This is a genomic window from Nocardia heshunensis (assembly GCF_054782115.1).
In genome coordinates this window covers 1-56,208 of sequence record NZ_BAAGTC010000004.1, presented here as the reverse complement: position 1 = coordinate 56,208, position 56,208 = coordinate 1, and the positions used below count along the sequence as shown (strand labels likewise).

Below are 56,208 nucleotides of genomic sequence, written 5' to 3'. Positions count from 1 at the left end.
CTCATCCGCGCGGCCAGGTGCAGCGGCCGCAGGATCGGCATCATCGGGCCCATCTTCTGGAACATCGCCCGGATGCGGTCCAGGTCTTCCTGGCTGGTGAGGCCGAAGGGCATCGCGCCGTCGGCGGAGACCACACCGATGACGCGCTCGGGGTTGCGGTCGGCCCAGTGCACGGCGACCAGGGCGCCGTAGGACCAGCCGACCAGGATGGCGCGCTGCACGCCGCGGGCGGCGAGGACGGCGTCGATGTCGCGGACGCAGGCTTCGAAGGAGTAGTCGGCGGAGGTCTGCGACTTGCCGCGGGCGCGCTCGTCGAAGGTGATGTGGCGGAAGCCGGGACCGAGGTCGGCGATGACCTTCTTCCAGTTCTTGCGGGTGGCGTAGGAACCGTTGAGGTACAGGACCGGGGTGCCGTTGCCGCCGGTGTCGGTGACGGCGAGCGCGGTGTCCTCGACCTGCACCATGCCGGTCCAGGTGGTGTCGTTGCTGCGGGTGGTGTCGTTCATCGCGGTACTCCTTGTTTCGTGTCCCGGCCCTGGGGGGCCGGGATCGCTGTGATGTGAGTACTTTCGCGAGTCCGGCTGATACCGGCCTGATGTCGAGCTGACATGTCGGCCGGGGCCGTGTAGGGATCGCGGATCAGTGCGAGATCCCGGGTGTGCGACGCAGGTAGGTGTCATCGGAAAGCTGCTCTACCAGGAAGTTCGCGATATCGGCGCGCGAGATCTTCAGCGTCAGGCCGGTTTCCGAGCCGGCGAAGCCGCGGCGGAAATTCCCGGTGGCGGGACCGTCGGTGAAGGCGCTGGGCCGCACGATGGTCCAATCCAGGTCGCTGGCCACCACATACTGCTCCTGCACCACGTGATCGGCGTACGCCTGGCGCAGCAGCATGCCGAACATGACGTACTTCCAGACGAAGTTGAGATTGCCGCGGCTGTCGCCGACGCCCAGGGAGGACTGGCAGATCAGGCGTTTGACGCCGGTCCGGTCCATGGCCTCGATGATGCGGCGGGTGCCCTCGGCGCGGACCACGCCCTTGCGGCCCGCGCCCAGCGTGACGATGACCGCGTCCTGGCCGATCACCGTGCGCTCCACGGCGGCCGGGTCCAGGACATCGCCGACCTCGACCCGCAGCCGCTCGTGCGGCGTGCTGATGTGCGCGGGGTCGCGGGTCAGTGCGGTGACCTGATGGCCGGCCGCCAGGGCCCGTGCGACGACGTGGCGACCGACGGTCCCGGTGGCTCCGAAAATGGCTACCTTCATGGCTCTCACCTCGTGAAATTCGTTGTCGGGAAGGTGATTCCAGTACACCAACGGGAGCCGGCCGGAAACATCGCCGCGCGTCTCGCGAACATGCGAGATCAGCTCAGGCGGGCGAAGAACTCCCGAATGTCGGCGACCAGGACGTCGGTGGCCTCGTGCGCGGCGTAGTGCCCGGCCGCATCGTTCGAGCTGGTGGAGCGGGACGAATTCGCGTCGTAGGCATGCCAGCTCACGATGTTCTTGTGATCGCGGTCGGCGAAGCGGCGCATGGACTGGAAGTCGCCCTTGAACATGGCCAGCCCGGTCGGCACGGTGGTCGGGCCCGGCGTGCGCTCGGTGTCGTGCGCGTCCTCCCAGTAGAACCGGATCGACGACGCGGCGGTGCCGGTCAGCCAGTAGATCGCCACATTGCCGATGACGAACCGCGCGTCCAGGCTCTCGCCCATGAGTTGGGAGTTCCAGCCCAGCAGGCCGATCGGCGAATCCGAGATGGCGAAGGCCAGGGTCTGCGGCTGCTGGCTGTGCAGGGTGTTGAAGCTGAACTTGTTGTCCATGAACCACTGCAGATGCCCCAGCGCCGCCATGTCCTCCGCGGACAGCTCCGCCATCTCGGCCGGATCGCCGGAGGGGAACGAGAACAGCTGTGTCACATGCATTCCCAGCAGCCGATCGGGGGCGATGCGGGCCATCTCGGGTGCGACCATCGAGCCCGCGTCATTGCCGATCGCCGCGAAGCGCTGGTAGCCGAGCCGGACCATGAGGTCGACGAAGGCGCGGGCGGTCCGGCGGGTGCCCCAGCCGGTGCTGCGGGTCGGGCCGGAGAAGCCGAAGCCCGGCAGCGAGGGGATGACCAGGTGGAAAGCCGGTGCCGCGGCGTCGTCGGGGTTGGTCAGCGGCTCGATGACATCCAGGTACTCGAGGATCGATCCGGGCCAGCCGTGGATCAGCACGGCCGGGACGGCATCGGCCCGGGGCGAGCGGATGTGCAGGAAGTGGATTTCCTCGCCGTCGATCTCGGTGGTGAACTGCGGGTAGGCGTTGAGCTCGGATTCCAGTGCCCGCCAATCGAATTCCGCCAGCCAGTACTGCGTGAGTCCGCGCACCCGGTCGACGGTGACGCCGTAGGAGTCGCCCACGCCCGGCAGCTCATTGGGAAACAGCGCCTTGCGCAGCCGCTCGTTCAGATCATCCAGCTGGGCCTGGGGGACGTCGATGCGGAAGGGGCGGATGGCAGAGGTGGCGGTCTGGGCGTTCATCATTCTCTCCTCAGTGGAACGGAATGTTTCGTTCTGTTTGAACCATAGCGGAACGGATCATTCCGTTCAAGTGGTATTCTCGGATTCATGGCGAAGACAGTCGAACCCGCAGCTCAACGCGCCCTGCCCGGCCGCAAGGCGCAGGCCGCCCGCAATGACGAACTCATCCTGGCCGCCGCCCGCGACGTCTTCCTCGCCGAACCGAAGGCCCCGATCTCGGCGGTCGCGGAGCGCGCGGGAGTAGGCATCAGCGCGCTGTACCGCCGCTACCCGAGCAAGGAGGAGCTGCTGCGCACCCTCTGCTACGACGGACTACGCCGCTACAACACCGAAGCCGAAGCGGCACTGGAGAATTCCGACGACTGGGGCGCGCTGGTCGACTTCCTGCGGCGCGTGGTCGACGCCGATGTGCACTCCCTGACCACCCACCTGGCAGGCACCTTCACCCCCGACGAATCGATCGTCCCCGACGTCCGGCGCTCGGCCGAACTCAATGACGAACTCCTGCGCCGCGCCCGGGAATCCGGCCGCCTGCGTCCCGGCGTCACCGTCGCCGACCTCGGCCTGATCCTCGAATCCTGCGCCGCCATCGCCCTCCCCGATCCCGACCGCACCGCCCAACTCCGCCGGCGCGTCCTGGCCCTGCTCATCGACGGCCTGGCCGCCCCCGGCGACCTCCCGGGCCCACCGCCGGAGCCCGGCGAATTCGCCCATCGCTGGCAGCGCCGCGGCCAGTGACCCGGCGACGCCTCCCCGAATCGGTTGATCCGCGGCGATAGCGTGGCCGCATGGAGATCCTCGCCTACGGCGTGCAAGCCGATGAGAAGCCCATGCTGCGTGCGGCCCTCGACGGCCGCCACGGCATCCGGATGCTCGAGGAATTCCTGAACCGGAACACGGCCCCGCTGGCAGCGGGCTACGAAATCGTCAGCACGAGCGTCAACGCCCAACTCGACGCCGACGTCCTACGCACGCTCGCCGCGGGCGGCACCCGCATGATCGCCCAGCGCTCAACCGGTTTCAACAACATCGATCTCGAGGTAGCGGCCGAACTCGGGCTCACCGTGGCTCAGGCACAGTCGAGGCTTACGGCCAGCCTAGGAGTGAGGCGACCAGCGATGTAGCGCGGGTCAGCGCCTGTGGACCCGTGTTGCCGATCGGCTCGTCGAGGGCCGAGACTGGCAGCCACTGCGTCAGTTCGGGCAACAGCAGGCCGGTTGGTGTGGGCACGGTGACATCGAAAGCCATTACGCCCTCGGGTAATTCGCCGGGGATAAAGGGGCAAACGAATACTCGGCCGGTCTCGGCTTCGATATGCGTGGCACTGGACAAAATGGCCACGTAGATCTCGGAATCGGTGTCTCGGCGGGGACAAATCGCGCCAGGGCGGATCACAGGCCCACTTTCCGGTTGAGGTCATAGATACGTTGCGCGTATTCGTCGATCCCGAACGCAGGGACGGTCACGACCTTGTAATGCTGCAGCGCTGCCCGCAGGTTCGCTTCCCGCACCGCGCGCTCCATGTACTCGGAACGGTTGAGACCGGCGGCCTCGGCGGCGGCGTCCGCGTCGGCGGCAACCGCATCGTCGATCGTGATCGATAGCTTCGTCTTAGCCATCCGGCGATCCTACCTGGAGTCGGATGACTTATCCGACAGATCAGATGCCTTCCGTGGTCGGATCATCGACATGGCCTGGAAGGCAGGACGACCGCTTGGCCGGACAGCGCTCCGGAACGATGCTGATTCCCGCGGTCTGAACAATGATGAATCCCGTGTCTCGGCTCCGACTTCCAGAGGAACGCCCTAATCGGAAGGATTTGTCATGAACTGGACACTCGAAGTGGTCATCGTGCCCGTCTCCGACGTCGACCGCGCCAAGGATTTCTACAGCAACAAGCTCGGCTTCCACGTCGACCATGATGTGCGCCCCGCCGAGGGGATGCGGATCTGTCAGCTCACCCCGCCCGGGTCCGGGTGCTCCATTGTGATCGGGGAGGGGGCGGTGCCGAAGATGGAGCCCGGCTATCTCAAGGGACTGCAGCTGGTTGTCCCGGATCTGCGGCGGGCGCATGCCGAATTGGTCGGGCGCGGCGTCGACGTCAGCGATATCCAGGTGCTGCCCGGACCGACTAACCCGGACGCGGATCCGCTGGACAACAGTGGGTTCATCTTCTTCGACGATCCGGATGGAAACAGCTGGTCGGTGCAGCAGATTTCCAGCCGGGCCTGAAACGACTTCGGGGCGGGTGACTCGAAAGCCATCCGCCCCGAAGAGGATTCGGTACTGCTAGACGACGGGCAGGTACACCTTGTTGCCCGCGTCGGCGAATTCGACGGACTTCTCGGCCATGCCCGCCTCGATGGCGGACACGTCGGTGAGGCCGTGCTTCTCGGCGTAGTCACGCACGTCCTGCGAGATGCGCATGGAGCAGAACTTCGGACCGCACATGGAGCAGAAGTGGGCGGTCTTGGCGGGCTCCGCGGGCATGGTCTCGTCGTGGTACTCGCGCGCGGTGTCGGGGTCCAGCGCGAGGTTGAACTGGTCGGTCCAGCGGAACTCGAAGCGCGCCTTGGACAGTTCGTTGTCGCGGTCCTGGGCGCGCGGGTGCTGCTTGGCCAGGTCGGCGGAGTGGGCGGCGATCTTGTAGGTGATCACGCCGACCTTCACGTCGTCGCGGTTGGGCAGGCCCAGGTGCTCCTTGGGCGTCACGTAGCACAGCATCGCGGTACCGGCCTGGGCGATGATGGCCGCGCCGATCGCCGAGGTGATGTGGTCGTAGGCGGGCGCGATATCGGTGGCCAGCGGGCCGAGGGTGTAGAACGGAGCCTCCTCGCAGAGCTCCTCCTCCAGCCGCACGTTCTCCACGATCTTGTGCATCGGCACGTGGCCGGGGCCCTCGATCATCACCTGCACGCCATAGGATTTCGCGATCTTGGTGAGCTCGCCCAGGGTGCGCAGCTCGGCGAACTGGGCCTCGTCATTGGCGTCCGCGATGGAGCCGGGACGCAGGCCGTCACCGAGGGAGAAGGTGATGTCGTACTTCGCGAGAATCTCGCACAGCTCGGCGAAGTTGGTGTACAGGAACGATTCCTGGTGATGCGCGAGACACCACGCGGCCATGATCGACCCACCGCGCGACACGATGCCGGTGACGCGCTTGGCGGCCAGCGGCACGTAGCGCAGCAGCACGCCCGCGTGCACGGTCATGTAGTCGACGCCCTGCTCGGCCTGCTCGATCACGGTGTCGCGGTACATCTCCCACGTCAGCTTGGTGGGATCACCGTTCACCTTCTCGAGTGCCTGGTAGATCGGCACGGTGCCCACCGGGACGGGGGAGTTGCGCAGGATCCACTCGCGGGTCTCGTGAATGTTCTTGCCGGTGGAGAGATCCATGATGGTGTCGGCGCCCCAGCGGGTGGCCCACACCATCTTCTCGACCTCCTCGGCAATGGAGGAGCTCACGGCCGAGTTGCCGATGTTCGCGTTGATCTTCACGGCGAACTTCTTGCCGATGATCATCGGCTCGGACTCGGGGTGCTTGTGATTGGCCGGAATCACCGCGCGACCGGCGGCGACCTCGTCGCGAACCAGTTCCGGCGCAACGCCTTCGCGCTTCGCGATGTAGTGCATCTCGGCGGTGATCACGCCCTGACGCGCCCAGTTGAGCTGCGTCGGCGGGCCGTCGACCTGCGGCTTGTCCCAGGCGTCGCGGAGCTTGGGGAGCCCGCCCTCGAGGTCGATGGTGGCGGTGTCGTCGGTGTACGGACCCGAGGTGTCGTACACGTCGAAGTGCTCGCCATTGGTGAGGTTGATGCGTCGCACCGGCACGTTCAGTGTCGTGCCATCGGCCTCGACCTGCTCGTAGTGCTTGACGCTGCCCTGGATGGGGCCGGTGGTCACGGTGTCGACAGGCGCAGAACTGCTGGAGACACGGCTGGATGACATTTGAATCCTCCCTACGCCGGCATTACCCGGTCAGGTTCATACGGTCGACGGCCCTAGCCGTCCTCTCAGCCCGCTGGTGCGAGCCCCCGTTGGCAATACGTACTTCTTCCGAGCCGACCATACCCGGTCCCGGACCGCTGACGATCCGGGACCGTGGAATATACGATCCGGTCTGATCAGCGCTCTTGCGGTCCGATGGGCCAGCCGAGTGCGCCGAAGGCCGCGTTCAAGGCGATCTCGGTCTGGGTGGCCAGTGCGTCCACATTGGCGTACATGCTGATCACATTGTCGGTGCGGCAGCCCACCGGATCGACCGCGCCGGGAGCCAATCGCGACTTGATCCAGTTGAAGGCATCGGCCATACCGAGCGTGGTCAATGTCAGGTGCTCGCTGAGGTGATCGCGCTTGTAGTAGACGGAAGTTCCACCGTCACACCACTGTTGGACCATGCGGTCATTCGTGTACCAGGGCACCGCCTCGTCGTAGACGCCCTGATAAACCATGGTCGGTGCGGTCGGCGGATTGCTGCCCAGCACAGTCGAATCGAAGACCTCCTTGATTTCCGGCAGCGCCAGGAAATCTGCGATCGGAATGGTCATCATGCGCTGGTAATCGGTGAACATCAGGTTCAGCACATTGCGCACCAGACACTGATTCGCGGTGCGGTCCATGATCGCCCGCCCCTCTGGCGTCAGGTACTTGTCGGTGGTCTCCGCGAACTTCGGGTACGCGTTGCGCAGTGACGCGATACCGACACCGATCAGGCTGGCGAACATGGAACCGTTGACGTGCAACAGGGATTCGACATCAGACACCGGCGCGCCCATGGCGATGGCCTTGACGTTCAGCTCCGGCGCGTAACTCGGCTGCATCTCCGCCGCCCACCCGCTGCCCATGCCGCCACCGGAGTAACCCCACAGTGCGACAGGTGTATTCGCGCCATCCAAGCCCAGTGGCTGGAAGGCCTCGGCGGCGCGCACGCTGTCGAGAATCATGTACCCGGGTTCCTTGGCGACTGCGAGATGCCCGTTCATCCCCTCGTAGTCGGGAACGTTGATGGCGTAGCCCTGGCTGATGGATGCCGCCAGCTCCAGGTATTCGACCGTGGAGTGAATGCCCTCGAGCGCGGGCAGCCCACCGCCCTGCTGCAGCACGAACGAGGGTGCGCAATTCGGTGAGGTGCTGTCGTAGAAGAACTGATGCGAAACCAGTGGCCTGCCGTGAGAAGTATTGGCCCCCTCCGGAATTGCCACCGTGGTGGCCGCGACCGTCGGCTGCCCGAACAGATCGGTGGTGCGGTAGAGCAACTGCCAGGACCGCACGTGCACGGGCAACACGGTGAGCACTGCCAACTGCACTTCGCGGGTCCGCAGAATGGTGCCCGGATCACTGGCCTCGAACCCGTCGGGCGCTTGATAGAACGGATCCACATTCAGCGGTTCCGGTTGCGCGGCAGCCGATCCCGCGGTGACGCCCCCCAACAGTACGGCCGAAGCGGCCGTCAATGCCGTCGCGAGCGCGACGGCGAGCAGCCGTCTTCCCCGCTTTCGGCGATCCCCTTTGATTGCCACGTCTCTGTTCCCTTCCTCGACGTGACAGCGATTACAACACGGCATCCACCTACCAACAAGATGTCTTTCTGAAACGAGCTTGGCTATCGTCTAGGCATGTCCCGCAGCAAATCTGCCGCGCCGACCGAGCGGACCGCCGTACCCAGCGACCGGACACCGGTGGCACGGCGCCGGATCCGCGGCCTCGACGCCGACGAACGCAGCGCCCAGCGCCGCCGTCAACTGCTCACCGCCGCCACCGATCTCTTTGCCCGCCAGAGTTATTCGCTGACCTCGATCGAGCAGATCTGTCAGCACGCCTACGTCGGCACCAAGGGCTTCTACGATCACTTCGACAGCAAGGAGGCCTGCTACACCGCCCTGCTGGTCCAGATCAGCACCGGCATCCAGCAACGCGTGGCCCAGACCGCCGTCGAAACCGCAGCCGCCGACTGGCCCACCCGCCGCGCCGCGATCGTCGCCGCCTTCGTCCACGCCATCGCCGACGACCCCCGCCTCGCCAAGGTCACCTTCGGCGAAGCGGGCGGCATCTCCCCGGCCGTCGAAGCCCAGCGCCGCACCAACCGCCGCTGGTCCGCCGAATTCCTGAAACACCAATGGCTGCAAGGCAACCCGGACACCGACCGGACCTTGTTCCCCTTGGCCCTCGCCACCATCGGCGGCATGTTCGAACTCGTCGCCGACTGGCTCCACCACCACGACGACGGCGGCGCCCCCGATTCCGTCGAAACCCTCACCGCCGATCTCGAGCACTTCGTAGCCGTGGTCGACGCTGGTCGTGCCGCTTCCGGCCGACGCCGAACACCGGATTAGGACACTTTTCCGATACCCCGCTGTCGGTGCCCGTGATTACCGTCGATGCGGTACCCGGCGGAAAGGGCTGTCGACGTGGAGTGGAAACCGTGGTTGTCCAGGTGGAGCGAGGAGTGGATTCGCGGCTCGGAGCCGGGGACGGTGGAACCGGAGGTGGTGCGCGGCCGGTGGCTCGGTTTCGCGCCCGCGAGTGAGTCCGAGGTCGCCGCCGCCGAGGCACGAATCGGGCGGACGCTGCCGCCGTCGTATCGGGAGTTTCTGCTGACCACGAATGGGTGGCGGAATGCCGGATACTCCGTGAGACGGATGCGCGACACCTCCAACCTGGGGTGGCTGCGGGATCTCGAATCGAATTGGGAGTCTTGGGAAGAGCTGAGCTCCGATCCCAATCCACAACCGGAGAACGGGAATCGATTCACCCGGGGCCTGCTGATCTCCCTGGATGTCGACCTCGGCGTGCTCTTCCTCGACCCGGGCGATGTCGATGCCGCCGGGGAGTGGGCGGCCTATGACCTGGGCGCGTGGAACGAGTCGGGGCCGACGCGGTACCCGTCCTTCTCGGCCCTGATGGAGGACCTCTACGCCGAAACCCACCGGATGTTGCAGCCCACGGGGGACACCCGCGACCAGTGGGACGTGCAGGTTGAACAGGCTCGGCGCGACGCGCTCGCCGGCGATACCAACAGTGCCACAGCACTTCTGGTAGAGGCCGAGAAGTTCGGGCGGGAGCGCGCCACACTGTTGCGGGTGCAGCTGCAGCTCTTCCTCGAGCGGGAGTCGAGCCTCACGAACCAATCGCTGAGCCGCGTGCTGCGAATGGACGCCGTGTCCGAGGGATTCCTCACCACTCCGCTGTTCACCGAGGAACTGCTGCCCTACCTGTTCGTGCAGCACGCCCGCGATTCGCGACCGTACCTGGCCACGGTTCTCCAGGGCGCGATGATCGAACAGGCGCCGGTGATCCAGCTGGCCATCGGCGAATACCAAGCCCGACTGCGATATTCGGGTCCAGCCCTGGACTTCGGCGATCCCGGGTTCGACGCCCTGATCCGGCAGGCCCTGGCCGCCCACCCCAGCGATTCCGAAGCTCTGTGGCAGGCCGTCCGAACGGCCATGCGGCACTGGGTCCCACGCTCCCCCGACCACATCGCACCCGTCGTCCTGCTCGCCCATCCCGTCCTGGCCGAGATGTTCACTCCCGAACGCGGCCGCGAACTACTGTCCCTGCCGCGAGGTGAGAGATGACCGAATACCCCAGCCGCGAGGACATGGCGGCCGAACTGATCAGGCGCACCTGCGGCAACAACCACGATTTCCCCGAAGAATCGTGGACGGCAACGGAATTCGAGCTCGATGAGGTCGGTCGTCGCGTCAATATCCGGCGTGTTTCCTGCGCGAGGTGCGGATTGATCCGGGTGACCCGATGGAATGAGCCCGAGCGCACCGGGGGTGTCTACGCGATTCTGAGCACGAGCAGCTACGAGGACCCCGAACCGGGAGACCTCCCGGACATCGGTGCGCTCGTTCGCCGGATCACCGACGAGGAGTACGCCGAATTCGTTGTGGCACAGGGATTCACCGAGCCTCCGCGCTTCGTCGCGCCGGACCGGCGGGCCACCGCGGTTCCGGAGCGGCGCGAGGTCAGGCTGCGGATTCGGGGGAGTCAGTTCCATCTGCTCGATTACGGTGGCAGTCCGCTCGCCACTATTCTTCCGATCCCGCCGCACGCCGAGTCGGCCGACACCATCGCCGCGGTCCGGGGCGCCGCGCTGTTCTGGACACCCATGCCGGACGGCGAACTCGTTCTCACGGTGGTCATCTCGCCGACCGACCCGGGGCCGGACCGCTCTTATCCCCACATCGCCGAGTTGAGCTGCCGGTACGACTACGGCCATGTGGTGCTCCATGAGCTGGCGGGCAGTGAGGTGCCGCTCCCACCGTTGCCCGGCGGGCACGGGGACTACCGCCTGCGGTTCCATACCGCGGAATCCGCTTGCCTGCTGCAAATGTGGAACCAGCCGCGCACGAAACCGCTGGTTCACCCGGCCTGAGCGCCCGTCAGCATGATGTCGCGGAGGGCGTCGCGGAGCCAGCTGTGGGCGGGGTCGGCATCATTGCGGGGGTGCCAGGCCATTGCGTAAGGGAGCGGCGGGGTTTCGATCGGGAGATCGAAGGTGGCGAGGCCCAGCTGGTGGGCCAGGGGGCGGGCGCAGGCGGGGATATTGCCGAGTAGGTCGCTGTTGCGGAGGAAGAAGAGGGAACCGGTGATGCCTGCGACCGACGCGGTGACTTCGCGGCGGAGGCCCCGGCGGGCGAGGGCTTCGTCGATGGGGCCGGTGAGGCGGCCGCGGCGCGAGGCGGCGAGGTGGCGGGCCGCGACGTAGTCCTCGAGGTGAATCTTTTTGTCGCGCAACAGGGGATGGCCGGTGCGGGCCGCGCCGATCATGCGGTCGTCGAAGACCGGGGCGACGTGGATTTCGGGGGCGCGGTCGCCGATGATGCCCATTTCCAGGTCGGCTTGGCCGTCGCGGAGCATGGGGGTGTCGGTGTGGCCCTCGTTGAGGAAGCGCAGGGTGATGCCGGGCGCTTCGGCGGCGGCGCGTTCGACCAGGGCGGGGCCGAAGACGGCGGCCATGGCGTAGTGGGCCAGGACGGTCAGGTCGCGGGTGACCGTGCGGAGGTCGGCGGTCCGGGCGGAGGAGAAGAGTTGCTGGACGCGTTCGACCAGATCGCGGACCTCGGGGGTGATGGCCAGGGCGTGCGGGGTCGGCACCATGACGCGACCCGCGCGGACCAGGATCGGGTCGCCGATGCTGCGGCGGATGCGGCCGAGCGCGCGGCTGACCGCGGGCTCGGAGAGCTGCAGGCGTTCGGCCGCACCGGTCACGCTGTGTTCGGTGAGCAGGGCGTCCAGGGCGACCAGCAGGTTCAGGTCCAGGCCCCGGAGATCACTGGATTGCGTGCGGTGCATGTATCCAATGATAAAGATGCATTTGAGTAATTGCCCGAGCGACTTTAGCGTGGAATTCGTTCCGTCCGAATGCTGACGGAATTCCAATTCCCCATTGCCGTTTGGAGTACATCCATGTCCACAGTCGTGTCCGGAATGCCGGTCACCACGGCGTCAACGAAAGAAGCCAGAGTCGCCGGACCGCCACGCGCGGTGCTGCTCGCCCTGTGCGCCTGCATCATGGTGGCGCAATCCATGGTGGCGGCGATCAATCTGTCCATTCCCCTGCTGGCCGCCTCGTCCCTGCATCCGCGGCCCGCCGAGTTGTTGTGGGCCGTCGACGCCTACGTGATCGTGTTCGCCGCGCTGCTCATACCGGCGGGCGCGTTCGGCGATCGGTACGGGCGCAAGGGCGCGCTGCTGAGCGGGCTGGGCCTGTTCGCGGCGGGCGCGCTGACCAGCGCCCTGGCCGCGTATCCGGCGGTCCTGATTGCCGGGCGTGCCGTCTCGGGCGCGGGCGCGGCGCTCATCATGCCCGCCACCATGTCGATTCTGGTGCAGCTGTGCCCGGACGCCCGGACGCGGGCGCATGCGCTGGCCACCTGGACACTGTCGCTGGGTCTCGGTGGGGCGCTGGGCAATATCGGCGGCGGGGTGCTGCAGGAGTTCCTGCCGTGGCAGTCGCTGTTCTGGGTGATGGTGCCGACCGGGCTGCTGCTCATCGTGGTGGTCGCCGTAGTGACCCCGAAAACCCCACGCCGCGAGGCGAATCAGGATCCGCTGGGCGCGCTGCTGCTCACCGCCGGATCGGTCGCGCTGCTCTACGGCATCATCGAGGGCCCGTCACACGGCTGGGGTTCGGCGGAGGTGCTGGCCGGATTCGGGCTGGGCGTCGTGCTGATCGCGGTGCTGATGTGGCATTCGCTGCGTTGCCCGCATCCGCTCATCGACCCGCGCGTATTCCGTTCCCGAGCGCTGTCGGTGGCCGTATTGGGCACGGCCACCACGTTTTTCGGGCTCTTCGCGCTGTTCTTCGTGAACTCGCAGTACCTGCAATATGTGAAGGGCTTCTCCCCGGCGGCCGCGGGCCTGGCCATCGTGCCGCTCACCATCGGCATGATCCTGGTGCCCCGCTACGCGGTGCGGCTGGAAGCGAAGCTGGGCCCGCGGATTCCGGCGGCGGGCGGGCTGGCCGTCATCGGCGCGGGCCTGCTGCTGGTCGCCACCGCCGACGCGAGCACCCCGTATCCGCTGTACGCGGTCTACCTCGTGCTGCTGTCGTTCGGGATGGGCTTCGCCGCACCGGTGCTCACCCACGGTGTGATGGCGAACCTGCCCACCGACCGCTCCGGCATGGGCGCCGGATTGAACTCCGCCGCCCGCGAATTCGGTGCAGCCGTCGGTGTCGCTGTGATCGGCACCCTGATGGCCTCACACGCGGGGGACGGCGCCCGCCATCCGGTCGCCTTCGCCGACAGCATGGGTCTCGGCCTCGGTGTCATCGGTGCGCTGGTGCTGGTAGCCGCCGGTGTGGTCGCCCTCGGCTACCGGCGCTGACTCCTCCAACCCGATCCGCTTGTGCAGCGCCGCAAGCGGTTTCGGGGCCCACCAATTGCCGGTGGACATCAACCGCATGAGCGCCGGGGCGAGCAGGCCGCGAATGATGGTGGCATCCGACACCACCGCCAGCGCCAGGCCGATGCCGAACAGCTTCATGGGCGCGACCTCGGAGGTGGCGACCGCCAGCAGCACCACCGCCATCAAACCCGCTGCGGCGGTGAAGATCCGGCCGGTGCGGGCCACCCCGAGCGCCACCGACCGGGTATTGGCTTCCCTGCCACGATCCGAGGCCAGCCACTCCTCGCGAATGCGGGACAGCAGGAACACCTCGTAGTCCATGGACATGCCGAAGGCCAGGCAGAACATGAGGATCGGCATGAACAGGTCGAGGCTGCCGGTGGAGGTGAAGCCCAGCAGCCTCGACAGGTGACCCTGCTCGAAGATCCAGATCATCGCGCCGAAGGTGGCGGTCAGCGAGAGCATATTCAGCAGCAGAGCCTTCACCGGGAGCACCACGCTGCCGGTGAACAGGAACAGCAGGATCAGCGTGATGATCGCGATCAGTCCGGCCGCCAACGGGATTCGGCTGATCACCGAGTCCATGGTGTCCTCGTTCAATGCCGCCGCACCGCCGAAGAGCACCTCGCCCGGCGCGGGCACCGCCCGCAGGGCCGCGAGTTGCGCCTTGCCCGCGGGGGAGTAGGGAGCGACCGTGGTGCCGACCGAGAGATAGGCCCCGCCCGGCCCGATCATCTGCGGGACACCGGCCGCCATCTTCTGACCGGCCGCGTAGACGCCGTCGCCGGACAGCACCGCCGCGACGCCAGGCACCTCCGACAGCTGCTTGGCGTACGCGCCGATCTCCTTGGCGTCACCGTGGAATCCGGGCAGCACGACCACAGCGCTGGACGCCATATCGGCATTGAAATCCTGCCGCAGCGCGTCACCGACCTGACGGCTGGACGCGAACGTGCCGATCACCCGATCGTCGGGTGTCCCGAAATGTGCCCGCAGGAACGGGGATCCGAGCGCCAGCAGCACCGCCGCCGCGACCACCGCGACCGGCAGGGCGCGCTTCATCACGCCGGTGACCAGCCGATACCAGAAGGTCTGCTCGACCGGTTTCGGCGCGGGCTCACCACGACCGAACAGGCGGCGCACGGGTTTCCGCAGATCCCAGGCGTTCACCCGATCACCGAGCAGCAGCAGCGCCGCGGGCAGCAGGAGCACCGATGCGCCCACCGCCGCCACCACGACGGCGACACCGGCGTAGGCGAAGGACTTGAAGAACGGCTGCGGGAACACGGCGAGTGCGGCCAGCGCCAATGCGACGGTCAAACCGGAGAACACCACGGTGCGACCCGCCGTCTGCACCGAACGCAGAATCGCCGCCCGGGTGTCGAGACCGTTGCCCAGCTCTTCGCGGTACCTGCTGACGATGAACAAGCTGTAGTCGATGGCCAGCGCCAGCCCGAGCGCGCTGGTCATATTGAGCGCGAAGATCGACACGTCCATGACCGTGGTCAGTCCGCGCAGAATGCCCAGCGTCGCGGCAATCGCGAACAGCCCCACGCCGACCGGCAGCAGCGCCGCGATCACACTGCCGAACACCAGCACCAGCAGCAGCGCCGACACCGGCACCGCGATGGCCTCGGCCAGCAGCAGATCCTTCTCGACCTGATGGTTGATGTCCGCGAAGCTGCCCGCCATGCCGCCGACGCGCACCTGCACGCCATCGTGGTCACCGTTCAATTCCGCGGACAGATCGGCGGCCCGGTTCTGCACGTCGGTGTCGGTACCGGTGACCGTCGCCATGATGAGCCCGCGCTTGCCGTCCTTGCTCTTCAGCGCGGTCGCCAGATCGGAGCGGGTCTGCAGGCTGGTCCAATAGGACTGCACGCCGGTCACATTCGGGTCGCTGCCGAGGGTATCGGTGACGCGCTGGGCCTCCGCGCGCACATCCGGGCTGTTCACGCCGCCGTCGCCGCTCACCATGACGATGAGATTCGGATTGCCGCCGGGGAAGTTCTTCGTGATGACGTCGTTGGCCTGCACCGACTCCAGCGAATCGGTGAGGTAGCCGCCGCCGACCATGTGGTTCTTGACGGTGGCCCCGAAGCCTCCGCAGATCAGCATGAGCATGAGCGCGGCGACCAGGACCGCGCGCGGGCGAGCCATGGCGAACCGGGCAGAACTGGTCAACATTGACGCAACCTCCGACGGTCTTCAGACGGTCGGAACGGTAGCGTTCCTGGTCTACCGCTCGGTAGGTTCAGTGACGATGCTCATGGCGATGCGGTCCTGCTATCAAATGGCTTTCGTGACTCGGCCGCGGACCTCGCCCAATTCCAGGTGGCCACCACCGACCGCCGGGGCGGTGGCGGTGATGACTATTTCGTCGCCGTCGTTGAGGAAGGTGCGCTGCACCCCGTTCAACTCGATGGGTTCGGTGCCGCCCCAGCTCATTTCCATCAGCGATCCGCGCTCTGCGATCTCGGGACCGGAGATGGTGCCGGAGGCGAAGAGGTCGCCGGTGCGGGTGGAGGCCCCATTCACCGTCATGTGCGCGAGCATCTGCGCGGGCGACCAGTACATCCGGCGGAACGGGGGAGTGGAGACCAGGTGGCCGTTCCATTCCACCCGCAGCTCGATATCCAATCCCCACGCCGCACTGTCCCGCAGATACGGCAGCGGTTCGGGAAGCTGCGCGGGCAGCGGAATCCGCGCCTCGGTCAGCGCGTCGAGCGGCGTCACCCACGCCGACAGGCTGGTCGCGAAGGACTTGCCCAGGAACGGGCCCAGTGGTTGCCCCTCCCACGCTTGGATGTCGCGCGCCGACCAATCGTTGACCAACGCCACCCCGAACACATGCTCGGCGAATTCGCCGGTCCCGATGGGTGTTCCGAGCGGTGAACCCGCACCCACCAGAAAGCCCAGCTCGGCCTCGATGTCCAGGCGGCGGCTCGGCCCGAAATCCGGTGCGCCGGAATCCGTCCGGCGCTGCCCGTGCGGCCGGATGACATCGGTACCCGACACCACGATCGTGCCCGCGCGCCCGTGGTATCCCACCGGCAGATGCCGCCAATTCGGCAGCAGCGGTTCCCCGTTCGGCCGCAGCATGCTGCCCAGCGCGGTGGCGTGATCGAGGCTGGCATAGAAGTCGACGTAGTCGCCGATCTCGACCGGCAGATCCAGCCGCACCGCCCGCACCTCGTGCACCGCCGCCGCGGGCAATTCCGAGTCGGCGGCCGCGGTGACCCGCTCGCGCACCTCCCGCCAGCACTGCGGCCCTTGCGTCATGAAGGCGTTCAGGCTGGGCTGATGGAACATCGGATCATCCAGCGCCACCGCCAGATCGATGATCGAATCACCCAGCCGCACCCCCACCCGCGGCTCCTCGCCCAGCGGACGGAACACGCAGTACGGCAGATGCGTCGGCCCGAACCCGGACCCTTCCGGCACCTCGATACGCACCCGGCTGCTCATCTCCCCATTCACCTTCCCCGTCACCCACCGCTCCGCTCGTCGCTCGAATCCACCGGTTCACACCCATTGGCTCGGGCCGCGACCCGACCAGGTCCAGGCGTAGCCCGGATCCTCACACGCCATCGCACCCTCACCCAGCTGCAACGGATGGAAGGTGTCCACCATGACCGCCAGCTCGTCGAAGAATTCCAGGCCGATGCTGCGCTCGTAGGCGCCCGGCTGCGGCCCGTGCGCGTACCCGCCCGGATGCACCGACACCGACCCCTGCCCGATCCCGGATCCCTTGCGCGCCTCGTAGTTTCCGCCGCAATAGAACATGATCTCGTCGGAGTCCACATTGGAGTGGTAGTAGGGCACCGGAATCGACAGCGGGTGATAGTCCACCTTGCGCGGCACGAAATTGCAGATCACGAAGTTCTGCCCCTCGAACGCCTGATGCGCGGGCGGCGGCTGATGCACGCGGCCGGTGATGGGTTCGAAGTCGGCGATATCGAAGGTGAACGGGTACAGGCAGCCGTCCCAACCCACCACATCGAACGGGTGGGTGGCGTAAACCAGGCTGGTGCCCACGATCTGACCGGCCGGGCGATGCTTGACCAGCACCTCCACATTCTCGCCCTCGGCCGTCGCGAGTTCGGTCGGCGCGTGCAGATCCCGCTCGCAGTAGGGCGAATGCTCCAGGAACTGACCGTATTTCGAGAGATACCGCTTGGGTGGGGTGATGTGACCGGAGCCCTCGATAATGTAGGCGCGCAACGGTTCCGGCCCGTCGGGAATCCAACGGTGGGTGGTGGCGCGCGGGATCAGTACCTGATGGCCCTGCCGCACCGGCAGCGACCCGAATACGGTTTCCACCCGCCCCGAACCGGATTCGATATAGGCCAGCTCGTCACCGACCGCATTGCGGTACAGCGCCGACTCCTTCAGCGCCGCCACATAGGAGATGCGTACGTCGGCATTGCCGAGCAGCAGCCGCCGCCCGGTCACCACATCGCTCTCGCCCGGTTTGTCGCCCAGGAAGAGTTCGTGCAGCTTCAGATGCCGGTGCCGCAGTGGATGATTCGGGTACAGCCGCTGCTCGGGCAGCACCCACACCGACGAATCCACAATGGCCGGAGGCAATCCCCGGTGATAGAGCAGCGAGGAGTCGCCGGAGAAGCCCTCTTCTCCCATCAGCTCTTCGTAATAGAGCCGACCCTGCGCATCCCGATGCTGGGTGTGCCGCTTGGGCGGCACCGATCCGACCTGCCGATAGAACGTCATCGCGGCCTCCCGCATTGACCGATGGTCTCTTTGCCCATCGTAACCATCGGATTGCGGGCAGGACCCGATTTCAGGCGTGCCTCAGCGCCTTCCTACGCGTGCCGCAGCGCCCGGTAGACGGCCGCTCCGACGAACTCGCCCAACGTGTCCGGGGTCCAGTCGCCGGGGTCGGAGAGCAGGGTGCGGACCGCGCCTTCACCGGCCGACACCCACAGTTCGACCAGCGCGGGCAGCTTGCGTTCGGCGTCTTCGGTACCCCACGCCTTCAGCGTCGGCCGCAGGCGGCGGGTGCAGCGCTCGACCGCGAGCAGCCGCCCCTTGCCGAACGAATCCGCCACGGCCGGATCGGGATTCCCGTACAGCAGTCGCCAGCTGTCGGGTCGCTGCGACACCGTGTGCAGCAACGCGCGGAAGCCCTCCACGAACACCGCCTCGTCGGCTTCGACGCGGCGGCGCGGCAGCACATCGAGAATGCCCGCCACCAGGTACTCCTCCTCGCGCTGAATCAGCGCCTGGAGCAGTTCGACCCGATCGGTGAAGCAGGCGTACACGACGGGCCGGGTGACTTTCATGCGGTCGGCCACCGCGGCGATGGTCACCGCGGCGATGCCGTCGGCGACGGCGATCTCGAGGGCGGTGTCGAGGACCTGCGGGCGCCGGCGTTCGGGACCCAGATGCCGCGCGCGCTGGCGTGGTCGTATCGCCGAATCGGTACCCATGCGCACCGACGATAGCAGTGTGCGCGGAGGGGGGAACGGCTGGTCCGCAGGGGTAACAAGATCGTTTCCTACATCGCTGCACAAAAATGCTACATTCACGTAGGAAACCACCCGGTTGAGCCGAGGACGCCCCCGGCCGGAGGAGATGGATCCCGATGAGTCAGAGCCTGTTCAACCCGAAGACCTGCGAATTCGCCGAATTCGATCCGGAGTCCCGGCGACTGCTGCGCGCCACCGTCGATTACTTCGAAGCCTTCGGCAAGGTCCGGCTACTCGCCGAGAGCCGGGACCGGGTCTGGTACGCGGACTTCCTGGACTTCATCAAGCGCGAACGGGTCTTCGCGACCTTCCTGACCCCGGCCGAACAGGCGGGCGACGACCCGAACAAGCGCTGGGACACCGCGCGCATCGCCATGATGAGCAAGATCCTCGGCTTCTATGGCATGCAGTACTGGTACGTCTGGCAGGTCACCATCCTGGGCCTCGGCCCGATCTGGCAGAGCGCGAACGCCGAGGCCAAGGCCCGCGCGGCCGGGCTGCTGGAATCCGGCGAGATCTTCGCCTTCGGCCTGTCCGAGCAGGAGCACGGCGCGGACATCTACTCCACGGACATGGTTTTGGAGCCGAAACCGCGCGGCGGGTACACCGCCACCGGCGGCAAGTACTACATCGGCAACGGCAATCTCGCGGGCATGGTGTCGGTCTTCGGCCGCCGCGCCGACAAGCCGATCATCGACTCCGCCGACTTCATGCGGAAGATGACCGACGAGGAGTACTCCGGCTATCTGTTCTTCGCCGCCGACTCCCGGCACAAGAACTACAAGCTGCGCAAGAACGTCGTCGACTCCCAGATGTACGTCGCCGCTTTCGATCTCGACAAGTACCCGGTCGCCGAATCCGACATTCTGCACACCGGGCGGGCCGCGTTCGACGCCGCCATGAACACCGTCAATGTCGGCAAGTTCAACCTCGGTTTCGGCGCGGTCGGCGCGTGCGAGCACGCCATGTTCGAGGCGGTGAACCACGCGCACAATCGAATGCTGTTCGGGCACCGCGTGACCGAGTTCCCGCAGGTGAAATCGCTGCTCGCGGACAGCTACGCGCGGCTGATCGGCATGAAGCTCTACAGCGAGCGGGCCATCGACTACATGCGCAGCGCCAACGAGAACGACCGGCGCTACCTGCTTTTCAATGCCATCGAGAAGATGTCGGTCACCCGGCACGGCCAGAAGCTCTACGAGGACCTCGCCGATGTGATCGCCGCGCGCGGCTTCGAGAACGACATGTACTTCCCCATGGCCATGGTCGGCATGTTCGGCCTGCCGCGCCTGGAGGGCACGGTCCACGTCAACATGGCCCTGTCGCTGAAGTTCATGCCCAACTTCATGTTCCATCCCGCCGACGCCGCACTGGCGGCGCTGCGCTACCTGCCGGGCGCGGGTGTCGCGCCCAAGGGTGCGGTGCGCGCGGTGTCCGGCGCGCTGAGCTGGACCAGCCGTCGCGCCGGTGGCCCGGCCGCCACGGCGGTCCCGGCGCTGCGGGCCGAATTCGCCCGTGCCGCACACGCTCCCGTGCCCACCCGCCGCGACAGCGCCGACGACGAATTCCTGTTCCGGCAGGGCCCGAGCAGCGGTCTGGGCAAGATCCGCTTCACCGACTGGCGTCCGGTCTTCGAGAAGTTCGCGCACATCCCGAATGTCGCGGTTTTCCTGGAGCAGGCGCTCGCCTTCCAGACGCTGCTGGCCGCCGCCACCCCGACCGCGGCGCAGCAGGAGGACGTGGACTTCCTCTTCGCTCTCGGCGAGCTGTTCACGACCCTGCCGTACGCCCAGCTCATCCTGGAGCAGGCGGAAATCGCGGGGGCCGACGAGGCCGTCCTGGATCAACTCTTCGACCTGTTCGTGCGCGAGTTCTCCAAGCACGCCCTGACCCTGCACACCAAGCCCACCGCCACCAAGGCCCAGCAGGTCCGTGCCTTGGATCTGGTCCGTCGCCCGGTTGCTTCGGATGCCCGCTTCGCGCGGGTATTGGAGCAGGTCACGGCGCTTGCCGGTGTGTACGAGATGAACCCCTGAACCAAATGCTACATTCGTGAATGAATAGGCTGATTCGCCTAGCCATCGACACTGCAAAGGAGCAGAACGATGACTGAGAAGACCGCGCGTCCCCAGTTCGACGCACCCGCCCGCACCGTCCGCGAGGTCGACTACGGCTTCTTCGGCCCGGGCTCGGTCACCTGGAAGTTGTGGACCGCGCCGACCGCGCTCATCGGATTCCAGCGCGCGGTCACGCTCGAGCACTTCGACCCGGATCTGACCGCGGCCGTGGCCGATGTCGGCGGCATCTACGCCGACCCGCGTGGACGGCTCGACCACACCTTCGCGTACTTCCTCATCGCGGCCGTCGCCGACAGCCGCATGGCCATCGAGGCGTCCGAACACCTCATGCAGGTGCATGCCAAGGCCACCGGTATCGAGCCGATCAGCGGAAAGCGCTACAGCGCAAACAATCCCGACTCGCAGCTGTGGATTCATGTCACCGGCTGGCACTCGGTGCTCAAGTGCTACGAGATGTACGGGCCCGGCCCGCTGAGCCCGGAGGAAGAGGCGCAGTACTGGCGGGAGTGCGTCATCGCCGCCGAACTGCAGACCTGCCGCCCCGAGGATGTCCCCACCTCCCGCGAAGAGGTCCGCGAGTACTTCGAACGCGTGCGTCCGCAGCTGTGCAGCTCCGAACGTGCGCGGCGCGGCATGCACTACCTACTGTTCACGCCCAGCGAGAAGGGCATGAGCCTGTGGGCGGGCAGTCGCCTGGTGGCCCCGGCGGCCATTGCCACGCTGCCGAAATGGATGCGCGAGACCGGCGGATTCGACCAGCCGGGCGTGCTCGATGCCGCCTATCCGCCCGCGGTCCGCACTGCCATGGCGGCGCTGAAGAACGACCAGTTGAAGCTGAAGGTGGCCAAGCATTTCATCGGTCGCATGACTGGACGTCTGCTCGAGGAGCACATGCGAGCCGGGGTTCCCGCAAATCCGGTGACCGTCACTCCGGCGCAGGCCAAGGAACTGTACGGCCGTTCAGCACGCTCGAGCGCATAACGGCGCGGTTAACATTTCGGGGTTTTTGCCGGTCGGAAGGGCCTTCCCGGGTTAAGAGGCCTGCCTACGCTTGCGTAACCGGACGAGCGTACGGCAACCTCGCCCTTGATCTTCGAGATTCGCTCGAAAAGTCAAGACTCAGCCGAGGAGGCCCTTCCGTGTCCCACTACAAGGCGAACCTACGAGACATCGAGTTCAACTTGTTCGAGGTATTGGGTATCGGGGAACTGCTGGACCAGGGTGCCTACGGCGACCTGGACGGCGACACCGCTCGAGAAATGCTCGCCGAGGCGAAGCGCCTCGCGGAGGGGCCGATCGCGGAATCGTTCGCCGATGCTGACCGCAACCCCGTCGTCTTCCTGCCGGATCAGCACACCATCACCGTGCCGGAATCGCTCAAGAAGACCGTCGCCGCGGTCAACGAGGCGGGCTACTCGGGTCTGGGCATGTCCGAGGAGATGGGCGGGGTGCCCGCGCCCAACGCTCTCATCTGGGGCATCCAGGAAATGATCGTGGCCGCCAACAACTCGGCCTCCTTCTTCAACATGGGTCCGCTCATGCACAAGGTGCTCTTCGACGAGGGCACCGAGGAGCAGCAGAAGTGGGCCGCCTTCGCGTGGGAAAACCGCTGGGGCGGAACCATGGTGCTCACCGAGCCCGACGCCGGTTCCGATGTCGGCATGGGCCGCACCAAGGCCATCCAGCAGGCCGACGGCACCTGGCACATCGAGGGCGTGAAGCGCTTCATCTCCGGCGGCGACGTCGGCGACACCGCCGACAACATCTTCCACCTGGTGCTGGCCCGCCCCGAGGGCGCCGGACCGGGCACCAAGGGCCTGTCGTTGTTCGTGGTGCCGCGCTTCCTGTTCGACACCGAGACCATGGCCATCGGCGCCAAGAACGGCGCGCTGGTCACCGGCGTCGAGCACAAGATGGGCATCAAGTCCTCGCCCACCTGTGAGATCACCTTCGGTGGCGACATCCCGGCCATCGGCTACCTGGTCGGCGACGTGCACAACGGCATCGCGCAGATGTTCAAGGTCATCGAGAACGCGCGGATGATGGTGGGCACCAAGGCCACCGGCGCGCTGTCCACCGGCTACCTGAACGCCCTGGAGTATGCCAAGCAGCGCGTGCAGGGCGCGGACCTGACCCAGATGACCGACAAGGCCGCCCCGCGCGTCACCATCACCCACCACCCGGACGTGCGGCGCTCGCTGGCCACCCAGAAGGGTTACGCCGAGGGTCTGCGCGCGCTCTACATGTACTGCGCCTCGCACCAGAACGCCGATGTGGCGCAGGCCAATTACGGCATCGACGCCGAGCTGGCGGAGAAGGTCAACGACCTGCTGCTGCCGATCGTCAAGGGCTGCGGCTCGGATCGCGCCTACGAGAGCCTGACCGAATCGCTGCAGACCCTGGGCGGTTCCGGCTACCTGCAGGACTACCCGATCGAGCAGTACATCCGCGACTGCAAGATCGACTCGCTGTACGAGGGCACCACCGCCATCCAGGCGCAGGACTTCTTCTTCCGCAAGATCGTTCGTGACAAGGGTGTGGCGCTCGGCCACGTCGCGGGCCTGATCAAGAAGTTCGTCGACGGCGGCCCCGACCAGTTCAAGGTCGAGCGCGGACTGCTCGGCACCGCGCTGGAGGACGTGCAGGGCATCGCGGCCACCCTCACCGGCTACCTGTTCGCCTCGCAGCAGCAGGTCGACGAGCTCTACAAGGTCGGCCTCGGCTCGGTCCGATTCCTGTACGCCGTGGGCGATCTCGTCATCGCGTGGCGGCTGCTGGAGCAGGCCGCCATCGCGCAGGCCGCGCTGGACGCCGGTGCGGACGCGAAGGACCAGAACTTCTACACCGGCAAGGTCGGTGTCGCGTCGTGGTTCGCGAAGAACAAGCTCCCGCTGATCACGGGCGTGCGCACGGTGATCGAGAGCATCGACAACGACATCATGAAGCTGGACGAGGCTGCGTTCTAAGGTCTCTCGGGTGCGTGTCCTACCGGCGAGCCGTGACTCGCCGGTAGGACACGCACACTTCGTTTTGTGACCTGCTGTGTTGTGTCGTGCCCAACGGGTACAACTACGACATGGTCTTCCCGGTAACCTTCGGCTGGATTCAGATTCTGCTGCTGGTGCTAGGCATCGGCGCGATCGCTCTGCTGATCACGGCTGTTCTCAAGGCGCGCAAGGTCGGCTGGCGGGTGCTGGCCGGGCGGGGCGCGGGCGCGGTCGGTCTCGTGCTCGTCGCGGTGGTCATTCTCTGGATCACCACGCTGCTGCAGACGTTCCTCGGACTCACCGGGGAGGTGAAGGCCGCCCACATCGAGGCCAAACCCATTGCGGGACAGGAACACATGATGAATGTGGACCTCACCCTCTACGGTGACAAGGACCACGCCGACGAGCACAAGACCTATCAGGTCGAGGGCGATATGTGGGTGCTACAGGCCAATATCGTGGAACTCGAACCCTGGGTGAATGCGCTCGGCTTCAACTCCGGCTACAAGGTGACCCGCCTCTACGGGCAGCGCCTGGACGGCATCGCCACCAAGCAGAACCAGATCTTCCTCAACGGCAGCGACGCCGACTTCTTCCAGGACATGAAGAATCAGTCCTGGTACACAAAGCCTTTCGTGCGTTCGGCGTACGGCAACGCGGTGATCGCCACGCCGGGCACGTATGACGTGTTCATATCGCGTGATGCCATCAAGACAAGGCCGGTCTGAGGCGTGCGTTGGATCCCGGCCAAAAGCACGCCGGGATGACGGGAGCGGTCAGTCTGCCAGGTCGGCTACGACCGGGGCATGGTCGCTGGCGCCCTTACCTTTTCGCTCCTCGCGGTCCACGTTCGATTCGGTGACGCGGGCCGCCAGGGCGGGGGAGGCGAGGATGTAGTCGATGCGCATGCCCTCGCGGCGGGGGAAGCGCAGCTGGGTGTAGTCCCAGTAGGTGTAGACGCCCGGGCCGGGGTGGAACGGGCGCATCACGTCGCTGAAGCCCGCCTCGCCGAACGCGTCGAAGGCGTCGCGTTCGCGTTCGGACACATGGGTCTTGCCCTCGAAGAATTCCGGCGACCAGACATCCAGGTCGGTCGGGGCGATATTCCAGTCGCCGACCAGCGCGATCTGCGCGTCCGGATCCTCCGAGAGCCACTTGCTGCCCGCATTGCGCAGCGCGGCAAGCCATTCCAGCTTGTAGGTGTAGTGCGGATCGTCCAGCGCGCGGCCGTTGGGCACGTACAGGCTCCACACCCGCACCCCGCCGCAGGTCGCACCGATCGCGCGGGCCTCGACCACCGGCGTGCTCAGCAGCGACTCACCGGCGTCCTTGTCGAATCCGGGCTGATCCGGGAAGCCGATCTCGACATCGTCCAACCCCACGCGGGAGGCGATGGCCACCCCGTTCCACTGGTTCAAGCCGACGTGCGCGACCTCGTACCCCGCGGCCTCGAACGCCTCGAACGGGAACTGCTCGTCCTTGCACTTGGTTTCCTGCATGGCCAGCACGTCGATGTCGGCGCGGTCCAGCCAGGCCAGCACCCGATCCTGCCGGGTGCGAATCGAATTCACGTTCCAGGTAGCGATGCGCACGAGCGGTGAACCTTTCAGCAAGAGGGTCTATCGAAAGCGAAATCGGAAAATCTAGGGCGCGGCGTACCGGTAGCGGTGGTGCTCCACGAAACCCATCTCCCCATACAACGCCTGCGCGGCGTCGTTGTCCTCCATCACCTGCACGTACGCGTGCGTCGCCCCGCGCGTCTGCCCCCAGCGGATCATCTCCGCACACACCAGCGCGCCCAGCCCGTGGCGGCGATGCCCAGCCGCCACCGCCACACAGGTCAGGCCGACCCATTTGCGGCCGTCCGGGGCCGTGGTGAGCGCGGCCCGGCCGATGGCCAGCGGCGACGGCAAACCCAGTGTGGCGAAGGTGACTTCACCGTCGCGCACCGCGGTCAGCACCTCCACCGAGGGGCTGGAACCGACATCGGTGTCACCGCCGCGATGCCGGTGCGTGGACAGCCACGCCCCGTCCGGCTCGGTGGTGAACCGCACCATCGGCGGCCCCTGCGGCAGCTGCACATTCGCGATATCGACGGCCAGCACCAGGGTTTCGCTCCAGTTGCGCCATGCCGCGGGCGCGGTGGCCAGCCGATCCGGCAGTTGCAGCACCAGCGGCAGGCCGTGCGCGGCGTACCACTCGCCGATCTGCCGCAGCGTGTCCTCGTTCATCAACGCCGGTCCGTCCGTACCGCCCAGCGGCACCGCCGAATTCGCGCGATTGGTGTAGCCCTCGCCCGCGCGCAGCAGCCACCCGTCCACCCAGGAGCGCATCAGGCCCGGCCAGCCGTCGGCGGCCGCCGCCTCCAGGGCGCGGATCTCGCTGGTCCGAATGGGCCTGGGCCCGACCGGCTTCCACACCACCACCTGATCCCAGGCGATCGAGACCACCTGGCCGTCGGCGGTGCGCACGGTCAGCGGGTCGGTGGCGATGAGTTCGCCGATCACATCCGTCAGCGGCTGCGGATAACCGGCGGGCAGGCGGTAGCGGATCACCACCCGCTTGCCGAGCGGCGGGAGTTCGGGTTCGGTCACCGGCGTACGTCAGTCGTCGTCTTCGTCGTCATCGTGGCCGAACGGGTCCGGCACGGTGCCCGGCACCCAGCTCAAACCCGGCTTGCCCCAGCCGTTTCGCTTGATGGACTTCTTGGCGGCGCGGGCATTGCGGCCCACCAGCACGTCCACGTAGAGGAAGCCGTCGAGATGGCCGGTCTCGTGCTGCAGCATCCGGGCGAAGAAGCCGTGGCCCTCGATGTCGACCGGCTCGCCCTTCTCATCGGTGCCGGTGACCCGGGCCCAGTCGGCGCGGCCGGTGGGGAACTGCTCGCCGGGCACCGACAGGCAGCCCTCTTCGTCATCGTCGGGATCCGGCATGGTTTCCGGGATCTCGGAGGTGACCAGCACCGGATTGACCACGCAGCCGCGGCGGCGGACCATTTTGCCGCCGGGGACGTCGTCGGGGCAGTCGTAGACGAAGATGCGCGGGGAGAGCTCGTCCTCGTCCTTCAGGATGACCTGATTGGCGGCCAGCCCGACGCCGTTGGCGGCGTCCATGGTCTCGTACATGTCCGCGATCTGCTCGGCCAGCTCCTCCGGGGACTGCGTGACCGGAGTGGTCGCGCGGTGCAGAACCGGGTCGCCGACAATGCGAATCGGGAGAATAGCCATGGTGAGCAGCCTACTGGGCTGCCTTTATGCCGAAGCTGACCCCCCGGGACATGCCGCCGCGAGCACCAACACGCCGAGGCTCGCGTCACAGAACACGCCGAGTGGTACGCGTCGGGAAGTCTGCGCCGCGTGGTTGAATGATCGCTGACGCACAAGCACCATATTCGTCTGGTGACCACTCGGCGAGGGAGCACTATGGACAGCGCAGCGGCACGAGACGTTCCCGCAAGCGAGGACGGAATCACTGCGGCTGGCCCCGACGGCGTCTCCGACGAGGATGGCGCGCACGGTCTTTCCCGCCGCGAACTCGATATTCTCGATTTCGAACGCAAGTGGTGGAAGTACGCCGGGGCCAAGGAAGAAGCCATCCGGGAGCTGTTCGACCTCTCGGCCACCCGCTACTACCAGGTCCTCAATGCCGTCGTCGACCGGCCCGAGGCCCTGGCCGCGGACCCCATGCTGGTCAAGCGCCTGCGCCGGCTGCGCGCCAGCCGCCAGAAGACCAGGGCCGCACGCCGTCTCGGCTTCCAGGTGTGAGTGATCCCGCGCATGTACCCCCGCACCCATTAGGCTCGACGCCGTGAGCAACCCGAATCCGCCGTCCGGCGGTCCGCCGCTGCGGGCCTTGGCGATGGTCCTGATCGCGCTGGCCATCGTGTTCGCGGGGATCGGCGCGATGTCGCTGTCGAGCTCGGACTCCTCCGACGCGAGCGCCACCACCAGCTCGCAGTCCGGCAGCGCCGCACCCAGCACCACTGCGGCACAGCAGAATTCGGCCCAGGTCAGCACGACCGCGCCGGTCGCACCGCCGACGACCACGGCGGCGGCCACGACCACACCCGCGCCGACCACCACCACGGTCGCGCCGACCACCACGGCCGCCGCGGGTGTCGACAAGGCCCTGCCCGTACGGGTTTACAACAACGGCACCGTGGCCGGACTGGCCAAGAAGACCGGGGATCAGCTCGCCGGTGAGGGTTTCAATGTGGCCGAGGTCGGCAACTACCCGAACGGTGTCATCCCGAAAACGACCGTGTACTACGGTAGTTCGCCCAAGGAGCAGGCGTTGGCCCAGGCCATCGCCGCGGAACTGGGCTGCTCGGCCGAGCCCCGGTTCCCCGGAATCGTGGACTCGCCCGCCGGTGTCATCGTCATCGTCACCGGCAACTAGAACTGGGCGACAGAACACCACGATGGCCCCTCCACGGGATGTGCACGTGGCTCTGGCATCATCTTGTCCGGTACGAACTATGTCCACCCTGCTTTCCGATAAACTCGGACTCGTAAAGGAGTTCCCCGATGGCCTCGTCCTCGACTCGTCGCCCGTCTTGGTGGACTGTTGCTCCGGTGCTCGCGGTCGCCGCTCTCGGCCTCACCGCGTGCTCGAACAGCCAGGAATCGAGTGACGTCAAGGGGACGAACCCGGCGGTCTTCACCAGCTCGGCCGCTCCCGCGGGCAGCCCGAGCGGACTCGGCAATGCCGCCGAGCCGAAGGATTCGGTCTCGGCCACCCTCAAGGACTCCAACGGGCAGTCCCTCGGCACCGCCACCTTCACCAGCAAGAACGGCCACCTCGAGGTCATCGTCTCGGCGCACGGTCTCAAGCAGGGCTTCCACGGCCTGCACATCCACTCGGTCGGCAAGTGCGAGGCCAACTCCGCCCCGCCCGCGGGCGGCGCGACCGGCGACTTCCTCTCCGCCGGTGGCCATCTGCAGGTCGGCGAGTCCGGCATGCACCCGTCCAGCGGCGACCTGACCTCGCTCGAGGTGCTCAAGGACGGCACCGCCACCCTGACCACCACCACCGATTCCGTCACGCTGGACGAGATCAAGGGCAAGGCCCTGATCATCCACGCGGGTGCCGACAACTTCGGCAACATTCCCACCCGGTACGCGCCCGCACCGGATGCGGACACCCTCGCGACCGGCGACGCGGGCGCTCGGATCGCCTGCGGCGTCATCGCCTGAAACCTATTGAGGTGAGCCATGGCCGGGGCAGGCACTACGAAGGTCCCCTTCAACTCTTCGCCTCGGCCCACGCTCGGCGTGGAATGGGAGGTCGCGCTCGTCGACAAGCGCACGCGCGACCTGTCCAACACGGCCGCAGCCGTTTTCGAGGCGTGCGGTGATCTGCGCGGCTGGGACGGCACCCCGCAGATCACCAAGGAACTGCTGCGCAACACCGTCGAACTGGTGTCCAGCAAGCACGACACCGTCAGCGAAGTGGTCGACGAACTGCGCGCCACCCAGGATGTGGTCCGGCGCGAAGCCGACAAGATGGGCGTCGACCTGTTCTGCGCGGGCACCCATCCCTTCGCCCAGTGGTCCGCCCAACAGCTCACCCGCAGTGCGCATTACGACGAGCTGATCGAGCGCACCCAGTGGTGGGGCCGCCAGATGCTGATCTGGGGCGTGCACGTGCACGTCGGAATCTCGCACCCGGAGAAGGTCTTCCCGATCCTCAACGCGATGCTGCAGTCCTATCCGCACCTGCTGGCGCTGTCCGCCTCCTCGCCCATGTGGGCGGGCGTGGACACCGGCTACGCCAGCAATCGCGCGCTCATGTTCCAGCAACTGCCCACCGCCGGACTGCCCTTCCAGTTCGAAAACTGGGGCCAGTTCGAGGGATTCGTGCACGACCAGATGAAAACCGGTGTGTTCGAACAGGTCGGCGGGATGCACTGGGACATCCGGCCCGCGCCCAAGTGGGGCACCATCGAGGTCCGCATCTGCGACGGCACCCCGACCAAGTCGGAACTCGCCGCCATCGTGGCGCTGATCCACTGCCTCATCGTCGATCTGGATCGGCGAGTGGAATCCGGCGAGCCGCTGCCCGACATCCTGCCGCCCTGGCATGTGCAGGAAAACAAGTGGCGCGCAGCGCGATACGGCCTGGACGCCATCATCATCACCGACGCGGCCAGCAACGAACGGCTCGTCACCGACGACCTGATGGACCTGCTCAACCGGCTGGAACCGACCGCCAAGAGCCTCGGCTGCGAGAACGAACTGGCGTTGGTCGCCGACATCCCCAAGCGGGGCGCGTCCTATCAGCGCCAGCGCCGGGTGGCCGCCGCCGCGCAGGGCGATCTGGTCGCGGTCGTGGACTCGCTGGTGCGCGAACTCGAGCACTGAGACTCGAACCCAAAACCGTCTTGCACGGTTGTGATTTCGGTTACGCCGCACTGCGGACGCTGTACGCGTGGCCAGCGACGATAAAGCCCTGACCGGGGGCTGTTCATCGGGTGTCCCAGGCCACGTTCAACTGGGCATGGGGGTGGCGTTCATGCGGCGTTTACTATGGCTGGATGTTGCTCGACGACCCGCGCTCCCGTCACGGTGGTGCTCCGCGCCGCCAGGGAATGTGGACACCGTCGCCGCGCACCCGCCTCACCCTCGTGCTGGCCGCCGGTGCGCTCCTGCTCATCGCACTCCAGATCGTCGCCACCCGGCACCATTTCGTCGGACCCGTCGAGAGCATCTGGGACGACTTTGCCGGTAATGCCAAATCCTTCACCGTGCCCTGGGCCGGACTCGGCCTGGCCCTGATCGGGCTGTCCTGGCGGCGGCGCGGCATCGCGGTCGGCGCGGCGCTCGCCATCGACCTTGTCTACCAAGGGATTCGGACCCTCAACGGCGGCCCGCTGGCCATGGGCAACGGCCCGGTGCTGGTGCTGATCGCGATTCTGGCGCTGGCACTGTGGAAATGGCAGGGCACCGAGCGGGCCAACGCGCTGCACGCCGGGGCCCTCGGCATCCTGCTGGTGCTCTCCAGCAAGGTCGCCGACGTCTGGCTGGGCATCACGGTGCTGGCCGGGCCCCGGGTCCTCGACGAGCACATCGTGCTGGTCGACCACGCCCTCGGTGACCCGTCCTGGATGATGGGGCAACTGCTCGCCTGGCTGAGCCCGGTCGCCTCGTCGGTACTGCACTGGGTCTACATCGAACTGCCGCTGGGCGCGATGATCGTCACCGTCTGGCAGTTGCGCAATGTGGTGAAGACCGGCGTCTGGCCCCGGCACTACCTGGTGCGCACCTTCCTGGTGCTCGGGTTGATCGGGCCCATCTTCTACGTCATCTTCCCGGTCGTCGGGCCGATGTTCGCCTTCGGCGCGGACGGGCACGCCTTCTCCCTGGGGCAGTACTGGCCCAATGTGATTCCACCGGTTGATCTCTCGCCGGGGTCGATCGCGTTCGACCACTACACCCCGCGCAACTGCATGCCGTCGCTGCACACCGCCTGGGCGCTGTCGATCTTCATCCACTCCCGCCGCGACCCGAGCACCGGCGCGCCCGCACCGGCCTGGCTGCGTTGGGGCGGCGCGTTCTGGCTCATCGCCACGCTGTCGGCCACCCTCGGATTCGGCTACCACTACGGTGCGGACCTGGTCGCGGGCGCGGTGCTGTGCCTGACCATCGAATCCGCCCTGCGCGCACCGGAACGCGGCTGGGACGCCACCCGCATCCGCCTCGTCGGCAGCGGGGCCGCGCTCTTCGCCGGACTGCTGCTGTCCTACCGCTACCTCTCGGCCGGTTTCGCCGAGCATCCGGCCCCGGCCGGTGCCCTGGTGCTCGGTCTGCTCGCCGCCTTCGTGACGGCCTTCTACCGGACCTGGTTCGCGCAACCGGCCGTCCCGGCCGAACGGCTCGAACACGCCGTGCGCGCCTGAATCAGTCGGCGGTCTCCGGCTCGGCGGCGATCGGCGCGGCCGGCAGTGCGCGATTGCGGCGCAACAGCATCAGCCCGGCCAGACAGCCACCGGCCACCAGCATCGAGGTCCACGCGGGCGTCGAGGTGCTGCCCGAGGACACCGTGCACATCAGCGGGTGATCGCGCGACTGCACCGCGTAGTCGCCACGCGCCACATAGTCGCGCATGCCCAGCACCGCCGACGGCACGAAGATCACCGCGGTGCCCAGCACCCGGCTCGGCACATAGCGCGGCCGGGCCGAGGTGAGCCCGAAACCGATGAGCCACGACACCGCCGCCGCCCCGCCGACGATCAGCACCGCCCAATCGGTGTCCGCGGTCAATGCTGTCGTCAGGCCCACCGCGATCGCCGCCACCAGGCAGGCCGTCAGTCCGGGGTGCCTGCTGCCCGTCCACATGCCGAACGCGGTCACGGCCACCAGCAAGGGAATCGACCACGCGGGCAGTTGCGCCGCGATGGTCGCGCTGCCCACCGCGCTGAGTCCCACGGCCACCAGCACGATCTCGCCGTCGCGGCCCGGCAGCAGCATGGCCGCGATCAGCGCGGTGCCCACCGCCGTCACCACCGCCAGGCCGATGCCCGCCAGACTGTCCCCGTGCCGGGCCAGCCACTCCGCGCTGGCCAGCGTCACCAGCACCAGCACCACGCCCGCCAGGATCGGGGCCAGCGGCAGTTCGATCGACAGTCGTTGCGCGACCGGGCGATTGCGATTGGTCAGGAAGCCGTAGGCGGTCAGCACCAGCGCCAGCACGATCATCCAGATGGGCGGCATATCGGTGGCGTGCCAGTGCTCGGCGGGCGCCTCGTCGAGGCTGCCGCCGACCCGCGGCACCGGATTCACCGAACCCAGCAGCAGGCTGATCAGGATGCCCAGCGTCCACGCGAAGGCCGAGAGCCGATGATGCAGCACCGCCGCGCCCATCGCCCCCAGCACCAGCCCGCCCGCCAGCGAGTCGATGAAATTCATGGTGGACAGCGAGGAGTGCGGGTCGGTGGCGTGCCCGAGCACGTGATTGCACAGCAGCGCCAGCAGCCCGCCCAGGGTGGTGCCCCAGGCGACCTTGGGACTGCCGAGGGTGGTGATGAGCACCGCGACGATCATGGCCACCAGCACGCCCGCCGCAATGGCGCGGGGCAGGCTGTAGGACAGCAGATCCAGTTGCAGCGCGGAAGTCTGTGAGGTCCAGCCGAAGTCGATGGGCAGCGCCAGAGCGAGCCCAGCAACCGTTGCGGCGACGAGCGCGGTGATCGTCTCCGCGGCGACCTGATACGACCTCACCTGCGCAAAGTTACCGTCGATACCCGGACCGGTCGGTTCGACTCGCCTATTTTGCGAATATTCCGCTAACTCCGAGAAATCGGACCAGATGCAGACCTATTGGTCTGTTTTGCAACCGGCCATCAGACGTAACCGGAGGGGTCACCCGCCTGCCCGGCCGACTCCCGCAACTCCGCGTACCGCCGCAGCGACTCCACCTGCATCGGATCCAGCGACGGCCGCACCACCTGCTGCGCGGCCCGGATATCCTCGGCCCGCACCTCCCCGGCATCGATATCGCGGCGCATGGCGGCCAGCGCCGCCTCCCGCAGCAGGGCCGTACAGTCCGCCGACGAATAGCCCTCGAGCTCGTCGGCCAGCCGCATCAGCTTGCTGTCCGTCGTCAGGGAGGTGAACCGCGCGGTGGTGCGCCGCACCAGATTGCGCAGAATATCCGCGCGCGCCTTGGCATCCGGCGGCGGCACGAAAACCATCCGCTCCAGCCGTCCGGGGCGCAGCACCGCCGGATCGATCAACTCGGGCCGGTTCGTCGCGCCGACCACCACCACATCGCGCAGCGGCTCCGCCCCGTCGAGCTCGGTCAGCAAGGCCGCCACCACCCGATCCGTCACCCCCGCGTCGCTGGACTGCCCACGCCGCGGCGCGAGCGCGTCCACCTCGTCCAGGAAGATCAGCGACGGCGCGGAATCCCGCGCCCGCTGGAACAATTCGCGCACCGCGCGCTCGGAGGAACCCACCCACTTGTCCAGCAGCTCCGCACCCTTCACCGCGTGCACGCTCAACTGACCGGTACCGGCCAGCGCCCGCACCAGGAAGGTCTTGCCGCAGCCCGGCGGACCGTACAACAGCACGCCCCGCGGCGGCTCGATCCCCAGGCGCGCGAACGAATCCGGATGCTGCAGCGGCCACAACACCGCCTCGGTGAGGGCCTGCTTGGTCTCGCCCATGCCGCCGACATCGTCAAGACTCGTGTTGCCAATAGCCAACTCCGCGGAGCCCGACCTCGATAAAGGGCGGATCACCTCCAGCGCGCCGGTCAGATCCTCCTGCCGGAACACCGGATCCACCTCCACCCCGGTGTCCGCATGCTCGCGGCTGGCCCGCGCCGCCGCCCGCAATGCCGCCTCCCGCACCAGGGCAGCCAGATCCGACACCACGAATCCGGGTGTGCGCGCGGCGATCTCGTCCAGCTTCAACCCGTCGGCCGGGGCATCGCGCAACAACCGCTCCAGCAGCGCGGCCCGCACCGCGCCGTTCGGCAGCGGCAGCGACACCTCCCGGTCGAACAACTCCGGCGCCCGCAATCGGGGATCGATGCCCACCGCATTGGACGTGGTCGCCAGCACCGCGACCGCCGGACGCGCCACGGCACAGCGCAATTGGTCCAGGATCAGCGCGGCCACCGGTTCCGCCAGCTCGGGCAGCAGGGCGTCGATATCGGTGATCAGCAGGATTCCGCCAGCGCCGGAACAGATCTCGGTCACCCGGTGGGACACCTCGAGCAGACGGCCGCCGCTCTCCAGCGAGCCGACCGCGGGGCCGTCGAGCTCCACCACCCGGTGTTTCCCGGCCACTGCCCGCGCCAGCGTCGCCTTGCCGACGCCGGCGGGGCCGGTGATCAACGCACCCAGATGCGGTGACGCGCCAAGGGTTTTCAGCAGGTTCGGCTCATCGAGCGAGAGCTTGAGCCACTCCGTCAGCTTGGCGGCCTGCGCCTGCACCCCGGCGAGATCCGCCACCGTCGGTGCGGGCTTGGCAGGTTCCGGCGTGCTCGAGGCGGACGCGCCGCCGGTGGTCGAGGTGGAGCCGAGACGCTCGGCCACGATGCCCGGCGACAGCATGGGCACGTCGTCTATCAGCCCGTGGGGTGTGTCGGTGACGCCGCCGGGCAGGCCCAGGGTGACCGAGGTGCTGGGCCGGATCGTCACCGGGCCGGGATGCGGATCGGTGGCCGTGACCCGCAGCACCTCCGAGGTCCACGCGATTCGCAAGCCGGTCAGGGCCTTTCGCGCGGCCGCCGGGTTGTCGCCCGGCAGCAGGTCGCGCGGCAACAGGGTCACGCTGTCTCCGACGGTCACCACCTTGCCCAGCAGGGCCTGCCGCAGCGTCGCCGCGGGAATGGTCCCGGCCAGCGCCGAACCGGAGACGGTCACCTGCCGGGCATCGGACTCGAACGCCGGGAGGATGGTCACCCCCTCGTCCTCGCGGACCTTCGCATTGCTCAACGTCACCTCGTCGAGCAGCGCGAACTTCGGGCCCAGATGCTGCGACGGTTTGAACTCCCCGACCACCGCGGTCGTGCGCCGACCACCGATCAGGGTGATGCCCGCGCCGGGCGTGAGGCCCAGCGCCATCAGGACTTCCGGGTGCAAACGCACCAATCCCCAGCGGGCGTCCCCACCGGCGGAATTCCGGCGAGCGGTCAGCTTGATTTCCGGCACCCGTCAATTCTGCCTGTGCCGACCGCCCGACTTCAGCGGTTGGCGCGGTTGGGCACCCGATCGCGCGGGCCCGGACGGCGCAAGCGCAGGCGGGCGGTGGAAACCCGCGGCACCCGCCCGGCCAGCGGGCGCTGCCGACGCTGCGCGCGGCGTTGGGCGCGACGCTCGGCGGGCTTGTGATTCCAGGTCTCCGGGCGCGCGGCCACCCAGCGGGCCGAGTGCACCGCGAACGGGATGTGGCACAGGTACAAAGCGACCAGCGCCATCATCAGAATCAGCGGGTAGGTGACCAGCAGGGCAGCGGCCAAGCCGACCAGCACCAGCAGGATCGGCGCGGTGCGCGGGGCCACCGACACCGACTTGATGGCCAGCGTCGGCAGCGTGCTCACGCACAGCAGACCGGTCAGCACCGTCCACACGGCGACCATCGGGAAGCTCACCCACCAGCCGTCGTGGAACTGCTCCGACAGCGCAATGGGTAGCAGCGCGATGAGCGCGCCCGCGGGTGCGGGCACCCCGGTGAAGTACTCGCGCTGCCAGTCCGGCCGGTTGTCGTCGTCCATCAGCGTGTTGAAGCGGGCCAGCCGCAACACCATGCAGACCGCGAACATCAGCGCGATGATCCAGCCGATGCTGTCGGCGTGCAGGAAGCTCACGTACAGCACCAGCGCGGGCGTGACACCGAACGCGATGGCGTCCGACAGCGAATCCAGTTCCGCGCCCATCTTGCTGGTGGCGTCCAGCATGCGGGCGATGCGACCGTCCAGCATGTCGAAGACCGCGGCCGCGCCGACCAGAGCCAGCGCGATGCTGAGCTTGCCCTCCATCGCGAACTTCACCGCGGACAGGCCCGAGCACAGCCCGAGAATGGTCACCATGCTGGGCAGCAGCATGATGGTGCGATTGCGGCGGCGCTGGCCGTTGGGCACGGGCGCGAGTTGCTCCATCATGAATCCAGTTCGGCCAGCACCGTTTCCGCGCCGATGGTCCGCTGTCCCGGCGTCACCAGAAGAGAGGTACCGGCGGGGAAATAGGTGTCCACGCGCGAACCGAATCGAATCAGGCCGTAGGTGTCGCCGATGCCGATCTTGTCCCCGGCCTTGGCCTCGCAAATGATGCGGCGCGCCAGCAGCCCGGCGATCTGCACGACCACCACGCGCTGCCCCGACGCGGTCTCGATGACCATGCTGTTGCGCTCGTTGCGGTCGCTGGCCTCGGGCAGGTCGGCGGAGAGGAACTGGCCCTTCTGGTAGGCGATCTGCTCCACCAGGCCGCTCACCGGCACCCGCTGCACGTGCACGTCCAGCACGGAAAGGAAGATGCTGACGCGCGGCAGCGGCGCGTCGCCGAGACCGAGTTCGGCCGGCGGCACCGCCATATCGACGAGGGCGACCTCACCGTCGGCGGGAGCGACGACCACACCCGGCCGGTTCGGCGGCACCCGGTGCGGGTGGCGGAAGAAGGTGGCGCAGGCCGCGGCCGCCAGCAATCCCGTGCGGCGCAACCACTTTCGCCGGTAACCCAGGGTGGCCACCGCGAGCGGCGCGGCCACGAAGGGCAGACCCGCCGGATGCAGGGGCGGAACCGCTTTGCGGATCAGATCGGCGACGTGACCGAGGCCGGTCTGTTCCGGAGTGCCGGGCGGGGTGGGTCGGCGGGCCACAAGCTCCTCTTTCATGCGCGGATAGGTGCGGTCTTTGACCGCGATCACAGCGTACGGGAAGGGAGTTCAACGCTCGCGTTCTCGGTTCCTGAACGGCCGCTGTCCTGGGCTTGAAAGGTTGGTGACCTACCTCGCAATACCCCGCCATTGTGCGCATACGCACACCCCCGGGGCGCTAGGCCGATTAAGCTGAGGGAGCCTCATGTCTGCGGTGACATCAGTGTTCCGTGGGGGGTGGGGAACCCGATGAAGGTCACGTTCGACGCGCAGTACATAGGAGAGAACCAATGGCTGCTCGAATTGCCTCGATCAGCGGGGCAGAGCACACGGCAATGCTCGGGCTCGGCGTGTACCGCCCCCAGCGAGTCGTCACCAACGATGAGGTCGCGGGACCCATCGATTCCAGCGACGAATGGATTCGGACCCGGTCCGGAATCCGCACCCGCCGCTTCGCCTCCCCCGAGGAGACGATCATCAGCATGAGCGCGGCGGCCGCGCGCGACGCCATCGAGGCCGCGGAGATCGATCCGGAGTCGATCGATTGCGTCATCGTCGCCACCTCCACCTGGCTCCTGCTCACGCCCGCCGCGGCCCCGCAGATCGCCACCGAACTCGGCCTGAAAAACGTTGCGGCCTTCGATGTCTCGGCCGGTTGCGCGGGCTTCTGCCACGCGGTGGCACTGGCCTCGGACCTGGTCAAGGGCGGCACCGCCCGCAATGCCCTGGTCATCGGCGTGGAACGGCTGACCGACACGATCAACCCGACCGATCGCAGCACCGCATTTCTGTTCGCCGATGGCGCGGGCGCGGTGGTGATCGGCCCCTCCGACGAACCGGGCATCGGCCCGACGGTCTGGGGTTCGGACGGCACCCAGCACCACGCCATCCGTCAGGACAAGGACTGGATGGAGTTCTTCGCCGAGATCGACGAGAAGGGTCTGGACGCCGTCCGGCCTTATCTCGCCATGGAGGGCACGGCCGTCTTCCGCTGGGCCGCACACTCTTTGGAGAAGGTCTGCCGCGACGCCATCGAACGCGCGGGACTGACCACGGACGACCTGGACGCGATGGTCCCGCACCAGGCCAACGGCCGCATCATCGAAATCATGGCCCGGGTGCTGAAACTCCCCGAGAGTTGCGCCCTGGCCAATGACATCGAGGAGACCGGCAACACCTCCGCCGCCTCGATCCCACTGGCCATGGAGGCCATGATGCGCAACGGCGACGCCAAACCTGGCGGCACCGCCCTGCTCATCGCCTTCGGCGCGGGTCTGTCCTACGCCGCGCAGGTCGTTCAACTCCCGAACTGGAAGTAACTAACCCATATCCCAGACGGCGGTCACCTCGAAGGTGACCGTCTGCTGGCCCGGCTCGAGGCTGATGTTCGGTGCGGCCCCGGGGACGGCCTGTCGGTACATGGGCGTGGGGGTAGGCGTTACGCCACTGCCGTTTTCGCTGATCGTCTTGACCGACTTCAGCTTCAGCCCCGACAGGTCCGCGTACTGCTGGGCGCGGCTCTTGGCGTCGTCGAAGGCGCGGGCGCGGGCATCGGAAAGCAGTTTGGTGTTGTCCTCCAAGCCGAATGCCACCGAGCTGATCCGGGTGTCATTGCCGCCTGCCTGCACCGCCGCCGCGAGCACCGCCGATGCCTTGGGCAGATCCCGCACCGCCACATGCAGGGAGTTGGTGGCCTTGTAGCCGGTGATGTTGTGCCCGTCCGGCCCATAGGTGGGCTGGACGGACAGGTCACTGGTTTTCACGTCCTCGCGCTTGGCGCCCGCGGTCACCATGGCGTCGGTGATCGCCTTGGCCTGAGTGTTGGCCTGGTCCACCGCCGCGGACACATCGGCCGCGTTCACCTCGGTGCCCAGATCGGCGTTGAGCACATCCGGGGTGCCCTGCACCTTCCCGGTCCCGGTGACGGTGACCGTGCGGTCGCCGGAACTCGAACTGCCGCAGCCGCTCAGCAGCAGCGCGACACCGGCGGCCGCGGCGCAGATCGCTGTAAGTCGTCGCATAGGCCGAACCTACGCTCAGCGCTCCACGGTTTGCTTGATCTTGCCGAGGGTTTCGTTCATCCCGGCAACGAGTGCGCCCTCGAAGGGCTGCTCGCCGCCGAAGACGGTGTCGATGGCCTTCTGCAGCCAGCCGGGCAGTTTGCCGTTGGGGACGTCGCGGCGCTGGACCAGCCGGGTGCCCTCCGCCGTGGGCTCGAGCGTGTAGCTCCAGACCGTCCGGTTCTCGGTCATGCGGAATGCGATCGCCTTGTTCGGTTCGAATCGCACGACCCGGGACGTGGTCGGGTAGACGTAACCCGACGCCTTGTTGAGATTCACCGTCCAGGTTCCGGTGTGCACGGTTCGTCCCAACGGCTGCATGCGCAAGGTCTGCGGACTGAATTCGCGAATGCGCTTCAGATCGGAGACGACACTCCAGACCTGCTCCGGCGCTGCCGCGATATCGATGGTGGCTTCGAGATTGTTCGGCAACATTGCCTCCGGGGACGTAACGGTCGGTACCGGGCATCCTAATTCGGGTGGCGTGGCTCACCTTCCCGCAGTGGTCCGGATCACCCCGCCCTACCTGCACGTATAGCTCGCCCCGCAGGTTCATTCCCCGGCTGAAAATCAACTAGATCACATTACGGGGGTGTCGATGTCCGAAATGTAATGCGCGGCGCACAATGTGGGATAGACGAAGCATCAGACACCGCCACCAGCTTCCGATTGGGAAACGTGAGGTGATCGGCCGTGAACCTGCGCTCGCTCCTGCATCGTAAAACCACGATGGTTCCGCTCCTGCCCGCCGAAGAGCAGGGAACCGTCGCGGGGTCCACCACGACGCCGAGGCATGCCGGACGCAAGAAGCCCAATGGGGCCCTCGAAGAACGACTGGAACGATTACTCACTCCGACCGAGCTGGATCTCGTTCAGCATCATCGGATTTGAGACCGGGTGGCTCCGACCTCGAACACAGATGCAGGCGGGTTCAGCCTGGCGCGAAAATGGCACGGTCCGACCGCTGCGGACTTGCCCGGCCGCTCCATACTCGATAGGTGACTTCTCCAGCTGCCGCGAAGCCGGCCATTCTCAGCGTCGACGACGATCCCGGCGTCTCGCGGGCGGTGGTGCGAGACCTGCGCCGCCGGTACGGGGCGGACTATCGGATTCTGCGCGCGGAGTCCGGCGCCGATGCGCTCGAGGCGCTGCGCGAGATGAAACTGCGGGGACAGCCGGTCGCGGTCCTGATCGCCGACTACCGGATGCCCGGTATGAACGGGGTGGAATTCCTGGAGCAGGCCATGGACCTGCATCCCTATGCGCGGCGCGTGCTGCTGACCGCCTACGCGGACACCAATGCCGCGATCGAGGCCATCAATGTGGTGGACCTGGACCACTACCTGCTCAAGCCGTGGGATCCGCCGGAGGAGAAGCTCTACCCGGTGGTCGACGCGCTGCTGGAGGCGTGGCGCGGGGACGACCACAAGCCGGTCACCGAGACCAAGGTGGTGGGTCACCGCTGGTCGGCGCGCTGCTCGGAGGTGCGGGAGTTCCTGGCGCGCAACCAGTTGCCGTATCGCTGGTACCAGTTCGACGAGCCGGAGGGCGCGCGCCTGCTGACCGCGGCCAATGCCACCGAGGACCAGTGCCCGGTGATCATCAGCTCGTCGGGTGAAGTGCTGATCATGCCCACCGACGCGCAGCTGGCCGAGGGTGTCGGCCTCAATACCGATGCCTCCAGCGACTTCTACGACCTGATCGTGGTCGGCGGCGGACCGGCCGGTCTCGGCGCGGCGGTTTACGGCGCGTCGGAGGGTTTGCGCACCGTGCTGGTGGAACGCACGGCCACCGGCGGGCAGGCCGGGCAGAGCTCCCGCATCGAGAACTACCTGGGCTTCCCCGACGGCGTCTCCGGCGCACAGCTCGCCGACCGCGCCCGGCGGCAGGCCGTGAAATTCGGTGCCGAGCTGATCACCGCCCGCGAGGTGGTGGGGCTGGAGGCATGCGGCGCGGCCCGCGTGGTGCGCTTCGCCGACGGCGGCACGGTGGCCGCGCACTCGGTGCTCATCGCCACCGGCGTCAACTACCGGCACCACCCGGCCCCCGGCGTCGACGAATACACCGGGCGCGGCGTCTACTACGGCTCGGCCATCACCGAGGCCAGCGACTGCGCGGGCAAGGACATCTACATCGTGGGCGGCGCGAACTCGGCGGGTCAGGCCGCGGTGTTCCTGTCCCGGCGGGCCGCGACCGTGCACATCCTGGTGCGCGGTGAGTCGCTGGAAGCGTCCATGTCGCACTACCTGATCCAGCAGATCGAGCAGATCCCCAACATCAAGGTGCACACCCGCACCGAGGTGGTGGCCGCCGACGGTGACGACCACCTCGAGCGCATCGTGCTCCGCAACAACGAGACCGGTGTGGAAGAAAAGGTGGACACCGAGCGGTTGTTCCTGTTCATCGGCGCGGCTCCGGAAACCGACTGGCTCGACGGCATGGTCAAACGTGACGACAAGGGCTATGTGCTGGCCGGACCGGACCTGATGGTGGACGGCGAACGTCCCGCCGGGTGGGAACTGCCGCGTCCCCCACAGCATCTCGAGACCAGCGTGCCCGGCGTGTTCGTCGCCGGCGACGTCCGATCCGAATCCGCCAAGCGGGTCGCCTCGGCCGTCGGCGAGGGCGCGATGGCCGTCATGCTGGTGCACCGCTGGCTCGCGAAACAGTAGGAGTAGGCCGACATGGGCAACACCCGATTGATCTGCGACCCGAACGAACTGCGCAAGCTGTTCCTGTTCGAGAAGCTCGACGCCGACCAGCTGGCCTGGCTGTGCCGCGACGGCCGCGTCGAAATGTTCGAGCCCGGACTCGTGTTCCGTGAGGGCGATCCGGCCACCTGCTTCTACGTCCTGATGGACGGCGAGGTGGTGCTGACCAAGAACTCGAGCGGCGAGGAGATCGAACTCGTCCGCACCGAACACGTCGGCTCCTACTCGGGCGCGTGGACGGCGTACATGGGCGACAAGGTCGAACAGACCTACACCGCGTCCTTCTACGTGACGCGGCCCTCGAAGTTCTTCGTCCTCGACGCGGGCACCTTCGCGAAGATGATGCAGGACTGGTTCCCGATGGCGCTGCACCTGCTCGAAGGCGTCTTCTTCGGCAACCGCAACGCCAACGAACGCATCGGGCAGCGCGAACGGCTGCTGGCGCTGGGCTCGCTGTCGGCGGGCCTGACCCACGAGCTCAACAATCCGGCCGCCGCCGCGGTGCGCGCCACCTCTTCGCTGCGCGAGCGGGTGGCCGGGATGCGGCACAAGCTGAAGATGATGGCGCACGGCAAGTTCGACTCCAAGGCCCTCGAATCGCTGGTGCAGCTGCAGGAGGAGGCGGCCGCACAGGTCGCCAAGGCCCCCACCCTCACCTCCATGGAGGCTGCCGACCGCGAGGACGAGCTGGGCGACTGGCTCGAGGAGCACGGCATCACCAACGGCTGGGATCTCGCACCCAACTTCGTGCAGGCCGGGTTCGACACCGACTGGCTGGAGAAGGTGGCAGGCACCCTGTCCGGTTGCGGCCCCGAGGTTTTCGAGGGCGCGATCCGCTGGCTCAACTACACGGTCGAGACCGAGTTGCTGATGAACGAGATCACCGATTCGACCACCCGCATCTCCTCGCTGGTGAACGCGGCCAAGCAGTACTCGCAGATGGACCGCGCCCCGTTCCAGGTGTCGGACCTGCACGAACTGCTGGATTCCACGCTGGTCATGCTGGCCCGCAAGATCGGCGACGACATCACGGTGGTCAAGGAATACGATCCGGCGCTGCCGCTGGTGCCCTGCTACGCCGCCGAACTCAACCAGGTGTGGACCAACCTGATCGACAACGCGGTCGCCGCCATGGAAGGGCGGGGCACGCTGACCGTGCGCACGTATCGCGAAGGCGACTGTGCCGCAGTGGAAATCGGTGATACTGGACCGGGCGTCCCGGAGGAGATCCGCACCCGGATCTTCGAACCGTTCTTCACCACCAAGCCGGTCGGCGAGGGCACCGGGCTGGGCCTGGACATCTCGTTCCGGATCGTGGTGAACAAGCATCACGGCGATATCCGGGTCGAATCCGAGCCCGGGAACACACGTTTCATCGTCCGGCTGCCGCTCGAAGCGGCCAGTCCCGCGGAACCGGCTACGACGGAAGGCAACTGATGAGCGAGCAGATCGAAGGCATCGATACCGCGGTGTCGCCCAGCGGATCCGGCTGCGTCGAGTGCGACGCGGCGGGCGGTTGGTGGGTGCACCTGCGCCGGTGCGCGCAGTGCGGGCACGTCGGCTGTTGCGACATGTCGCCGAACCAGCACGGCACCAAGCATTTCGAGAGCACCGGGCACCCCTTCATCCAGAGCTTCGAGCCGGGTGAGGAGTGGTACTACAACTTCGAGAACAAGGAGATGTACGAGGGCGGGCCGGAACTCGCGCCGCCGCACGCGCATCCGCTGGATCAGCCGGTGCCGGGCCCGCACGGACGCGTCCCGGCCGACTGGCAGTCACACCTGCACTGAGCGTTGGACCAGAAAACAGGGGTCCGAACTTTCTTCTTCCAGGAGTCACCGAGGCCGGGTACGCTGCTGCGAGCGCCCGGCCGGTCCGGTGCAAGGCACTCTTGGGAAAGTTCGGAAAGCAGGGTATGAAGCGTCTTTCGATCGTCGCCCTCGCCGCAGGTGCGATGGCGTTGAGTCTCGTCGGCTGTGGTTCGGACAAATCCGGTGATACGAGCGGCTTGAAACAGGCCGCCACCAGTACTGCGGCCAGAACCACCGCCCCCGCCGCTTCGACCTCTGCCATCCCCCAGTACACGGAGCCTGCGGCCGCCCCCACCAGCGCCACCGTCGCGAAGAAGACCAGCGCGCCCGCCGGCGCCGCGACCACCTGCGGTGACTTCCGCGATCTCACCGATGACACCGAGAAGCAGGTCATCGATCAGATCCTGGCCGCCAACCCCGGCTCGTTCCTGGACGGCAGCCCGAACGTGGCGCTGGGCACCGCGAAACTCGCCTGCCTGGCCACGACCTACGCCAACACCCCCGTCGCCGTCGCAATCCGGGTGGCTCCCAAGTAGTTTCGCCGGTGATCTCCATTAGGGATCCATTGGCCGTCCATCAGTACGGCGGCGCACGGTGGCGGGGTGTGGATAGTCACCACCGTCATGCGCCGCCGCAGGCGTAATGTCCCCCTCCTAGTGCGCACAACGAGGACGGGTAAGCAGATGGACGCCCCAGGGCTGGTCGAATTCGAACGTCATCGGCCGCGGTTGTTCGCGCTCGCCTACCGGATGTTCGGGTCGGCGGCCGAGGCGGAAGACGCCGTGCAGGAGACCTATCTGCGCTGGGACGCCTCCAATCGCACCGAAATCCGTTCCCCCGAAGCCTGGTTGACCACCATCCTGGTGAATCTCTGCCGCAGCTGGCTGGATTCGGCCCGCGCCCGCCGGGAAATGTATGTCGGCCCGTGGCTTCCGGAGCCGGTAGCGACCGCCCACGGCGAACTCGGTCCGCTGGAATCGGCGGAGCAGCGGGAACTGGTATCGATGGCCTTCCTGACCTTGGCCGAACGGCTCAGCCCCACCGAACGCGCCGTCTTCGTGCTGCGCGAGGCCTTCGGGTACGCGCACCGCGAGATCGCCGACATGCTCGGCCTCACCGAGGCCAATTCACAGCAGGTGTACCGCCGGGCCGCGCACCGGGTGCAGGAGGAGCGCCCGCGCTTCGAACCCGCCCCGGCGCACGCGCGGGAACTGGTCGAAAAGTTCCTGAACGCGGCACAATCCGGTGATCTCGCGGCGCTCGAGTCCATGTTCACCGCCGATATCGTCGCCCTGGCCGACGGCGGCACCAAGGTCAACGCGGCCAAGCGGCCCATCGTCGGCGCCGAGAAGGTGGCGCGCTACCTGGTGGGGCTGTTCGTCAAGATTCCGACCGTGGCCGCCACCGTCACCATCGGGATCGAAGAGGTCAATGCCGCACCGGCCTTCGTGGTCCGCGACGGCGAGATCGTGCTGGGCACCGTGTCCGCCACCTTCGACGGGGAGTCGATCGCCGCACTGCAGCTCGTCGTGAACCCGGACAAGCTGGTCTATTTCCAGCGCGAAGGGCAGTGACCGCCCAGCCCGCGGGACTGTGACGCAGGACATGTCACGGAACTGTCAGGGATCGAGAGGCTGTCTGGTCTAGAGGGTGTCGGCTACCGAGCGGGGCCGACGGCCACTCTCCAGAAGGAGCACTCTCATGACCGGGCAGCATCGAATCGTCGTTCTGGGCGCGGGCTACGCGGGACTGGCCGCGGCGCAGCAGGCGCGCAAGGCCAAGGGCGCGCACGTCACCGTCATCGACCTGCACACCGAATTCGTCGACCGGGTGCGGCTGCACCAGGTCGCCGCCGGGCAGGACGTGGCGCGCTGGGAACTGCGGAAGACCCTGGCGGCCAAGGGCATCGAGTTCGTCAACGGCCGCGCCGAGCGCATCGACACCGCCACCCGCCGGGTGGAACTGGCCGGCGGCGCCGCCGTCGCCTACGACACGCTGATCTACGCCCTCGGTAGCCGCGCCGACCTCTCGATGGTGCCGGGCGCCGCCGAATTCGCGCACACCGTGGCGACTTCGGAAGACGTGCACCGGATTCCGGCGCTCGCGGGCCGCGTCGCCGTCGTGGGTGGCGGCGCGACCGGCATCGAGACAGCCACCGAACTGGCCGAGACCAACCCCGATCTCGAAGTCGTGCTGGTGAATTCGGACGAGCCCGGCAGCTGGCTGATTCCCAAGGCGGTGGCGCACATTCGGACCGTGCTGGATCGGCTCGGCGTCCAGGTGCGGGTGGCCAAGGTCGCCGAGGTCACCGCCACCGGCCTGGAACTGGTCGACGGCGACCACCTCGACGCCGACATCGTGCTCTGGACAACGGGTTTCACCGTGCCCGAGGTGGCGGCCGATTCGGGGCTGCCGGTGGACGGCCGCGGCCGGGTGCTGGTCGACGACCGGCTGCGGGTGCGCGGCCTCGCGGACGTGTACGCGGTCGGTGACGCGGCGGTGATGATCGGGCACAACGATCGTGAGGCGCGGATGTCGTGCCAGGCCGCGCAGCCCGCGGGCAAGTACGTCGGCGCGGCCGTGGCGGCCGGGCTGCGCGGCAAGCAGGCCGCGCCCTACATGCCGCGTTTCGTGCTGACCTGTATGAGCCTGGGTCGGCGCGACGGTCTGGTCCAGGTCATGAAGGCCGACGATTCGAACGGCAGCATGGCGTTGACCGGTCGCCCGGCGGCATGGGTGAAGGAGCAGATCGTGAGCGCGGTCGGCCGGGCGGCGAAGCTCTGATCCAATCCTGCGAAAATCGTCAACCAATGGTTGACCGACCTAGTCTGGTCAACCTAGAGTTGACGCATGACGAACTCTATCCGCCTCGACGACCTGATCGACGGCATCAAGAAGGCGCGTCCCGACGACGTCCTCGAACAACTCTCCGACGCCGTGGTGCTGGGCAACCACATCGGCGAAGTGGCCGACCATCTCATCGGCCACTTCGTCGACCAGGCCCGCCGCTCCGGGGCCTCCTGGACCGATATCGGCGGGAGCATGGGCGTCACCAAGCAGGCCGCGCAGAAGCGCTTCGTGCCCAAGACTCCCGCCGACCCGGGTCAGACCGCCGCCCTCGACCCCAATGCCGGATTCGCCCGCTTCACCCCCCGCGCCCGCCACGTCATCATGGCCGCCCAGGAGGAAGCCAAGGGCGTCGGCAATATCGAGATCCGTCCCGAACATCTGGTGCTCGGCCTGCTGGCCGAACCGAAATCCCTTGCGGTGAAGGTGATCACGGCCAAGGGCATCTCCGAGGACGCGCTGCGCCGGGTCGCGACAGCCGCCCTCCCCGCCGCCACCGGCGACCCCGTCCCCGCGCTCGTCCCCTTCGACGCGCAGGCCCGCAAGGTCCTCGAACTCACCTTCCGGGAGGCGCTGCGGCTGGGTCACAACTACATCGGCACCGAGCATCTGCTGCTCGCCCTGCTCGATCTGGAGAACGGTTCCGGCGTGCTGACCGGCCTGGGCCTCGACAAGGACGCGGTCTCCGTCGATATCGCGACCCTGCTCGGCTCGCTGCCCATCCCCGGCGTCACCGCCCCCGCGGCCGATCCGCAGTAGTCGGCGTGTCGCTGCACCATGCTGCCGACCTGGTGATGTAGGGCTCCCGTTCGCTCCCTTCGCACCGGGTCCCATGGTGTACGTGATGCGCCAGATACGATTGTGGAATGGCGGGCGACGAGGGTTCCGACCTAGTTGCGGGGGAAAAGCGCGCCGATCTGCTGCGCGCGCTGAGTTATGTCTCCACCGAGGACACGCCGGACGGCGGTTACATCGTGAACGGAGACCTCCCACCCGAGGTCGCACCCCCGTTCATCCGGGCCATCATGCGCATCGAAGCCGAACTCCTCCTGCAGGACGCCGAACTCGTCACCGTCGAGCACGGCGAACCCCGCACCCCGGAAGAGCGCCGCACCGACGCCCTGATAGCCCTCCTGCTCCGCGTAGACGACCGCAGCCACTTCTCGTAGTCCTCGGGAGACCGGGCCGCCGAGACGACTCGCGCGGCCATGCTTGGTTTCATCGTTTTGGGGGTTCGGGGGCAACGCCCCCGAGATCCCCTTTTCTTGGGGTTTGGGGCGAAGCCCCAACCTTGCACTCGCTGGTGGCGAGTGCTAGAAAGGGATTTGGCACTCAATACCTGTGAGTGCTAGGTCGGAAACGGTGAGACCGGTACACCGGTCGTCCGTCGCGGGCACCGAACCTGACCAGATCATGCCCATCCCTGATCTGGAGGATCTCAACGCAATGGCCAAGACAATTGCGTACGACGAAGAGGCTCGCCGCGGACTCGAGCGTGGCCTGAACAGCCTCGCCGACGCTGTCAAGGTGACCCTGGGCCCCAAGGGCCGCAACGTGGTGCTGGAGAAGAAGTGGGGTGCCCCCACCATCACCAACGATGGTGTCTCCATCGCCAAGGAGATCGAGCTCGAGGATCCGTACGAGAAGATCGGCGCGGAGCTCGTCAAGGAAGTTGCGAAGAAGACCGACGACGTCGCGGGTGACGGCACCACCACCGCCACCGTGCTGGCCCAGGCGCTGGTCCGTGAGGGCCTGCGCAACGTGGCCGCCGGCGCCAACCCGCTCGGCCTGAAGCGCGGCATCGAGAAGGCCGTCGAGGCCGTCACCACCGCCCTGCTCGCCACCGCCAAGGAGGTGGAGACCAAGGAGCAGATCGCTGCCACCGCCGGTATCTCCGCTGGCGACTCGTCCATCGGTGAGCTCATTGCCGAGGCCATGGACAAGGTCGGCAAGGAAGGCGTCATCACCGTCGAGGAGAGCAACACCTTCGGTCTCCAGCTGGAGCTCACCGAGGGCATGCGCTTCGACAAGGGCTACATCTCCGGTTACTTCGTGACCGACCCGGAGCGTCAGGAAGCGGTCCTCGAGGATCCGTACATCCTGCTCGTCGGTTCGAAGATCTCGACCGTCAAGGACCTGCTGCCGCTGCTGGAGAAGGTCATCCAGGCCGGCAAGCCGCTGCTGATCATCGCCGAGGACGTCGAGGGCGAGGCCCTGTCGACCCTGGTCGTGAACAAGATCCGTGGCACCTTCAAGTCCATCGCCGTCAAGGCCCCGGGCTTCGGTGACCGTCGCAAGGCCATGCTGGCCGACATCGCCATCCTGACCGGTGGCGAGGTCATCAGCGAAGAGGTCGGCCTCTCGCTGGAGACCGCCGGTGTCGAGCTGCTGGGCACCGCCCGCAAGGTCGTCATCACCAAGGACGAGACCACCATCGTCGAGGGCGCGGGCGACCCGGAGGCCATCAAGGGCCGTGTCGCGCAGATCCGCACCGAGATCGAGAACTCGGACTCGGACTACGACCGTGAGAAGCTGCAGGAGCGTCTGGCCAAGCTGGCCGGCGGTGTTGCGGTGATCAAGGCCGGTGCCGCGACCGAGGTCGAGCTCAAGGAGCGCAAGCACCGCATCGAGGACGCCGTCCGCAACGCGAAGGCTGCCGTCGAAGAGGGCATCGTCGCCGGTGGTGGCGTGGCCCTGCTGCAGGCCGCTCCCGCGCTGGACGCCCTGTCCCTGACCGGTGACGAGGCTACCGGCGTGAACATCGTTCGCGTCGCGCTGTCCGCCCCGCTGAAGCAGATCGCCTTCAACGCCGGCCTGGAGCCGGGCGTTGTCGCCGAGAAGGTGTCGAACCTCCCGGCGGGCCACGGCCTGAACGCCGACTCGGGTGAGTACGTCGACCTGCTGGCCGCCGGCATTGCCGACCCGGTCAAGGTCACCCGCTCGGCCCTGCAGAACGCGGCCTCCATTGCGGCCCTGTTCCTGACCACCGAGGCCGTCGTCGCCGACAAGCCGGAGAAGGCCGCCCCCGCGGGCGACCCGACCGGTGGCATGGGCGGCATGGACTTCTAGTCCGCGCCTCCGGCAACGGAATTGAATAGATCGGGCCCGGTCACCTCACGGTGACCGGGCCCGATGCTGTTCGGGTTCAGGGTAGGCCGACGAGGTCGGCCATGAGGGCCATCTGGTGGGTGAAGTAGATGGGGCGGTCGGTGATTGTGCCGTCGAGGCGGCCGAAGATCTCGAAGGTGATCAGGCCGAAAAGCTGTGCCCAGGCGAGGAATACGCGGTCGAGGACTTCTTCGGGGAAGGCCGTGCCGGGGGATTGCTGGTCGATCAGGACTCGTAGGTCCGCGCGTACGGGCGCGGGGAGTGGGGTTGGGAGGGGTGGGGGCTCGAGACGGTCGGATTCCCAAGCGGCGGTGGCTATTCCAGCCAGCAGCATGACGACCGTGGCGGCGGGGGCGATGGTGTCGTCGGGGGCGTCGTAGCCGGGGATGGGGCTGCCGTAGAGGAGGCCGTATTCGGTGGGGTTGGCCAGCGCCCAGTCGCGGACCGCGGTGCAGACGGCGAGCCATTGGGCGCGTTCGTTTTCCGTGGGTGCGGCACTCGCGGCGCGGGTGGCGGCGTCGCCGAGGGAGCGGTAGCTGTCGAGGATGAGGGCGGTGAGCAGGTCGTCGCGGCTGGGGAAGTAGCGATAGAGCGCGGAGGCGACGATGCCCATATCGCGGGCGACGCCGCGCAGCGAGAGGTTCGCCCCGTCAGTCGCCAGGCGTTTGCGCGCGGTCGTCTTGATCTCCTCGATCATCTCGGTGCGGACGCGGGCGCGCAGGGATCCGGCGGACATAGCGGCAGTGTAGGTCGGGGGAACCGTCGAGAGAACAGTAGGCGAATGAGAGAACACTGTTCTTGACGGGAAACGCTGTGCACTTCTACCGTGGAGCATGCGAGAACAGTGTTCTCGCCATCTTCCCGACAGGATCGAGGACCTCATGTCCCTGCACGTCGTCATCGGAGCGGGCCCGGTGGGCTCGGCCACCGCCCGCCTGCTCGCCGCCCGCGGTGAGCGCGTCCGCGTCATCACCCGCACGGGCTTCGGCCCCGAGGATCCGGCCATCGAGCGCATCGCCGCCGATGCGGGCGATCCCACCGCGCTGGCCGCCCACTGCGCCACCGCCACCGCCCTCTACCAGTGCGCCCAGCCCGCCTATCACCGCTGGCCCCAGGACTTTCCGGCCTTGCATCGATCGATCCTGACGGCGGCCGAGCGTTCCGGCGCGGCGCTGATCACCGTGGGAAACCTGTACGGCTACGGCGCATTCGAGGGCCCGGTCACCGAAGACCACCCGCTGCGCCCGAACTCTCGCAAGGGCCGGGTGCGCGCCGACATGTGGGCCGAGCAGTTGGCCGCCCACGACTCCGGTCGCCTCCGCACCGCCGAGGTGCGCGGCTCGGATTACTTGGGCGCGGGCGCGAATTCGGCCTTCACCGCCGTGGCCCTCCCCGCCCTGCGGTCAGGCAAGCGGGCCCTGATCCCCGCCGATCTCGACGCCCCACACAGCTGGACCGCCACCGATGACGTGGCCCGCCTGCTGGTCGCGGTCGCCGCCGACGACACCGCCTGGGGCCGAGCCTGGCACGTGCCGACCGTCCCGCCGGTGTCGGTGCGAGCCCTGGCCGAGCTGACCGCCGCGCTGGCGGGTGCGTCACCCGCCCGCGTCGCCCGCATGCCCGCCGCCCTGCTCTGGACGGTCGGCCTGTTCGTCCCCGCCGCCCGCGAAATGCGTGAGCTGGCTTACCAGTTCGATCGCCCGTTCGTCCTCGACTCCACGGCCGCGACCACCCGTTTCGGCCTGGAACCGACCCCGCTCGAGGACACCGTGCGCGCCACCCTTGCCCAGCCCGCCGGTGCCGGGGTCGCCCCGGCTTGACGGTTACCCCTCACATGCCTTGCCGGAAGCGCGCGTTGCGGATGGCGTCGGCGCGGTCGGGGAGCAGGCTGTCGACGAGGGCGGCGACGCGGCCCATGACGGGGGCGAGGCGGCGGGGCCGGTCGATGATGGCGTCGCAGATGATCTCGCCGCCTTCCTCGGAGGTGAGGGCGTTGGCGGTGGCCTGCTGGTAGACGGGGTTGGCGGTGATCATGTCGGTGCGGACGAGGGGGAGGTAGATGGACGTGAATCGCAGGTTCTCGGTGTGGGTTTCGGCCTGCAGGTTGCTGGTCAGCGAGTCGAGGGCGGCCTTGGAGGCGACATAGGCGGCGTAGCCGGGGCCGCCGTAGAGGTTGGCCAGCGACAGGATGTTGATGATCTGTCCGTTGCCGTGCGCGCGCATGCCGGGCGCGAAGGCGAGGATCAGCCGGACGGCGGCGAAGTAGTTGAGCCGCATGGTGCGCTCGAAGTCGTGGAAGCGGTCGTAGGACTCGTCGAGGCGGCGGCGGATGGAGCGTCCGGCATTGTTGACGAGGATGTCGATGGCGCCGTGGTCGGCGAGCACCTTGGCGGTCATGGCGTCGAGGGCGTCGAAGTCGTTGAGGTCGCACGGGTACGCGGTGGCGCTGCCGCCGTTCGCCTCGATCTCGGCGGCGACCTGTTCGAGTTCGTCGGCGCGCCGGGCCACGAGCAGTACGGTGGCGCCGGCCGCGCCGAGCCGCAGTGCGGCGGCGCGTCCGATGCCGGAGGAGGCCCCGGTGATCAGGACGGTGCGTCCGGCGGCGGCCTCCGTGAGGGTGCGGTGCCGCCGCAGTCGCGCGACGTTGACCTGCGTATCCAGGCCGTGTCTGATCTTGTGGAGCAGCCTGTTGATGTCTTGCATGCTTACGCATGCTAAGTGCCGCAGCACGATTCGGGACCGGTTCGGCCAGCCTCAACGACTCCAGCGCAGCAGGGTGCTGCCGATGGACATGCCGCCGCCGAACGCCGACAGCAACACGAGTTCCCCGGTGCTCAGCGACCCGCCACGGTGGGCGGCATCCAGCGCGATCGGCACCGAGGCGGCACCGGTATTGGCGTACCGCTCGACCACGAGATGCAGGCGGGCCTGCGGCAGATCGAGCGTGGGTGCCAGCTCCCGCAGCATGGCCCCGTTGGCCTGATGCGGAATGAAGTGCCGCACAGCGGTTTCCGCCATGCCGGTGCCGCGCAGCACCTCTTTGATGGACAGCGGCAGTTGCGCGGCCACGAACTCCCGGACCTCGCGTCCCGCCATGGTGAAGTAGTGCGCCTTGTCCTCGCGTTCGAGCAGCCGGGCGGGAATCCGGCTGCCCCCGGCCGGGACTCGGATGGTCCGATGCTGATCGCCGTGGGTGCGCAGCACGGTGCCGAGAATCCCGGCGGGCTCCTCGACCGGTCCGAGTACGACCGCCCCCGCGCCGTCGCCGAAGAGCACCGCCGTGCGCCGATCGGTGGGGTCGATGATGCGGGAGTAGATGTCCGCGCCGATGACCAGGCCATATCCGTCCAGGTCCAGCATGCCCGTGGCCGCGCGCATTCCGAACAGGAATCCGGTGCAGACGGCGTTCACGTCGAAGGCGGCTGCGCCGTCCGCGCCGAGCAAGTGTTGTACGAGTGCGGCGGTGGCGGGTTGCGGATGGTCGGGGGTGGAGGTGGCGACCACGATGTAGTCGAGTTGTCCGGGCCGGATTCCCGCGTCGGCCAGGGCGGCTCGTGCGGCGTGCGCGGCCAGATCGGAGGTGGCCTGGTCGGGTGCGGCGTAGCGACGGGTGCGGATTCCGGTCTTGGCGAGGATCCAGTCCTCGGTGACGCCGGTCGCGGCGGCGATCTCGGCATTGCCGACCTCGCGGTCCGGCAGGTAAGAGCCGGTGCCGAGAATGCCGATCGCGCGACCGGTAGCGGCGGGGAGTTCGAGCGGGCCCGCCTGGGTGTAGGCGATGGCCGGAAGCTGTTCAGTTGTCATGTTCCACGGAAACTATTGATCTTGCGAGCGGTTCGGAACGGTTACAACCACCATGGTGAAAAGTAGCGTGGCACAACCTGATTCGATCGTTCGACCGGTTTCGTGTTCAGTGGCGGGCGCAGTTGTAGACCTGGATCGAGTTGCCGGCGCCCTGTCCGGGGAGCGCGCGGCAGTGTTGCCGGATCCAGACCAGGCGATCGTCGGCGGCGTCGGTGATCAGGGCGATGCCGACCTCGCCGGAGTCGATCATGCGGGCCACCTCGGCGGTAGTCGGGACAGGGGCGGCGCCGGTGAATCCGCCGATGCTGGGGACCTGTCGACCGCTGACCAGAATGAAGGGCGACGCCAGCGCGGTCGTGTAGCTGATCAGCGGATAGCGCACGTGCATTTTCGCCAGGTCGCCGTCGAGTTTGCGGGCCTCGTCGACCGAGGACGCCATGAATCCCTGGGTGACCTGCCGAGCCCGCGCCGATTCGTAGGGCGTGTCGAGCGGGCCGTAGCCGTCGACCACCACGGACAGTGCGGCGGCGGTGGGTGCGGCCAGCGCCGCCACCAACAGCAGTGCGGTGGCCAGCGATTCACGCACACGGAGCGCGGCGGCGATGACCGCCACGGTCACGACGACCAGGCCGATGCGCACCCAGCCGGGCGCACTCGCGGACAGCCACCAGCCGTAGGCGGCGGTCGCGGCGACGGCGAGCACCCCCAGCGTGCGCACTCGCCGGTCGGTCGACTGCCGGAAAGCGTTGGCCCCCATACCGATCAGGGCCGCGATCGGTGGCACGAGGACGGCCAGATAGTACGGATTGACCGTGCCGATGAGCAGGAAGACCGCGAGGTGGACGAGCAGCCATCCGCCCCACAGCAGCAGGGCGGCGGCCTCGCGGTCGGTGCGCGGGCGTCGCCGGGCGGCCCAGCCCAGCGCGATCAAGCACAGCAGCGCGAGCGGGACCAGCCAGCCGACCTCGCGCCCACCACCGCCGCCGAAGACATGGTCGAAACGGCTGTCCGGCCCGAGCACCAGGGCCGCGCGGTACCCGGCCCCGCCGCCGCTGGTCACGAAGTTCGCGGCCCCGACCCCGAATCCGTCATTGGTGCGGCTGGCCCCGTTGTAGACGAAGACCTGCTCGAAGAGCGAATTGTGGTGACTGCCGTCGACGTAGGGCCGGTGCGCGGCGGGTAGCAGCCCGACCAGTGTCATCCAGCTCAACGACACCACGGCCGCGCTGGCCCCGAACCCGACGAGCCCCGTGATCCGCTGCCGCAGTTCGGTTTTCGGTGTCGAGATCAGCACCGCCGCCGCGATGACCGGGATGACGAGCCACGCCTGCGCCATCTTGGCCTGGAAGGCGAGGCCGATCCAGAGCCCGCTGTACGCCAGATTCCGCATGCGCCCCGACACGATCGCGGCCGCCGCCTGATCGGCGGCCAGCACCAGCAGCAGGATCAGCAGCGTGTCGGAGATATTGCCGCGATTCAGCGCCATGCTCGCGGGTGCCAGGGCCGCGACGGCCGCCGCGACAATCGCCGCCTGCGGACCGGACAGTCTCCGCACCGCGCGGTAGAGCACGAGCACGGTGAGCACGCCTTCGATGACCTGCGGTAGTTGATAGGCCCAGAGGTGTGGCCCGAAGATCCGCACGGACAGCGCCTGAATCCAGATCGAGCCGGGGAGCTTGTCGATGCTGATGGTCGCGTCCGGGTCGAAGGCCGCGTAGAAGAAGTTGTGCCAGCTCATGCTCATAGAGCGTGCGGCGGCCGAGTAGTAGAGATGCGGCGCCCGCGTCCCGATGCCCCATACATAGAGCACTCCCGCCACCGTCGCGAGCGTGAGTAGCGCGGGCCGAGCCCAGCGCGGTTGGTCCGTCGGCCCTCGCAGCCATCGCAACCAGTCGGTTCCGGACCGTACGGGTACTGCGATTACCCCTGTCACAAGCCCAATCTCGGCCCGCTTCCGGTGGATGTCAAAGCAATTCCATCCCATGACCGCGGTTTTCACCCCCGAGGTGGAGACGGGGTAGTCCGTGAGGCGGAGGCGGGCCGGGCGCTCAGGGGTGGCGTTCGGAGAGAGTGACGGCGATGTCGATGGGGCGGATGCCGAGCTGCTCGGCCGTTGCGGCGATGGTGGCGTGGAGCGTCCCGTCGTCGGCGCTCTTGTCATAGAGCAGCTCGACCAATTCCATGGCGGCCACTGCCTGCGCCCGGGTGAAGAGCCGGCCCGGCAGCCAACTAACACGCCAGTCGGTTTCTTTATTGCCGGGAAGTCGTTCCGCGAACTCGTCGACGACACCACTCGTAATCGACCAATCGCAGACGTACACCCCATCAAGGTCGTCCTAGTGCTGAACGGCCGCAAGTCCTGAGTGTGCGAATTGAGCAAATTGTGGCTCTGACCAGCCGATTTGACTTTGCATCAACGCAACCCGTAACTTATTCCAGGTCAGAGCGACACGGACACCGACCCGGAGCCCCAAGGGCCTGGGAAACGAGGTTGTACGAGGAGCGCCTGATGATCACCAATGCTTCACCTGATCAGCGGATTTGGTTCTGCTGTGAGGGCTGAGCTAAGCTTCACAAGCAACAAACAAGCAGCCTCACCGACAAGCCGGTTTATC

At 67.4% G+C, this 56,208-nt stretch carries 53 protein-coding genes, 1 pseudogene and 1 riboswitch (1 of these 55 only partly in view); of the genes and pseudogenes, 28 read left to right on the top strand and 26 right to left on the bottom strand.

Annotated features, from left to right (window positions below; genetic code table 11):
• The 3 genes from ACYVN4_RS12925 to ACYVN4_RS12915 all read right to left on the bottom strand — a co-directional run.
• A protein-coding gene (locus ACYVN4_RS12925) for an alpha/beta fold hydrolase (RefSeq protein ID WP_460720686.1) crosses the window boundary here: on the bottom strand, positions 1-506 show its 5' portion. The gene continues 283 nt to the left of window position 1, outside the view; only the first 506 of its 789 coding nucleotides appear in the window; it begins with the start codon at positions 504-506; its stop codon lies beyond the left edge, outside the window.
• Between the two features lie 133 nt (positions 507-639).
• On the bottom strand, positions 640-1,263 hold the full coding sequence (locus ACYVN4_RS12920; RefSeq protein WP_460720684.1) for an NAD(P)-dependent oxidoreductase: 624 nt from the start codon (positions 1,261-1,263) through the stop codon (positions 640-642).
• A 98-nt stretch (positions 1,264-1,361) separates the two neighbouring features.
• Entirely contained in the window at positions 1,362-2,519 is a 1,158-nt protein-coding gene (locus tag ACYVN4_RS12915) for an epoxide hydrolase family protein (RefSeq protein ID WP_460720682.1), read from the bottom strand.
• An 87-nt stretch (positions 2,520-2,606) separates the two neighbouring features.
• Between ACYVN4_RS12915 and ACYVN4_RS12910 the strand changes: the two genes are divergently transcribed.
• On the top strand, positions 2,607-3,257 hold the full coding sequence (locus ACYVN4_RS12910) for a TetR/AcrR family transcriptional regulator (RefSeq protein WP_460720680.1): 651 nt from the start codon (positions 2,607-2,609) through the stop codon (positions 3,255-3,257).
• A gap of 50 nt (positions 3,258-3,307) precedes the next feature.
• Positions 3,308-3,643 (top strand): hypothetical protein, encoded by a 336-nt coding sequence (locus ACYVN4_RS12905; protein WP_460720678.1) that lies wholly within the window; start codon positions 3,308-3,310, stop codon positions 3,641-3,643.
• Here the strand turns inward: ACYVN4_RS12905 and ACYVN4_RS12900 are convergent.
• Positions 3,606-3,914, bottom strand: coding sequence for a toxin (locus ACYVN4_RS12900; RefSeq protein WP_460720676.1), 309 nt, complete (start codon positions 3,912-3,914; stop codon positions 3,606-3,608). The genes ACYVN4_RS12905 and ACYVN4_RS12900 overlap by 38 nt on opposite strands.
• The gene (locus ACYVN4_RS12895) at positions 3,911-4,138 is read right to left on the bottom strand and encodes a ribbon-helix-helix protein, CopG family (protein WP_460720674.1); all 228 of its coding nucleotides are present in this window, start codon (positions 4,136-4,138) and stop codon (positions 3,911-3,913) included. Before ACYVN4_RS12895 ends, ACYVN4_RS12900 begins: the two co-directional genes overlap by 4 nt.
• Before the next feature lie 205 nt (positions 4,139-4,343).
• On the opposite strand from ACYVN4_RS12895, the gene ACYVN4_RS12890 reads away from it, so the two are divergent.
• Entirely contained in the window at positions 4,344-4,751 is a 408-nt protein-coding gene (locus ACYVN4_RS12890; protein ID WP_460720672.1) for a VOC family protein, read from the top strand.
• A gap of 57 nt (positions 4,752-4,808) precedes the next feature.
• Here ACYVN4_RS12890 and thiC read toward each other — a convergent pair whose 3' ends face one another.
• Both thiC and ACYVN4_RS12880 read right to left on the bottom strand, forming a co-directional pair.
• Positions 4,809-6,467 carry a phosphomethylpyrimidine synthase ThiC gene (thiC, locus tag ACYVN4_RS12885; protein ID WP_460720670.1) on the bottom strand — a complete coding sequence of 553 codons (1,659 nt, stop codon included), beginning with the start codon at positions 6,465-6,467 and terminating at the stop codon, positions 4,809-4,811.
• A riboswitch (TPP riboswitch) is annotated at positions 6,459-6,567 on the bottom strand. It overlaps the preceding gene by 9 nt.
• Positions 6,568-6,643: 76 nt before the next feature.
• The gene (locus ACYVN4_RS12880; protein ID WP_460720668.1) at positions 6,644-8,038 is read right to left on the bottom strand and encodes a lipase family protein; all 1,395 of its coding nucleotides are present in this window, start codon (positions 8,036-8,038) and stop codon (positions 6,644-6,646) included.
• A 96-nt stretch (positions 8,039-8,134) separates the two neighbouring features.
• Here ACYVN4_RS12880 and ACYVN4_RS12875 point away from each other — a divergent pair, with 96 nt between their 5' ends.
• The 3 genes from ACYVN4_RS12875 (at position 8,135) to ACYVN4_RS12865 (ending at position 10,902) form a co-directional block, all read left to right on the top strand.
• Entirely contained in the window at positions 8,135-8,851 is a 717-nt protein-coding gene (locus tag ACYVN4_RS12875) for a TetR/AcrR family transcriptional regulator (protein ID WP_460720666.1), read from the top strand.
• 75 nt (positions 8,852-8,926) lie between these two features.
• Positions 8,927-10,096 carry an SMI1/KNR4 family protein gene (locus ACYVN4_RS12870; RefSeq protein WP_460720664.1) on the top strand — a complete coding sequence of 390 codons (1,170 nt, stop codon included), beginning with the start codon at positions 8,927-8,929 and terminating at the stop codon, positions 10,094-10,096.
• A complete protein-coding gene (locus tag ACYVN4_RS12865; RefSeq protein ID WP_460720662.1) occupies positions 10,093-10,902 on the top strand; it encodes a hypothetical protein in 810 nt (269 codons plus the stop codon). The genes ACYVN4_RS12870 and ACYVN4_RS12865 overlap by 4 nt, the downstream gene beginning before the upstream one ends.
• Here the strand turns inward: ACYVN4_RS12865 and ACYVN4_RS12860 are convergent.
• A complete protein-coding gene (locus ACYVN4_RS12860) occupies positions 10,890-11,822 on the bottom strand; it encodes a LysR family transcriptional regulator (RefSeq protein WP_460720660.1) in 933 nt (310 codons plus the stop codon). The two genes, ACYVN4_RS12865 and ACYVN4_RS12860, sit on opposite strands and share 13 nt — an antisense overlap.
• Positions 11,823-11,891: 69 nt before the next feature.
• On the opposite strand from ACYVN4_RS12860, the pseudogene ACYVN4_RS12855 reads away from it, so the two are divergent.
• A pseudogene (locus ACYVN4_RS12855) lies at positions 11,892-13,193 on the top strand (MFS transporter); the annotation flags it as partial.
• 39 nt (positions 13,194-13,232) lie between these two features.
• On the opposite strand, the gene ACYVN4_RS12850 reads toward ACYVN4_RS12855, so the two are convergent.
• The 4 genes from ACYVN4_RS12850 to ACYVN4_RS12835 all read right to left on the bottom strand — a co-directional run bounded on the left by ACYVN4_RS12850 (position 13,233) and on the right by ACYVN4_RS12835 (position 18,829).
• Positions 13,233-15,566, bottom strand: a complete 2,334-nt coding sequence (locus ACYVN4_RS12850) for an MMPL family transporter (RefSeq protein WP_460720658.1) — start codon at positions 15,564-15,566, stop codon at positions 13,233-13,235.
• A gap of 102 nt (positions 15,567-15,668) precedes the next feature.
• Positions 15,669-16,847, bottom strand: coding sequence for a fumarylacetoacetase (fahA, locus tag ACYVN4_RS12845; RefSeq protein ID WP_460720657.1), 1,179 nt, complete (start codon positions 16,845-16,847; stop codon positions 15,669-15,671).
• Positions 16,848-16,904: 57 nt separating this feature from the next.
• Positions 16,905-18,110 (bottom strand): homogentisate 1,2-dioxygenase, encoded by a 1,206-nt coding sequence (locus ACYVN4_RS12840; protein WP_460720655.1) that lies wholly within the window; start codon positions 18,108-18,110, stop codon positions 16,905-16,907.
• Between the two features lie 92 nt (positions 18,111-18,202).
• Positions 18,203-18,829, bottom strand: coding sequence for a TetR/AcrR family transcriptional regulator (locus ACYVN4_RS12835; RefSeq protein ID WP_460720653.1), 627 nt, complete (start codon positions 18,827-18,829; stop codon positions 18,203-18,205).
• Between the two features lie 155 nt (positions 18,830-18,984).
• Here ACYVN4_RS12835 and ACYVN4_RS12830 point away from each other — a divergent pair, with 155 nt between their 5' ends.
• The 4 genes from ACYVN4_RS12830 (at position 18,985) to ACYVN4_RS12815 (ending at position 24,661) form a co-directional block, all read left to right on the top strand.
• Complete coding sequence (locus ACYVN4_RS12830; RefSeq protein ID WP_460720651.1) at positions 18,985-20,904, top strand: acyl-CoA dehydrogenase family protein; 1,920 nt, start codon at positions 18,985-18,987, stop codon at positions 20,902-20,904.
• Between the two features lie 69 nt (positions 20,905-20,973).
• A complete protein-coding gene (locus tag ACYVN4_RS12825; RefSeq protein WP_460720649.1) occupies positions 20,974-21,927 on the top strand; it encodes an oxygenase MpaB family protein in 954 nt (317 codons plus the stop codon).
• Positions 21,928-22,085: 158 nt separating this feature from the next.
• Positions 22,086-23,912 carry an acyl-CoA dehydrogenase gene (locus ACYVN4_RS12820; RefSeq protein WP_460720647.1) on the top strand — a complete coding sequence of 609 codons (1,827 nt, stop codon included), beginning with the start codon at positions 22,086-22,088 and terminating at the stop codon, positions 23,910-23,912.
• A gap of 110 nt (positions 23,913-24,022) precedes the next feature.
• Positions 24,023-24,661: a hypothetical protein gene (locus ACYVN4_RS12815; RefSeq protein WP_379359569.1), complete on the top strand. Its 639-nt coding sequence runs from the start codon at positions 24,023-24,025 to the stop codon at positions 24,659-24,661.
• A 48-nt stretch (positions 24,662-24,709) separates the two neighbouring features.
• On the opposite strand, the gene ACYVN4_RS12810 is transcribed toward ACYVN4_RS12815, so the two are convergent.
• From ACYVN4_RS12810 to ACYVN4_RS12800, 3 genes are read right to left on the bottom strand one after another with little or no spacing between them, the layout of a single operon-like run.
• Positions 24,710-25,525: an exodeoxyribonuclease III gene (locus ACYVN4_RS12810; RefSeq protein ID WP_460720645.1), complete on the bottom strand. Its 816-nt coding sequence runs from the start codon at positions 25,523-25,525 to the stop codon at positions 24,710-24,712.
• 51 nt (positions 25,526-25,576) lie between these two features.
• A complete protein-coding gene (locus ACYVN4_RS12805; RefSeq protein WP_460720642.1) occupies positions 25,577-26,527 on the bottom strand; it encodes an N-acetylglutamate synthase, CG3035 family in 951 nt (316 codons plus the stop codon).
• Positions 26,528-26,536: 9 nt separating this feature from the next.
• Positions 26,537-27,160, bottom strand: coding sequence for a peptide deformylase (locus ACYVN4_RS12800; protein ID WP_379358399.1), 624 nt, complete (start codon positions 27,158-27,160; stop codon positions 26,537-26,539).
• 195 nt (positions 27,161-27,355) lie between these two features.
• Between ACYVN4_RS12800 and ACYVN4_RS12795 the strand changes: the two genes are divergently transcribed.
• The 5 genes from ACYVN4_RS12795 to ACYVN4_RS12775 all read left to right on the top strand — a co-directional run bounded on the left by ACYVN4_RS12795 (position 27,356) and on the right by ACYVN4_RS12775 (position 31,830).
• On the top strand, positions 27,356-27,697 hold the full coding sequence (locus ACYVN4_RS12795) for a DUF3263 domain-containing protein (RefSeq protein WP_460720639.1): 342 nt from the start codon (positions 27,356-27,358) through the stop codon (positions 27,695-27,697).
• A 43-nt stretch (positions 27,698-27,740) separates the two neighbouring features.
• Positions 27,741-28,331, top strand: a complete 591-nt coding sequence (locus tag ACYVN4_RS12790; protein ID WP_460720637.1) for a LytR C-terminal domain-containing protein — start codon at positions 27,741-27,743, stop codon at positions 28,329-28,331.
• Between the two features lie 128 nt (positions 28,332-28,459).
• Positions 28,460-29,128 (top strand): superoxide dismutase[Cu-Zn], encoded by a 669-nt coding sequence (gene sodC / locus ACYVN4_RS12785; RefSeq protein ID WP_460720635.1) that lies wholly within the window; start codon positions 28,460-28,462, stop codon positions 29,126-29,128.
• Between the two features lie 18 nt (positions 29,129-29,146).
• Complete coding sequence (locus tag ACYVN4_RS12780; RefSeq protein ID WP_460720633.1) at positions 29,147-30,295, top strand: glutamate--cysteine ligase; 1,149 nt, start codon at positions 29,147-29,149, stop codon at positions 30,293-30,295.
• Between the two features lie 227 nt (positions 30,296-30,522).
• The gene (locus ACYVN4_RS12775; RefSeq protein ID WP_460722610.1) at positions 30,523-31,830 is read left to right on the top strand and encodes a DUF5933 domain-containing protein; all 1,308 of its coding nucleotides are present in this window, start codon (positions 30,523-30,525) and stop codon (positions 31,828-31,830) included.
• A 1-nt stretch (position 31,831) separates the two neighbouring features.
• Here ACYVN4_RS12775 and ACYVN4_RS12770 read toward each other — a convergent pair whose 3' ends face one another.
• The 4 genes from ACYVN4_RS12770 to ACYVN4_RS12755 form a co-directional block, all read right to left on the bottom strand.
• Positions 31,832-33,151: a hypothetical protein gene (locus ACYVN4_RS12770; protein WP_460720631.1), complete on the bottom strand. Its 1,320-nt coding sequence runs from the start codon at positions 33,149-33,151 to the stop codon at positions 31,832-31,834.
• Positions 33,152-33,273: 122 nt separating this feature from the next.
• Positions 33,274-35,592, bottom strand: a complete 2,319-nt coding sequence (locus tag ACYVN4_RS12765; protein ID WP_460720629.1) for an AAA family ATPase — start codon at positions 35,590-35,592, stop codon at positions 33,274-33,276.
• Between the two features lie 32 nt (positions 35,593-35,624).
• The gene (gene pssA / locus ACYVN4_RS12760) at positions 35,625-36,539 is read right to left on the bottom strand and encodes a CDP-diacylglycerol--serine O-phosphatidyltransferase (protein WP_460722608.1); all 915 of its coding nucleotides are present in this window, start codon (positions 36,537-36,539) and stop codon (positions 35,625-35,627) included.
• The gene (locus tag ACYVN4_RS12755) at positions 36,539-37,255 is read right to left on the bottom strand and encodes a phosphatidylserine decarboxylase (RefSeq protein ID WP_460722606.1); all 717 of its coding nucleotides are present in this window, start codon (positions 37,253-37,255) and stop codon (positions 36,539-36,541) included. The genes pssA and ACYVN4_RS12755 overlap by 1 nt, the downstream gene beginning before the upstream one ends.
• Positions 37,256-37,542: 287 nt before the next feature.
• Here ACYVN4_RS12755 and ACYVN4_RS12750 point away from each other — a divergent pair, with 287 nt between their 5' ends.
• Positions 37,543-38,571, top strand: a complete 1,029-nt coding sequence (locus tag ACYVN4_RS12750) for a beta-ketoacyl-ACP synthase III (protein ID WP_460720627.1) — start codon at positions 37,543-37,545, stop codon at positions 38,569-38,571.
• Here the strand turns inward: ACYVN4_RS12750 and ACYVN4_RS12745 are convergent, their stop codons facing one another.
• A complete protein-coding gene (locus tag ACYVN4_RS12745) occupies positions 38,572-39,273 on the bottom strand; it encodes an SIMPL domain-containing protein (RefSeq protein ID WP_460720625.1) in 702 nt (233 codons plus the stop codon).
• A gap of 15 nt (positions 39,274-39,288) precedes the next feature.
• On the bottom strand, positions 39,289-39,744 hold the full coding sequence (locus tag ACYVN4_RS12740; RefSeq protein ID WP_460720623.1) for an SRPBCC family protein: 456 nt from the start codon (positions 39,742-39,744) through the stop codon (positions 39,289-39,291).
• A 261-nt stretch (positions 39,745-40,005) separates the two neighbouring features.
• On the opposite strand from ACYVN4_RS12740, the gene ACYVN4_RS12735 reads away from it, so the two are divergent.
• From ACYVN4_RS12735 to groL, 10 genes are all read left to right on the top strand, one after another.
• Positions 40,006-40,203: a hypothetical protein gene (locus ACYVN4_RS12735; protein WP_379358377.1), complete on the top strand. Its 198-nt coding sequence runs from the start codon at positions 40,006-40,008 to the stop codon at positions 40,201-40,203.
• A 107-nt stretch (positions 40,204-40,310) separates the two neighbouring features.
• The gene (locus tag ACYVN4_RS12730; protein WP_460720620.1) at positions 40,311-41,984 is read left to right on the top strand and encodes an NAD(P)/FAD-dependent oxidoreductase; all 1,674 of its coding nucleotides are present in this window, start codon (positions 40,311-40,313) and stop codon (positions 41,982-41,984) included.
• 12 nt (positions 41,985-41,996) lie between these two features.
• Entirely contained in the window at positions 41,997-43,460 is a 1,464-nt protein-coding gene (locus ACYVN4_RS12725) for an ATP-binding protein (protein WP_460720618.1), read from the top strand.
• The gene (locus tag ACYVN4_RS12720; RefSeq protein WP_460720616.1) at positions 43,460-43,813 is read left to right on the top strand and encodes a UBP-type zinc finger domain-containing protein; all 354 of its coding nucleotides are present in this window, start codon (positions 43,460-43,462) and stop codon (positions 43,811-43,813) included. Before ACYVN4_RS12725 ends, ACYVN4_RS12720 begins: the two co-directional genes overlap by 1 nt.
• A gap of 125 nt (positions 43,814-43,938) precedes the next feature.
• Positions 43,939-44,370 carry a hypothetical protein gene (locus ACYVN4_RS12715; protein WP_460720614.1) on the top strand — a complete coding sequence of 144 codons (432 nt, stop codon included), beginning with the start codon at positions 43,939-43,941 and terminating at the stop codon, positions 44,368-44,370.
• Between the two features lie 147 nt (positions 44,371-44,517).
• The gene (locus ACYVN4_RS12710) at positions 44,518-45,408 is read left to right on the top strand and encodes an RNA polymerase sigma-70 factor (RefSeq protein WP_460720612.1); all 891 of its coding nucleotides are present in this window, start codon (positions 44,518-44,520) and stop codon (positions 45,406-45,408) included.
• 127 nt (positions 45,409-45,535) lie between these two features.
• Complete coding sequence (locus ACYVN4_RS12705) at positions 45,536-46,618, top strand: NAD(P)/FAD-dependent oxidoreductase (RefSeq protein WP_460720610.1); 1,083 nt, start codon at positions 45,536-45,538, stop codon at positions 46,616-46,618.
• A 66-nt stretch (positions 46,619-46,684) separates the two neighbouring features.
• On the top strand, positions 46,685-47,440 hold the full coding sequence (locus ACYVN4_RS12700; protein WP_460720608.1) for a Clp protease N-terminal domain-containing protein: 756 nt from the start codon (positions 46,685-46,687) through the stop codon (positions 47,438-47,440).
• Between the two features lie 107 nt (positions 47,441-47,547).
• Positions 47,548-47,850 carry a hypothetical protein gene (locus ACYVN4_RS12695; protein WP_071343351.1) on the top strand — a complete coding sequence of 101 codons (303 nt, stop codon included), beginning with the start codon at positions 47,548-47,550 and terminating at the stop codon, positions 47,848-47,850.
• 277 nt (positions 47,851-48,127) lie between these two features.
• Positions 48,128-49,750: a chaperonin GroEL gene (groL, locus tag ACYVN4_RS12690; protein WP_460720606.1), complete on the top strand. Its 1,623-nt coding sequence runs from the start codon at positions 48,128-48,130 to the stop codon at positions 49,748-49,750.
• A 76-nt stretch (positions 49,751-49,826) separates the two neighbouring features.
• Here the strand turns inward: groL and ACYVN4_RS12685 are convergent, their stop codons facing one another.
• Positions 49,827-50,525: a TetR/AcrR family transcriptional regulator gene (locus ACYVN4_RS12685; protein WP_460720604.1), complete on the bottom strand. Its 699-nt coding sequence runs from the start codon at positions 50,523-50,525 to the stop codon at positions 49,827-49,829.
• 145 nt (positions 50,526-50,670) lie between these two features.
• Between ACYVN4_RS12685 and ACYVN4_RS12680 the strand changes: the two genes are divergently transcribed.
• Positions 50,671-51,609: an NAD-dependent epimerase/dehydratase family protein gene (locus tag ACYVN4_RS12680; protein WP_460720602.1), complete on the top strand. Its 939-nt coding sequence runs from the start codon at positions 50,671-50,673 to the stop codon at positions 51,607-51,609.
• 10 nt (positions 51,610-51,619) lie between these two features.
• Here ACYVN4_RS12680 and ACYVN4_RS12675 read toward each other — a convergent pair whose 3' ends face one another.
• The 4 genes from ACYVN4_RS12675 to ACYVN4_RS12660 form a co-directional block, all read right to left on the bottom strand.
• Positions 51,620-52,492, bottom strand: a complete 873-nt coding sequence (locus tag ACYVN4_RS12675; protein WP_460720600.1) for an SDR family NAD(P)-dependent oxidoreductase — start codon at positions 52,490-52,492, stop codon at positions 51,620-51,622.
• A gap of 51 nt (positions 52,493-52,543) precedes the next feature.
• Positions 52,544-53,593 carry a 3-oxoacyl-ACP synthase III family protein gene (locus tag ACYVN4_RS12670; protein WP_460720598.1) on the bottom strand — a complete coding sequence of 350 codons (1,050 nt, stop codon included), beginning with the start codon at positions 53,591-53,593 and terminating at the stop codon, positions 52,544-52,546.
• A gap of 106 nt (positions 53,594-53,699) precedes the next feature.
• Complete coding sequence (locus ACYVN4_RS12665; protein ID WP_460720596.1) at positions 53,700-55,412, bottom strand: ArnT family glycosyltransferase; 1,713 nt, start codon at positions 55,410-55,412, stop codon at positions 53,700-53,702.
• A 229-nt stretch (positions 55,413-55,641) separates the two neighbouring features.
• Positions 55,642-55,914: a hypothetical protein gene (locus tag ACYVN4_RS12660; protein ID WP_460720594.1), complete on the bottom strand. Its 273-nt coding sequence runs from the start codon at positions 55,912-55,914 to the stop codon at positions 55,642-55,644.
• Positions 55,915-56,208 lie beyond the last annotated feature (294 nt).

What these genes read in the sequence shown, in the direction of transcription:
- ACYVN4_RS12920 (WP_460720684.1), bottom strand. Translation starts at nt 1,263, where the DNA reads ATGAAGGTAGCCATTTTCGGAGCCACCGGGACCGTCGGTCGCCACGTC.
- ACYVN4_RS12915 (WP_460720682.1), bottom strand. Translation starts at nt 2,519, where the DNA reads ATGAACGCCCAGACCGCCACCTCTGCCATCCGCCCCTTCCGCATCGAC.
- ACYVN4_RS12910 (WP_460720680.1), top strand. Translation starts at nt 2,607, where the DNA reads ATGGCGAAGACAGTCGAACCCGCAGCTCAACGCGCCCTGCCCGGCCGC.
- ACYVN4_RS12905 (WP_460720678.1), top strand. Translation starts at nt 3,308, where the DNA reads ATGGAGATCCTCGCCTACGGCGTGCAAGCCGATGAGAAGCCCATGCTG.
- ACYVN4_RS12895 (WP_460720674.1), bottom strand. Translation starts at nt 4,138, where the DNA reads ATGGCTAAGACGAAGCTATCGATCACGATCGACGATGCGGTTGCCGCC.
- ACYVN4_RS12890 (WP_460720672.1), top strand. Translation starts at nt 4,344, where the DNA reads ATGAACTGGACACTCGAAGTGGTCATCGTGCCCGTCTCCGACGTCGAC.
- thiC (WP_460720670.1), bottom strand. Translation starts at nt 6,467, where the DNA reads ATGTCATCCAGCCGTGTCTCCAGCAGTTCTGCGCCTGTCGACACCGTG.
- ACYVN4_RS12875 (WP_460720666.1), top strand. Translation starts at nt 8,135, where the DNA reads ATGTCCCGCAGCAAATCTGCCGCGCCGACCGAGCGGACCGCCGTACCC.
- ACYVN4_RS12865 (WP_460720662.1), top strand. Translation starts at nt 10,093, where the DNA reads ATGACCGAATACCCCAGCCGCGAGGACATGGCGGCCGAACTGATCAGG.
- ACYVN4_RS12860 (WP_460720660.1), bottom strand. Translation starts at nt 11,822, where the DNA reads ATGCACCGCACGCAATCCAGTGATCTCCGGGGCCTGGACCTGAACCTG.
- ACYVN4_RS12850 (WP_460720658.1), bottom strand. Translation starts at nt 15,566, where the DNA reads ATGTTGACCAGTTCTGCCCGGTTCGCCATGGCTCGCCCGCGCGCGGTC.
- fahA (WP_460720657.1), bottom strand. Translation starts at nt 16,847, where the DNA reads ATGAGCAGCCGGGTGCGTATCGAGGTGCCGGAAGGGTCCGGGTTCGGG.
- ACYVN4_RS12840 (WP_460720655.1), bottom strand. Translation starts at nt 18,110, where the DNA reads ATGACGTTCTATCGGCAGGTCGGATCGGTGCCGCCCAAGCGGCACACC.
- ACYVN4_RS12835 (WP_460720653.1), bottom strand. Translation starts at nt 18,829, where the DNA reads ATGGGTACCGATTCGGCGATACGACCACGCCAGCGCGCGCGGCATCTG.
- ACYVN4_RS12830 (WP_460720651.1), top strand. Translation starts at nt 18,985, where the DNA reads ATGAGTCAGAGCCTGTTCAACCCGAAGACCTGCGAATTCGCCGAATTC.
- ACYVN4_RS12825 (WP_460720649.1), top strand. Translation starts at nt 20,974, where the DNA reads ATGACTGAGAAGACCGCGCGTCCCCAGTTCGACGCACCCGCCCGCACC.
- ACYVN4_RS12815 (WP_379359569.1), top strand. Translation starts at nt 24,023, where the DNA reads ATGGTCTTCCCGGTAACCTTCGGCTGGATTCAGATTCTGCTGCTGGTG.
- ACYVN4_RS12800 (WP_379358399.1), bottom strand. Translation starts at nt 27,160, where the DNA reads ATGGCTATTCTCCCGATTCGCATTGTCGGCGACCCGGTTCTGCACCGC.
- ACYVN4_RS12795 (WP_460720639.1), top strand. Translation starts at nt 27,356, where the DNA reads ATGGACAGCGCAGCGGCACGAGACGTTCCCGCAAGCGAGGACGGAATC.
- sodC (WP_460720635.1), top strand. Translation starts at nt 28,460, where the DNA reads ATGGCCTCGTCCTCGACTCGTCGCCCGTCTTGGTGGACTGTTGCTCCG.
- ACYVN4_RS12780 (WP_460720633.1), top strand. Translation starts at nt 29,147, where the DNA reads ATGGCCGGGGCAGGCACTACGAAGGTCCCCTTCAACTCTTCGCCTCGG.
- ACYVN4_RS12775 (WP_460722610.1), top strand. Translation starts at nt 30,523, where the DNA reads ATGTGGACACCGTCGCCGCGCACCCGCCTCACCCTCGTGCTGGCCGCC.
- pssA (WP_460722608.1), bottom strand. Translation starts at nt 36,539, where the DNA reads ATGGAGCAACTCGCGCCCGTGCCCAACGGCCAGCGCCGCCGCAATCGC.
- ACYVN4_RS12750 (WP_460720627.1), top strand. Translation starts at nt 37,543, where the DNA reads ATGGCTGCTCGAATTGCCTCGATCAGCGGGGCAGAGCACACGGCAATG.
- ACYVN4_RS12745 (WP_460720625.1), bottom strand. Translation starts at nt 39,273, where the DNA reads ATGCGACGACTTACAGCGATCTGCGCCGCGGCCGCCGGTGTCGCGCTG.
- ACYVN4_RS12725 (WP_460720618.1), top strand. Translation starts at nt 41,997, where the DNA reads ATGGGCAACACCCGATTGATCTGCGACCCGAACGAACTGCGCAAGCTG.
- ACYVN4_RS12720 (WP_460720616.1), top strand. Translation starts at nt 43,460, where the DNA reads ATGAGCGAGCAGATCGAAGGCATCGATACCGCGGTGTCGCCCAGCGGA.
- ACYVN4_RS12715 (WP_460720614.1), top strand. Translation starts at nt 43,939, where the DNA reads ATGAAGCGTCTTTCGATCGTCGCCCTCGCCGCAGGTGCGATGGCGTTG.
- ACYVN4_RS12710 (WP_460720612.1), top strand. Translation starts at nt 44,518, where the DNA reads ATGGACGCCCCAGGGCTGGTCGAATTCGAACGTCATCGGCCGCGGTTG.
- ACYVN4_RS12705 (WP_460720610.1), top strand. Translation starts at nt 45,536, where the DNA reads ATGACCGGGCAGCATCGAATCGTCGTTCTGGGCGCGGGCTACGCGGGA.
- ACYVN4_RS12700 (WP_460720608.1), top strand. Translation starts at nt 46,685, where the DNA reads ATGACGAACTCTATCCGCCTCGACGACCTGATCGACGGCATCAAGAAG.
- ACYVN4_RS12695 (WP_071343351.1), top strand. Translation starts at nt 47,548, where the DNA reads ATGGCGGGCGACGAGGGTTCCGACCTAGTTGCGGGGGAAAAGCGCGCC.
- groL (WP_460720606.1), top strand. Translation starts at nt 48,128, where the DNA reads ATGGCCAAGACAATTGCGTACGACGAAGAGGCTCGCCGCGGACTCGAG.
- ACYVN4_RS12685 (WP_460720604.1), bottom strand. Translation starts at nt 50,525, where the DNA reads ATGTCCGCCGGATCCCTGCGCGCCCGCGTCCGCACCGAGATGATCGAG.
- ACYVN4_RS12680 (WP_460720602.1), top strand. Translation starts at nt 50,671, where the DNA reads ATGTCCCTGCACGTCGTCATCGGAGCGGGCCCGGTGGGCTCGGCCACC.
- ACYVN4_RS12675 (WP_460720600.1), bottom strand. Translation starts at nt 52,492, where the DNA reads ATGCAAGACATCAACAGGCTGCTCCACAAGATCAGACACGGCCTGGAT.
- ACYVN4_RS12670 (WP_460720598.1), bottom strand. Translation starts at nt 53,593, where the DNA reads ATGACAACTGAACAGCTTCCGGCCATCGCCTACACCCAGGCGGGCCCG.